General features: G+C 69.4%; 54 protein-coding genes and 3 pseudogenes (2 of these 57 cut by a window edge). 30 read left to right on the top strand and 27 right to left on the bottom strand.

What is annotated here, in order from left to right; translation table 11 throughout:
- Together NGB36_RS14635 and NGB36_RS14630 are read left to right on the top strand one after the other, a co-directional pair.
- A protein-coding gene (locus NGB36_RS14635; RefSeq protein ID WP_255920685.1) for a transglycosylase domain-containing protein crosses the window boundary here: on the top strand, positions 1–359 show its 3' end. 2,332 nt of this gene lie to the left of the window's left edge; the window shows 359 of its 2,691 coding nt (coding positions 2,333–2,691); the start codon falls outside the window, past its left edge; it ends in the stop codon at positions 357–359.
- Positions 360–500: 141 nt separating this feature from the next.
- The gene (locus NGB36_RS14630) at positions 501–1,982 is read left to right on the top strand and encodes a glycosyltransferase family 87 protein (protein WP_255920684.1); all 1,482 of its coding nucleotides are present in this window, start codon (positions 501–503) and stop codon (positions 1,980–1,982) included.
- A gap of 28 nt (positions 1,983–2,010) precedes the next feature.
- Here NGB36_RS14630 and NGB36_RS14625 read toward each other — a convergent pair whose 3' ends face one another.
- The 3 genes from NGB36_RS14625 to NGB36_RS14615 all read right to left on the bottom strand — a co-directional run bounded on the left by NGB36_RS14625 (position 2,011) and on the right by NGB36_RS14615 (position 4,637).
- Positions 2,011–3,042: an alanine racemase gene (locus NGB36_RS14625; protein WP_255920683.1), complete on the bottom strand. Its 1,032-nt coding sequence runs from the start codon at positions 3,040–3,042 to the stop codon at positions 2,011–2,013.
- A gap of 56 nt (positions 3,043–3,098) precedes the next feature.
- Positions 3,099–4,217 (bottom strand): lipid II:glycine glycyltransferase FemX, encoded by a 1,119-nt coding sequence (locus NGB36_RS14620; RefSeq protein WP_255920682.1) that lies wholly within the window; start codon positions 4,215–4,217, stop codon positions 3,099–3,101.
- A gap of 111 nt (positions 4,218–4,328) precedes the next feature.
- Positions 4,329–4,637, bottom strand: a complete 309-nt coding sequence (locus NGB36_RS14615; protein ID WP_255920681.1) for a hypothetical protein — start codon at positions 4,635–4,637, stop codon at positions 4,329–4,331.
- A 186-nt stretch (positions 4,638–4,823) separates the two neighbouring features.
- On the opposite strand from NGB36_RS14615, the gene rpsF reads away from it, so the two are divergent.
- The 4 genes from rpsF (at position 4,824) to rplI (ending at position 6,516) form a co-directional block, all read left to right on the top strand.
- Entirely contained in the window at positions 4,824–5,114 is a 291-nt protein-coding gene (rpsF, locus tag NGB36_RS14610) for a 30S ribosomal protein S6 (protein ID WP_255920680.1), read from the top strand.
- Between the two features lie 74 nt (positions 5,115–5,188).
- Entirely contained in the window at positions 5,189–5,773 is a 585-nt protein-coding gene (locus tag NGB36_RS14605) for a single-stranded DNA-binding protein (RefSeq protein ID WP_255920679.1), read from the top strand.
- 42 nt (positions 5,774–5,815) lie between these two features.
- Positions 5,816–6,052, top strand: a complete 237-nt coding sequence (gene rpsR, locus NGB36_RS14600) for a 30S ribosomal protein S18 (RefSeq protein WP_255920678.1) — start codon at positions 5,816–5,818, stop codon at positions 6,050–6,052.
- 17 nt (positions 6,053–6,069) lie between these two features.
- Positions 6,070–6,516, top strand: a complete 447-nt coding sequence (gene rplI, locus NGB36_RS14595; protein WP_255920677.1) for a 50S ribosomal protein L9 — start codon at positions 6,070–6,072, stop codon at positions 6,514–6,516.
- Positions 6,517–6,645: 129 nt separating this feature from the next.
- Here rplI and NGB36_RS14590 read toward each other — a convergent pair whose 3' ends face one another.
- Positions 6,646–8,007: an MATE family efflux transporter gene (locus NGB36_RS14590; protein WP_255920738.1), complete on the bottom strand. Its 1,362-nt coding sequence runs from the start codon at positions 8,005–8,007 to the stop codon at positions 6,646–6,648.
- 463 nt (positions 8,008–8,470) lie between these two features.
- Between NGB36_RS14590 and dnaB the strand changes: the two genes are divergently transcribed.
- The 4 genes from dnaB to NGB36_RS14570 all read left to right on the top strand — a co-directional run bounded on the left by dnaB (position 8,471) and on the right by NGB36_RS14570 (position 13,851).
- Positions 8,471–9,973, top strand: coding sequence for a replicative DNA helicase (gene dnaB, locus NGB36_RS14585; RefSeq protein ID WP_372509439.1), 1,503 nt, complete (start codon positions 8,471–8,473; stop codon positions 9,971–9,973).
- A gap of 20 nt (positions 9,974–9,993) precedes the next feature.
- Positions 9,994–10,626, top strand: a complete 633-nt coding sequence (locus NGB36_RS14580; RefSeq protein WP_255920676.1) for an HAD family hydrolase — start codon at positions 9,994–9,996, stop codon at positions 10,624–10,626.
- 527 nt (positions 10,627–11,153) lie between these two features.
- A complete protein-coding gene (locus NGB36_RS14575; RefSeq protein WP_255920675.1) occupies positions 11,154–12,908 on the top strand; it encodes a globin domain-containing protein in 1,755 nt (584 codons plus the stop codon).
- A 67-nt stretch (positions 12,909–12,975) separates the two neighbouring features.
- Entirely contained in the window at positions 12,976–13,851 is an 876-nt protein-coding gene (locus NGB36_RS14570; protein ID WP_255920736.1) for a pyridoxamine 5'-phosphate oxidase family protein, read from the top strand.
- A 19-nt stretch (positions 13,852–13,870) separates the two neighbouring features.
- Here NGB36_RS14570 and NGB36_RS14565 read toward each other — a convergent pair whose 3' ends face one another.
- Positions 13,871–14,389, bottom strand: coding sequence for an NUDIX domain-containing protein (locus NGB36_RS14565; protein ID WP_255920674.1), 519 nt, complete (start codon positions 14,387–14,389; stop codon positions 13,871–13,873).
- Between the two features lie 353 nt (positions 14,390–14,742).
- Between NGB36_RS14565 and NGB36_RS14560 the strand changes: the two genes are divergently transcribed.
- Positions 14,743–15,159, top strand: a complete 417-nt coding sequence (locus NGB36_RS14560) for a TIGR03668 family PPOX class F420-dependent oxidoreductase (RefSeq protein ID WP_255920673.1) — start codon at positions 14,743–14,745, stop codon at positions 15,157–15,159.
- Positions 15,160–15,193: 34 nt separating this feature from the next.
- On the opposite strand, the gene NGB36_RS14555 is transcribed toward NGB36_RS14560, so the two are convergent.
- Both NGB36_RS14555 and NGB36_RS14550 read right to left on the bottom strand, forming a co-directional pair.
- Positions 15,194–16,351 (bottom strand): cystathionine gamma-lyase, encoded by a 1,158-nt coding sequence (locus NGB36_RS14555; protein ID WP_255920672.1) that lies wholly within the window; start codon positions 16,349–16,351, stop codon positions 15,194–15,196.
- Positions 16,351–16,734, bottom strand: a complete 384-nt coding sequence (locus tag NGB36_RS14550; RefSeq protein WP_255920671.1) for a phage holin family protein — start codon at positions 16,732–16,734, stop codon at positions 16,351–16,353. The genes NGB36_RS14555 and NGB36_RS14550 overlap by 1 nt, the downstream gene beginning before the upstream one ends.
- A 101-nt stretch (positions 16,735–16,835) precedes the next feature.
- On the opposite strand from NGB36_RS14550, the gene NGB36_RS14545 reads away from it, so the two are divergent.
- Both NGB36_RS14545 and NGB36_RS14540 read left to right on the top strand, forming a co-directional pair.
- Positions 16,836–17,153, top strand: a complete 318-nt coding sequence (locus NGB36_RS14545) for a cupin domain-containing protein (protein WP_255920670.1) — start codon at positions 16,836–16,838, stop codon at positions 17,151–17,153.
- A gap of 180 nt (positions 17,154–17,333) precedes the next feature.
- Positions 17,334–17,549 (top strand): DUF5326 family protein, encoded by a 216-nt coding sequence (locus tag NGB36_RS14540; RefSeq protein ID WP_255920669.1) that lies wholly within the window; start codon positions 17,334–17,336, stop codon positions 17,547–17,549.
- Positions 17,550–17,620: 71 nt separating this feature from the next.
- On the opposite strand, the gene NGB36_RS14535 is transcribed toward NGB36_RS14540, so the two are convergent.
- Entirely contained in the window at positions 17,621–18,940 is a 1,320-nt protein-coding gene (locus tag NGB36_RS14535) for a YibE/F family protein (protein WP_255920735.1), read from the bottom strand.
- Between the two features lie 198 nt (positions 18,941–19,138).
- On the opposite strand from NGB36_RS14535, the gene thiC reads away from it, so the two are divergent.
- Positions 19,139–20,902 carry a phosphomethylpyrimidine synthase ThiC gene (gene thiC / locus NGB36_RS14530; RefSeq protein WP_255920668.1) on the top strand — a complete coding sequence of 588 codons (1,764 nt, stop codon included), beginning with the start codon at positions 19,139–19,141 and terminating at the stop codon, positions 20,900–20,902.
- 646 nt (positions 20,903–21,548) lie between these two features.
- Here thiC and NGB36_RS14525 read toward each other — a convergent pair.
- The 3 genes from NGB36_RS14525 to NGB36_RS14515 form a co-directional block, all read right to left on the bottom strand.
- A complete protein-coding gene (locus tag NGB36_RS14525) occupies positions 21,549–22,400 on the bottom strand; it encodes a hypothetical protein (protein ID WP_308288851.1) in 852 nt (283 codons plus the stop codon).
- A 218-nt stretch (positions 22,401–22,618) separates the two neighbouring features.
- On the bottom strand, positions 22,619–23,863 hold the full coding sequence (locus tag NGB36_RS14520; RefSeq protein WP_255920734.1) for a metallophosphoesterase: 1,245 nt from the start codon (positions 23,861–23,863) through the stop codon (positions 22,619–22,621).
- Positions 23,864–24,054: 191 nt separating this feature from the next.
- Positions 24,055–25,155, bottom strand: coding sequence for a LacI family DNA-binding transcriptional regulator (locus tag NGB36_RS14515; protein ID WP_255920666.1), 1,101 nt, complete (start codon positions 25,153–25,155; stop codon positions 24,055–24,057).
- A 390-nt stretch (positions 25,156–25,545) separates the two neighbouring features.
- Between NGB36_RS14515 and hisC the strand changes: the two genes are divergently transcribed.
- The 5 genes from hisC to NGB36_RS14490 all read left to right on the top strand — a co-directional run bounded on the left by hisC (position 25,546) and on the right by NGB36_RS14490 (position 33,420).
- Positions 25,546–26,634, top strand: a complete 1,089-nt coding sequence (hisC, locus tag NGB36_RS14510; RefSeq protein ID WP_255920665.1) for a histidinol-phosphate transaminase — start codon at positions 25,546–25,548, stop codon at positions 26,632–26,634.
- Between the two features lie 155 nt (positions 26,635–26,789).
- Entirely contained in the window at positions 26,790–28,352 is a 1,563-nt protein-coding gene (locus NGB36_RS14505) for a cytochrome ubiquinol oxidase subunit I (RefSeq protein WP_255920664.1), read from the top strand.
- A 24-nt stretch (positions 28,353–28,376) separates the two neighbouring features.
- Positions 28,377–29,378 (top strand): cytochrome d ubiquinol oxidase subunit II, encoded by a 1,002-nt coding sequence (gene cydB, locus NGB36_RS14500; RefSeq protein ID WP_255920663.1) that lies wholly within the window; start codon positions 28,377–28,379, stop codon positions 29,376–29,378.
- Between the two features lie 9 nt (positions 29,379–29,387).
- Complete coding sequence (gene cydD, locus NGB36_RS14495) at positions 29,388–32,969, top strand: thiol reductant ABC exporter subunit CydD (protein WP_255920662.1); 3,582 nt, start codon at positions 29,388–29,390, stop codon at positions 32,967–32,969.
- Between the two features lie 25 nt (positions 32,970–32,994).
- On the top strand, positions 32,995–33,420 hold the full coding sequence (locus NGB36_RS14490; RefSeq protein ID WP_255920661.1) for a hypothetical protein: 426 nt from the start codon (positions 32,995–32,997) through the stop codon (positions 33,418–33,420).
- A gap of 38 nt (positions 33,421–33,458) precedes the next feature.
- Here NGB36_RS14490 and NGB36_RS14485 read toward each other — a convergent pair whose 3' ends face one another.
- On the bottom strand, positions 33,459–34,322 hold the full coding sequence (locus NGB36_RS14485) for a Cof-type HAD-IIB family hydrolase (protein ID WP_255920660.1): 864 nt from the start codon (positions 34,320–34,322) through the stop codon (positions 33,459–33,461).
- 101 nt (positions 34,323–34,423) lie between these two features.
- Between NGB36_RS14485 and NGB36_RS14480 the strand changes: the two are divergent.
- The 3 genes and pseudogenes from NGB36_RS14480 to NGB36_RS14470 form a co-directional block, all read left to right on the top strand.
- A pseudogene (locus NGB36_RS14480) lies at positions 34,424–34,801 on the top strand (relaxase/mobilization nuclease domain-containing protein); the annotation flags it as partial.
- Between the two features lie 169 nt (positions 34,802–34,970).
- Complete coding sequence (locus NGB36_RS14475) at positions 34,971–35,429, top strand: hypothetical protein (RefSeq protein WP_255920658.1); 459 nt, start codon at positions 34,971–34,973, stop codon at positions 35,427–35,429.
- 390 nt (positions 35,430–35,819) lie between these two features.
- A complete protein-coding gene (locus NGB36_RS14470) occupies positions 35,820–36,980 on the top strand; it encodes a PP2C family protein-serine/threonine phosphatase (RefSeq protein ID WP_255920657.1) in 1,161 nt (386 codons plus the stop codon).
- On the opposite strand, the gene NGB36_RS14465 is transcribed toward NGB36_RS14470, so the two are convergent.
- Positions 36,968–37,558 (bottom strand): DUF6328 family protein, encoded by a 591-nt coding sequence (locus tag NGB36_RS14465; protein WP_255920656.1) that lies wholly within the window; start codon positions 37,556–37,558, stop codon positions 36,968–36,970. The two genes, NGB36_RS14470 and NGB36_RS14465, sit on opposite strands and share 13 nt — an antisense overlap.
- A gap of 224 nt (positions 37,559–37,782) precedes the next feature.
- Here NGB36_RS14465 and NGB36_RS14460 point away from each other — a divergent pair, with 224 nt between their 5' ends.
- The 3 genes from NGB36_RS14460 to NGB36_RS14450 all read left to right on the top strand — a co-directional run bounded on the left by NGB36_RS14460 (position 37,783) and on the right by NGB36_RS14450 (position 39,841).
- The gene (locus NGB36_RS14460) at positions 37,783–39,030 is read left to right on the top strand and encodes a helix-turn-helix domain-containing protein (protein ID WP_255920655.1); all 1,248 of its coding nucleotides are present in this window, start codon (positions 37,783–37,785) and stop codon (positions 39,028–39,030) included.
- A 102-nt stretch (positions 39,031–39,132) separates the two neighbouring features.
- A complete protein-coding gene (locus tag NGB36_RS14455; protein ID WP_255920654.1) occupies positions 39,133–39,540 on the top strand; it encodes a recombinase family protein in 408 nt (135 codons plus the stop codon).
- Positions 39,541–39,550: 10 nt separating this feature from the next.
- A complete protein-coding gene (locus tag NGB36_RS14450) occupies positions 39,551–39,841 on the top strand; it encodes a hypothetical protein (RefSeq protein WP_255920653.1) in 291 nt (96 codons plus the stop codon).
- 58 nt (positions 39,842–39,899) lie between these two features.
- Here NGB36_RS14450 and NGB36_RS14445 read toward each other — a convergent pair whose 3' ends face one another.
- On the bottom strand, positions 39,900–40,343 hold the full coding sequence (locus NGB36_RS14445) for a hypothetical protein (RefSeq protein WP_255920652.1): 444 nt from the start codon (positions 40,341–40,343) through the stop codon (positions 39,900–39,902).
- 158 nt (positions 40,344–40,501) lie between these two features.
- On the opposite strand from NGB36_RS14445, the gene NGB36_RS14440 reads away from it, so the two are divergent.
- Positions 40,502–40,876: a hypothetical protein gene (locus NGB36_RS14440; protein WP_255920651.1), complete on the top strand. Its 375-nt coding sequence runs from the start codon at positions 40,502–40,504 to the stop codon at positions 40,874–40,876.
- Between the two features lie 84 nt (positions 40,877–40,960).
- On the opposite strand, the gene NGB36_RS14435 is transcribed toward NGB36_RS14440, so the two are convergent.
- The 13 genes and pseudogenes from NGB36_RS14435 to NGB36_RS14375 form a co-directional block, all read right to left on the bottom strand.
- Positions 40,961–41,533 carry a hypothetical protein gene (locus tag NGB36_RS14435; protein ID WP_272501144.1) on the bottom strand — a complete coding sequence of 191 codons (573 nt, stop codon included), beginning with the start codon at positions 41,531–41,533 and terminating at the stop codon, positions 40,961–40,963.
- Positions 41,534–41,935: 402 nt separating this feature from the next.
- Positions 41,936–42,154, bottom strand: a pseudogene (locus NGB36_RS34055) (hypothetical protein); the annotation flags it as partial.
- Between the two features lie 275 nt (positions 42,155–42,429).
- On the bottom strand, positions 42,430–44,859 hold the full coding sequence (locus NGB36_RS14425; protein WP_255920650.1) for a SpoIIE family protein phosphatase: 2,430 nt from the start codon (positions 44,857–44,859) through the stop codon (positions 42,430–42,432).
- A gap of 179 nt (positions 44,860–45,038) precedes the next feature.
- Positions 45,039–45,407: pseudogene (locus NGB36_RS14420) on the bottom strand (phosphate signaling complex PhoU family protein); the annotation flags it as partial.
- A gap of 133 nt (positions 45,408–45,540) precedes the next feature.
- On the bottom strand, positions 45,541–47,877 hold the full coding sequence (locus NGB36_RS14415) for a SpoIIE family protein phosphatase (protein ID WP_308288850.1): 2,337 nt from the start codon (positions 47,875–47,877) through the stop codon (positions 45,541–45,543).
- Positions 47,781–47,993, bottom strand: coding sequence for a PAS domain S-box protein (locus NGB36_RS14410; RefSeq protein WP_308288849.1), 213 nt, complete (start codon positions 47,991–47,993; stop codon positions 47,781–47,783). Before NGB36_RS14410 ends, NGB36_RS14415 begins: the two co-directional genes overlap by 97 nt.
- A 3-nt stretch (positions 47,994–47,996) precedes the next feature.
- The gene (locus tag NGB36_RS33435) at positions 47,997–48,224 is read right to left on the bottom strand and encodes a DAK2 domain-containing protein (protein WP_308288848.1); all 228 of its coding nucleotides are present in this window, start codon (positions 48,222–48,224) and stop codon (positions 47,997–47,999) included.
- Between the two features lie 94 nt (positions 48,225–48,318).
- Complete coding sequence (dhaK, locus tag NGB36_RS14400; protein ID WP_255920649.1) at positions 48,319–49,311, bottom strand: dihydroxyacetone kinase subunit DhaK; 993 nt, start codon at positions 49,309–49,311, stop codon at positions 48,319–48,321.
- Between the two features lie 169 nt (positions 49,312–49,480).
- Positions 49,481–51,166 (bottom strand): phosphoenolpyruvate--protein phosphotransferase, encoded by a 1,686-nt coding sequence (locus NGB36_RS33430; RefSeq protein ID WP_255920648.1) that lies wholly within the window; start codon positions 51,164–51,166, stop codon positions 49,481–49,483.
- A complete protein-coding gene (gene dhaL, locus NGB36_RS14390) occupies positions 51,163–51,789 on the bottom strand; it encodes a dihydroxyacetone kinase subunit DhaL (protein ID WP_255920647.1) in 627 nt (208 codons plus the stop codon). The genes NGB36_RS33430 and dhaL overlap by 4 nt, the downstream gene beginning before the upstream one ends.
- An 83-nt stretch (positions 51,790–51,872) precedes the next feature.
- Positions 51,873–52,871 carry a dihydroxyacetone kinase subunit DhaK gene (gene dhaK / locus NGB36_RS14385; RefSeq protein WP_255920646.1) on the bottom strand — a complete coding sequence of 333 codons (999 nt, stop codon included), beginning with the start codon at positions 52,869–52,871 and terminating at the stop codon, positions 51,873–51,875.
- On the bottom strand, positions 52,868–53,644 hold the full coding sequence (locus NGB36_RS14380) for an MIP/aquaporin family protein (RefSeq protein WP_255920645.1): 777 nt from the start codon (positions 53,642–53,644) through the stop codon (positions 52,868–52,870). The genes dhaK (NGB36_RS14385) and NGB36_RS14380 overlap by 4 nt, the downstream gene beginning before the upstream one ends.
- Before the next feature lie 410 nt (positions 53,645–54,054).
- A complete protein-coding gene (locus NGB36_RS14375; RefSeq protein ID WP_255920644.1) occupies positions 54,055–54,831 on the bottom strand; it encodes an IclR family transcriptional regulator in 777 nt (258 codons plus the stop codon).
- A gap of 57 nt (positions 54,832–54,888) precedes the next feature.
- On the opposite strand from NGB36_RS14375, the gene dhaM reads away from it, so the two are divergent.
- The 4 genes from dhaM to NGB36_RS33785 all read left to right on the top strand — a co-directional run.
- Positions 54,889–55,281: a dihydroxyacetone kinase phosphoryl donor subunit DhaM gene (gene dhaM / locus NGB36_RS14370; RefSeq protein ID WP_255920643.1), complete on the top strand. Its 393-nt coding sequence runs from the start codon at positions 54,889–54,891 to the stop codon at positions 55,279–55,281.
- The gene (locus NGB36_RS14365; RefSeq protein ID WP_255920642.1) at positions 55,265–55,564 is read left to right on the top strand and encodes an HPr family phosphocarrier protein; all 300 of its coding nucleotides are present in this window, start codon (positions 55,265–55,267) and stop codon (positions 55,562–55,564) included. The genes dhaM and NGB36_RS14365 overlap by 17 nt, the downstream gene beginning before the upstream one ends.
- Positions 55,565–55,596: 32 nt before the next feature.
- Positions 55,597–56,577: an aldo/keto reductase gene (locus NGB36_RS14360; RefSeq protein WP_255920641.1), complete on the top strand. Its 981-nt coding sequence runs from the start codon at positions 55,597–55,599 to the stop codon at positions 56,575–56,577.
- Between the two features lie 67 nt (positions 56,578–56,644).
- Positions 56,645–56,699, top strand: partial view of an ATP-binding protein gene (locus NGB36_RS33785; RefSeq protein WP_372509438.1) — the 5' end (the start) only. 353 nt of this gene lie beyond the right edge of the window; only the first 55 of its 408 coding nucleotides appear in the window; the start codon lies at positions 56,645–56,647; its stop codon lies beyond the right edge, outside the window.

Genomic DNA, 56,699 nt, shown 5'->3' with positions numbered 1-56,699 from the left:
ACATGAAGGCGGTGCTGGCCGGCCAGCCGGTCGAGTCCTTCGCCCCGGCACCGAGCATCGGCCAGAAGGTCTACGGGCCGGGCGCCAGCCCGTCGCCGACGCCGTCGGCCGCTCCGACGCCGTCCACCGCGCCGAGCTCCACGGCGAGCCCGACCGCCACTCCGTCCGGCCCGTCACCGTCGGCGACCAACACCTGCGGCATCTTCGGCTGCAGCAACGGCGGCACCACCGGAACCGGCGGTGGTACCGGAACGGGCGGCAGCACCTCCACGCCGACCTCCGGCACCACCGGTGGCGGCGGGCCCGGCGGGGGCGGCAACGGCGGAGGCGGCGGCCTCTTCGGCGGCGGCATGGGCTGATCACGCGGGCCGGCCAGCGCCGGGCCGACGCACCGGCCGCGGCCGTGCGGGGGATGCTCCCCGTACGGCCGCGGCCCATTCGGCAGCCCTTTCGCCACCTTGTACGGTCGTGCCCCGACCGCGTACGGCAGACTGACCCGCATGACGACCGTGCGCGAGAACGACGAGAGCGCCTCGACCGAGCAGCCGGCCTTCGTCCCGCCCACTGCCGAGGACCCGGTCGCCGCAGCAGGCAGCGAGCTGATCGGCGGACCGGCCGGACGGCGCCTGGCGCTCGGCCGCCGCGGCTGGTGGAACCCGCTCAGGGTGATCGTGCTGGTCGCCATCGGGATGTTCGCGCTCGGCATGGTGCAGAAGCTGCCCTGCTACGACACCGGCTGGTTCTACGGCGCCAATGCCCAGTACGTGCACGCGTGCTACTCCGACATCCCGCACCTGTTCTACGCCCGTGGCTTCTCCACCGACCTGGTCCCCTATTTCCACCGGATCCCGGACGCCGTCTCCGGCGGTATGAGCTACCTCGAATACCCGGTGCTGACCGGTCTGTTCATGGAGGTCGCCTCCTGGGTCACGCCGCACGGCAGCGACCTGGTGCACCGGGAGCAGTTCTACTGGCTGGTCAACGCGGGGATGCTGCTGGCGTGCGCGGCCGTCACGGCCGTCGCGGTCGCCCGCACCCACCGCCGCCGTCCGTGGGACGCATTGCTCGTCGCGCTCGCGCCGGCCTTTGCTCTCACGGCGACCATCAACTGGGACCTGCTCGCGGTTGCCCTCACCGCCCTCGGCATGCTGATGTGGGCGCGCAGCCGCCCCGTCGCCGCCGGTGTACTGGTCGGACTCGCGACCGCCGCCAAGCTCTACCCCGTGCTGCTGCTCGGACCGCTGCTGCTGCTGTGCCTGCGGGCGGGGAGGATGCGGCCGTATTGGAAGGCGCTCGGCGCCGCCGCCGGCGCGTGGCTCGTGGTCAACGTCCCCGTGATGGCCTTCGCCTGGAATGGCTGGGAGAAGTTCTACAGCTACAGCCAGTCACGCGGCATCGACTTCGGCTCGCTGTGGCTGATGATCTCCCAGCAGACCGGCAACCCGATGACCTCCGCCAACGCCTACGCCGTCGCGCTGATGCTGCTGCTGTGCGCGGGCATCGCGGCGCTGATCCTCTACGCACCGAAGCGGCCGCGCTTCGCCCAGGTCGCGTTCCTCGTGATCGCCGCGTTCGTGCTCACCAACAAGGTCTACTCACCGCAGTACGTGCTGTGGCTCATCCCGCTCGCCGCGCTCGCCAGGCCGCGCTGGCGCGACTTCCTGGTGTGGCAGGCCTGCGAGGTGATGTACTTCCTCGGCATCTGGGAGTACCTGGCCTACACCACGGGCGGCAACAACAAGGGCCTGCCACAGGGCGGGTACGACTTCGCGATCGCGCTGCACCTGCTGGGCACGGCGTTCCTGTGCGTCATGGTGGTGCGCGACGCGCTCTTCCCTGAGTACGACCCAGTGCGATGGGACGGCTCCGACGATCCGTCGGGCGGCCTGCTCGACGGCGCGCCCGACACCTTCGTCCTGGGCCGGACGGCGCGTCCCGCGCGGCACGCGGCTCCCGCCGGTCCGCGGCCGCGCCCCTCCTGACGAACGGGCGATTGAGCGATTGCGCCGGTCAGCGGTCGACGACGCGGTCGAACTGGGTCGTCGTGTGCCTCAGGTGGGCCACCAGCTCGTCCCCGACCGCGGGCGGCGCCACGTCACCCGGCAGGAAGAGGATCGACACCTGCATGTGCGGCGGCTCGGCGAACCAGCGCTGCTTTCCCGCCCACACGAACGGTGACAGATTGCGGTTCACCGTGGCGAGACCCGCCCGGGCAACGCCCTTCGCCCGCGGCATCACCCCGTGCACCGCCTTCGGCGCCTCCAGGCCCACCCCGTGCGACGTACCGCCGGCGACCACCACCAGGTGGCCGTCGCTCGCGGCCCTCTGCTGCCGGTAGCCGTAGCGGTCACCCTTGGCCACGCGGGTGACGTCCAGCACGGCGCCGCGGTATTCGGTCGCCTCGTGGTCGCCGAGCCACAGCCGGGTGCCGATGCGCGGACGAAACCGTGTCTGGGGGAACTGCTGCTGCAACTGGGCCAGTTCATTGGCCTTGACGTGGCTGACGAACATCGTGTGCAGCGGCAGCCGGGCGGTGCGCAGCCGCTCCATCCAGCCGAAGACCTCTTCCACCGCGTCAGAACCGTCGGTGCGGTCCAGCGGCAGATGGATCGCGAAGCCTTCGAGGCGTACGTCGTCGATCGTGCCGTGCAGCTTCTGCAGATCGTCCTCACGGATGCCGTGCCGCCGCATGCTGCTCATCACCTCGATGACGACCCGTGCGCCGACCATGCCGCGTACGCCCTCGACGGAGGAGACCGAGCGGATCGCCCGGTCGGGCAGTGGCACCGGCTCCTCGCCCACCCGGTACGGGGTCAGCACCAGCAGATCGCCGCCGAACCAGTCCTTCATCCGGGCTGCCTCGTACGTCGTGCCGACCGCGAGGACATCGGAGCCCATCCGGGTCGCCTCGTCGGCGAGCCGCTCGTGACCGAAACCGTAGCCGTTGCCCTTGCAGACCGGGACGATGCCGGGGAACTGGTCGACCACGCTCTTGTGGTGCGCACGCCAGCGCGCGGTGTCGACGTACAGGGTGAGCGCCATGGCCGGGTCAGAACCTTTCTCGTCGTCGGGAGTGGGATGCCGAGGTCGGCGGATGATCAGCGGCGCGACATGTAGATGTCGAGCGCCTTGTGCAGCAGCTTGTTGAGCGGGAAGTCCCACTCGCCCAGATACTCCGCGGCCTGACCGCCCGTTCCCACCTTGAACTGGATCAGGCCGAAGAGGTGGTCGTTCTCGTCCAGCGAATCGCTGATCCCCCGCAGGTCGTACACGCTCGCGCCCAGCGCCTGGGCGTCCTGCAGCATCCGCCACTGCATGGCGTTGCTCGGCCGCACCTCACGCTTGTGGTTGGCCGAGGCACCGTAGGAGTACCAGACATGGCCGCCGACGATCAGCATCGTCGCCGCCGCCACCGCCTCGCCCTCGTGCGTGGCGAAGTACAGCCGCATCCTGTCCGGGTCCTCGGTGTTGAGCGCCGTCCACATGCGCTGGAAGTACGACAGCGGGCGCGGCCGGAAGTGGTCGCGCTCCGCGGTGATCTCGTACAGCTGCTGCCAGATGGGGAGTTGGTCGTAGCCGCCCTGGACGACCTGGACGCCCGCCTTCTCCGCCTTCTTGATGTTGCGGCGCCACAGCTGGTTGAAGCCCTTGTGGATCTCCTCCAGGCTGCGGCCGGCGAGCGGCACCTGGAAGACGTAGCGCGGCTGGACGTCGCCGAAGCCGGCACCGGTGTCCTCGCCCTGCTGCCAGCCCATGCGGCGCAGCCGGTCGGCGACCTCGAAGGCGCGCGGCTCGATCACCGATGCCTCGATGTCGCGCAGTCGCTTGACGTCCGGGTCGCCCATGCCCGTCTTGATGGCGGCCGCATCCCAGCGGCGGATGACGACAGGCGGACCCATCTTCACCGAGAACGCGCCCTGCTGCTTGAGGTGGGCGAGCATCGGCTGGAGCCACTCGTCCAGGTTGGGCGCGAACCAGTTGATCACCGGCCCCTCGGGCAGGTACGCCAGATACCGCTTGACCTTGGGCAGCTGGCGGTAGAGGACCAGGCCGACGCCGACCAGCTCGCCGTGCCCGTTGAACCAGCCGAGGTTCTCCGAGCGCCATTCGGCCTTGACGTCCGCCCAGGCCGGAACCTGCATGTGGCTCGCCTCCGGCAGGCTCCGGATGTACGCCAGATGCTGCTCTCGGCTGATCGTCCTCAAGGTCAGGCTCATTCGGGGCGCTCCCCATCGCTGCGGGTTCTACCGGACTTCCCGGCGAAGCCTACTGTGAGAGGGCCGCGCCCCGACCGAGTGCTCTGGATACGCCTGGCAGGACCCCGCCCGCTACAGGCCGCCCCACAGCCCGCCGTGTGCGACGCCGATGAAGAAGCCGATCCCGGATGCGCCGAGCGCGAGGATCAGGACGAACCGTTCGCTCGTGGTGGCCGAGATGAACTGGCCGTACGCGGCGGTGAGGATCCCCACCAGACCGGTCCACGAGGTGAGCAGATGGAGGCTTGCGAAGATCGACGTGATGACCGAGACCACGCCGAGTACCGCCGATACTGCGACGAAGGAGTTCTCGCGTGGATGGGCCTTGCCGTCGGTGTTCAGCAGCGAGAGCACCCGCTGCGGCCGGACCGTCTGTGCCATGTGGCACCTCCGTGAGCGGAAAGTGGCGCACTGTAGCGCCGCACACACCCGTTGCGTACAGATTCTCCCGCTTAACCAGCGGATTTCAAGCGGAAGGCGGTGAGCAGGTAGTGTGTACCGTCTGCACGCAAACCCTCCTGCCACGGAAGCGCCGTGGCCGCTGAGTCCAAAGGAGGTGGGTTCCACATGCGTCACTACGAGGTGATGGTCATCCTCGACCCCGATCTCGAGGAGCGCGCTGTCTCCCCGCTGATCGAGAACTTCCTCTCCGTCGTCCGTGAGGGCAATGGAAAGGTCGAGAAGGTCGACACCTGGGGCCGTCGTCGTCTCGCGTACGAGATCAAGAAGAAGCCCGAAGGCATCTACTCGGTCATCGACCTCAACGCTACGCCTGAGGTCGTCAAGGAGCTCGACCGTCAGCTCAACCTGAACGAGTCGGTCCTCCGGACCAAGGTCCTCCGTCCGGCCGGTCGCTGAGCCCACGGGCTGAGCAGACAGCCGGGTAACCGAGCAGCCAGCAGCACAGCAAACCCGCCGAGAGGTCACCCACCATGGCAGGCGAGACCGTCATCACGGTCGTCGGCAATCTCGTCGACGACCCCGAGCTGCGTTTCACCCCGTCCGGTGCGGCGGTCGCGAAGTTCCGTGTCGCGTCCACTCCCCGCACCTTCGACCGGCAGACCAACGAGTGGAAGGACGGCGAGAGCCTGTTCCTGACGTGCTCGGTCTGGCGGCAGGCGGCGGAGAACGTCGCCGAGTCGCTGCAGCGCGGCATGCGCGTCATCGTCCAGGGCCGCCTGAAGCAGCGGTCCTACGAGGACCGTGAGGGCGTGAAGCGGACGGTCTACGAACTCGACGTCGACGAGGTCGGCGCCTCCCTGAGGAACGCGACAGCCAAGGTCACCAAGACCACCGGTCGCAGCGGTCAGGGCGGCTACGGCGGCGGAGGCGGCCAGGGCGGTGGCTGGGGCGGCGGCCCGCAGGGCGGTGGCCAGGGCGGTGCCCCGGCCGACGACCCCTGGGCCACCAGCGCCCCGGCCGGTGGTGGCCAGCAAGGCGGCGGCGGCCAGCAAGGCGGCGGTGGTGGCTGGGGCGGAAGCTCCGGCGGCGGCTACTCGGACGAGCCGCCCTTCTAAAGGGCGCCGACACGAACTTCTTGATCACACAGGAGACACACCATGGCGAAGGCGCCAGTGCGCAAGCCTAAGAAAAAGGTCTGCGCGTTCTGCAAGGACAAGGTCGGCTACGTCGACTACAAGGACACGAACCTGCTGCGGAAGTACATCTCCGACCGCGGCAAGATCCGTGCCCGCCGGGTCACCGGCAACTGCACCCAGCACCAGCGTGACGTCGCCACGGCCGTGAAGAACAGCCGTGAGATGGCGCTGCTGCCCTACACCTCCACTGCTCGCTGAGAGAGGGTGACCGAAGCATGAAGATCATCCTCACCAACGAGGTCAATGGCCTCGGCTCCGCCGGCGATGTCGTCGAGGTCAAGGACGGGTACGCCCGCAACTACCTGATCCCGCGCGGCTTCGCCATGCGCTGGACCAAGGGCGGCGAGAAGGACGTCGAGCAGATCCGCCGTGCGCGCCGGATCCGCGAGATCGCCACGCTGGAGCAGGCCAACGAGGTCAAGGGTCAGCTCGAAGCCGTCAAGATCAAGCTGCAGACCCGCGCCGGTGACACCGGCCGTCTCTTCGGCTCGGTCACCCCGGCCGACATCGCCTCGGCGATCAAGGACGCGGGCGGCCCGGTCGTTGACAAGCGCCGTGTCGCGCTGGTCGCGCCGATCAAGACCGTGGGCTCGCATCAGGTGACCGTCAGCCTCCATCCGGAGGTCTCGGTCAAGCTCGACCTCGAGGTCGTGGCTGCCTGACGCGCTGCCCTTGCGGCACTGCACGAAGGGCCGGTATCCCTTGTGGGACACCGGCCCTTCGCGTTGGTGATGTTTCACGTGAAACGCCACCCCTGAGACGTCGGCGGGCGTTTCACGTGAAACATCACGTCACGCGCGGACGGCGCCGGTCACCACCCAGCGCCCCGAGCGTGCCCGGACCCAGAGGAAGACCATCCGGGTGAGCATGAACAGCCCCATCGCCCACCACAGCATGGTCAGCCCGCCGCCGACCGCGGGGATTCCGATCGCCGCGGGTGCGAAGACGGCCAGCGTCGCGAGCATTGCCCACGCGAGATACGGGCCGTCGCCCGCGCCCATCAGCACGCCGTCGAGCACGAAGACGACGCCGCACACCGGCTGGGTGGCCGCCACCACGAGCAGCGCGGGCAGCAGATGGTCCCGCACCACCGGGTCGGAGGTGAACATCGGGATGAACAGCGGGCGTGAGGCCACCACGAGCAGGCCGAGGAGGAGACCGGCGGCGATCCCCCACTGGACCATGCGCCGGGACGAAGCCCGTGCCCCCTCGGAGTCGTCGGCGCCCAGATAGCGGCCGATGATCGCCTGACCGGCGATGGCGATAGCGTCCAGGGCGAACGCCAGCAGGCTCCACAGGGTGAGCAGGATCTGGTGGGCCGCGACATCGGCGTCCCCCAGGTGGGCGGCGATGGCGGTGGCGATCACAAGGCTGGCGCGCAGGCTGAGCGTGCGCACCAGCAGGGGAACACCGGCCGTCGCGCACGCCCGGATCCCGGCCATGTCCGGCCGCAGCGGGGCGCCGTGCCTGCGGGCTCCCCGTACGACGACAATGAGGTAGGCGGCGGCCATGCCGCACTGGGCCAGCACGGTGCCGAGGGCGGATCCTGCGATGCCCAGCCCGGCGCCGAAGACCAGGCCGGCGTTGAGGCCGAGGTTGGCGGTGAACCCCGCCACCGCGACGGTCAGCGGCGTGCGGGTGTCCTGGAGCCCGCGCAGCACGCCGGTCGAGGCGAGCACGACGAGCATTGCGGGGGTGCCGAGCGCACTGATCCGCAGATAGGTGACGGCGTACGAGGTCGCCTCGCCGGAGGCTCCGAAGAGTCCTGCGAGCGCGGGTGCGGTGGGCATGACGACGGCGACGACGAGGGCGCCGAGGAGCAGGGCCAGCCAGATGCCGTCGATTCCCTGGCGGATCGCGGACCGTAGATCTGCGGCGCCGACGCGGCGGGCCACGGCCGCCGTGGTCGCGTAGGCGAGGAAGACGAAGACGTTGACCGAGGTGGTGAGCAGCGCGGCGGCGACGCCGAGCCCGGCGAGCTGGATGGTGCCGAGGTGCCCGACGATGGCGCTGTCGGCCATGACGAAGAGCGGCTCGGCGACCAGGGCTCCGAAGGCCGGTACGGCGAGCGCGATGATCTCCCGGTCGTGGCGCCTGCGGACGTCCTTGGAGAGCCGGGCGGAACGCGCTGTACCGGGTCTCGGGGAGGTGATGGCGGCCGATTTCACAGGGGCAGCCTAACCGTCCACAAGTAATAGATGCAAACGGTAAGTGTCCATTACAGAGAGGTCGCTTCCGTACGCATGTCCGGGCAGTTTGTCGCGATCTTGAAACTGCTGGGGAAGTTTTTCTCCTGCACAGCCAGTGGATGGTGAAACTGCAGGTCACATGCGGTGTCCTGACGTGGCGTCGTCCTTGTCCACAGCGCTGTCCCCCGCTCTGTACACAGGTTTGGCAGGCTTCTCCACAGGGTTGTGTCGTTCATCCACATGGCCTGTGGATAACCATCTTGGCTGACGGTGTCCGCGGGCCTACCGTTGTCCGGCACCCTCCTCCCGTCCCGTCCTCGAACTCGACGCGCCGGAACCGGAGTCGGGTGCTTCGTTTGTCAGACCCGTGCCGTAAGAAAGAAGGGCACGCAACGGGGGTCCGAAGGACCGGGAGGAGGTGGCGGCGGTGAGCCAGCCCGAGCCCGTGGACGTTCACTGGGACGAGTCGCCTCCGGACGGTGCGCCGTTCCCCGAAGGCCCGGCCGACCGCGCGCCGGTCAGCCGCTTCCGGCGCGACAACGACCGGGACGGCGACCGCGGCGGCCGCGGTGGTGGCAGTGGTGGCGGATGGGCCGAGGGCGGCTTCGAACGCGTGCCGCCGCAGGATCTCGACGCCGAGCAGTCGGTGCTCGGCGGCATGCTGCTGTCCAAGGACGCGATCGCCGACGTCGTGGAGGTGCTCAAGGGCACGGACTTCTATCGTCCCGCCCACGAGACGATCTACAACGCCATCCTCGACCTGTACGCGCGGGGCGAACCCGCCGACCCGATCACCCTGGCCGCCGAGCTGACCAAGCGTGGCGAGATCACCCGCGTGGGCGGTGCGGCGTACCTGCACACCCTCGTCAACGCGGTCCCCACCGCAGCCAACGCCGAGTACTACGCGGAGATCGTCCACGAACGGGCCGTGCTGCGCCGCCTCGTCGAGGCCGGCACGCGCATCACGCAGATGGGCTATGCGGCCGACGGCGACGTCGACGAGATCGTCAATTCGGCCCAGGCAGAGATCTATGCCGTCACCGAGCAGCGCACGTCGGAGGACTACCTCCCGCTCAGCGAGATCATGGAAGGCGCCCTCGACGAGATCGAGGCGATCGGCTCCCGCAGCGGGCAGATGACGGGAGTCCCGACGGGCTTCACCGATCTCGACGCCCTCACCAACGGCCTCCATCCCGGTCAGATGATCGTGATCGCCGCTCGTCCGGCGATGGGCAAGTCCACCTTGGCACTGGACTTCGCGCGATCGTGCTCGATCGCGTACGGACTGCCCAGCGTCTTCTTCTCGCTCGAGATGGGGCGCAACGAGATCGCCATGCGCCTGCTGTCCGCGGAGGCGCGCGTGGCGCTGCATCACATGCGGTCGGGCAACATGACCGACGACGACTGGACGCGCCTCGCGCGACGGATGCCGGAGGTCTCGGCGGGCCCGCTCTACATCGACGACTCGCCGAACCTGACGATGATGGAGATCCGGGCCAAGTGCCGCCGGCTCAAGCAGCGCAACGATCTGCGCCTCATCGTCATCGACTATCTGCAGCTGATGCAGTCGGGCGGATCACGCCGTCCGGAGAGCCGTCAGCAGGAGGTCTCGGAGATGTCCCGGAACCTCAAGCTGCTCGCGAAGGAGCTCGAAGTACCGGTCATCGCGCTCTCCCAGCTGAACCGTGGCCCCGAGCAGCGCACGGACAAGAAGCCGATGGTCTCCGACCTCCGCGAATCGGGCTCGATCGAGCAGGACGCCGATATGGTCATCCTCCTGCATCGCGAGGACGCCTATGAAAAGGAATCCCCGCGCGCAGGCGAAGCAGATCTGATCGTGGCCAAACACCGCAACGGGCCCACTGCCACGATCACAGTGGCCTTCCAGGGCCACTACTCGCGCTTCGTGGACATGGCCGGGAACGGCTGACGCCTGCAAGGGGAGCAAGGGTGGGGAAGCTTCACCTGTTCGACATGGACGGGACGCTGCTGCACGGATCGTCGTCCAATGTGGAGATCGCGCGGGGGCTGGGGCTCGTCGAGGAGTTCAAGCAGCTGGACGAGGAGTTCGGGGCAAGGCGGATCGATTCACCGCAGTACGCGCGACGGGCCTACGAGTTGTGGCAGGACCTCACCGAGGAGCAGGTGGCCACGGCCTTCGAGGGCGCGCCGTGGCTGAAGGGCATCCGCGAGGTGTGGGCGGACATCCGGGCCCGCGGCGAGCACTGCGCCGTGATCTCGCTCTCACCGGACTTCTTCGTCCGGCGGCTGTTGGAGTGGGGTGTGCATGCGGCGTATGGCGCGCGCTTTCCGGCGCTGCCCTTTCGCGGCAAGGCCTTGGACGTGTCGGGCTTGCTCGGCCCCGAGTCGAAGGTAGGGATAGCCGATTCGCTGTGCGCTCGGTACGGGGTCGGGCGCGCGGACTGCGTGGCCTACGGCGACTCGATGTCGGATGCGGCGCTCTTTGCGGCGGTGCCGACCTCGGTGTCGGTCAATGGCGATCACAACGTGAGCGAGCTTGCTACTTTCTCGTATGCCGGACTTGATCTGCGTGAGGCGTACGAAATCGTCCTGCGTGCGTAGCCCCGGGCGGCGGAGTCGGCTGATGCCGCGGTCGACCGTCCGTTCGAGAATTCGCGGGCCCGATATGAGCGCTTCATTCGTGAATTCTGCTGGTTTGTGGGAAGAATCACGGGAATTGACGGAACCTCGGCTGATGACGCAAGCCGGGGGTTGTGCATTCAGCCGCGCCCGGTATGGTCGACTGCGTTCGAACGCATGCCGCACTTGCGGCGGGTGTGGGGGCACGTCCGGCGACAGGAAAGTTCCGTCAGGTGGAATGAGATGCTCAAGTGGGGGAGGTTCCGTGGGCATTGCCGGACACGTGCGTCGGGTCACCCTAACGTGAACGGCCTTCCGGATTCGCGGACTTCCGGCTATTTGTCCGGACCGTCAGCAGGGTGTGGCACCCTCTACCCGACGGGAAGTGCCTAGGGCATTCGCCATCGGCCACCGGCAATGGCATTGAGGGGCATCGAGCGGGGGGAAGCAGCAGCAACGCTGACACGAACTGGCTGTTGGTGTGTTGACGTATGGAAAATGACCGGGAGATGTTCGAGGCGAGGCAGACGATGGACGCTCTGACCACCAGTTCGGCCGACCACCGGGAGACCGGCTCGGGCAGCGGTCGTTCCGCCGAAGCGAACGCCGTTCCCCGGACGGAGAGCCAGGGGCACGACCAGGGCAGTGGCCAGGTGGACGGCCAGGGCGACTGGAGCTGGTTCGCGCCGACGCAGCCGCGCTCCACGACGGAACCGCACCAACGGGCCGCCGACGGCGAGGAGTCCGACGCGCCGCGCCGCGTGCCGTCGCAGATACGTCCCGTGGGCGCGCGAGGGAGCGAGCAGCAGCGCCCGGACGCGGCGTGGGACGATCCTCACGTGCCCGGGGCGCAAGAGGAGGCGCCCGCGGCGTCGTGGTTCTCCCCGGGCTCCGCCGCCCCCACGCCCGGCCCAGGGGGCCCAGAAGGCCCGGCCGCGACCGTTCCGCGTCAGCCGTCCGCGCCCACCGGTGAATACCAGGCCGACGACACCCCGGCTCCGGGCCAGGGTTCCTGGTTCGAGCCGACCAGTGAGGCCACGCCGCAGAAGCCCGCAGCCGGGACGGCAAGACCGGCCCCGCCCGATGCGCCTGCCGCGCCGCCCCAGGCGGCCGCATCCGTCTTCGAGGAAGCGCAGGCATCACCCGACGCCATCCTCATCCGTCGCGCGATGGCGGCGATCGAGCCCGTCGCGGACAAGACGACCGCGTACTTCTACGCGCTGCTGTTCCTCCAGCATCCCGAGCTGCGCGATCTCTTCCCGGCCGCGATGGACGCCCAGCGGGACCGGCTCTTCAAGGCGTTGCTCACTGCCGCCAAGCTCGTCGACGACGCCGACGTCCTCACCGAGTACCTCTCCCACCTCGGCCGCGGCCACCGCAAGTACGGCACCAAGCCCGAGCACTACCCCGCCGTCGGCGAGTGCCTCATCGGTGCGCTCACCCGTTACGCCTCCGATGTGTGGAGCGCGCAGATGGAGGCGGCGTGGGTGCGCGCGTACACCGCCATCTCGCAGATCATGATCGATGCCGCAGCTGCCGACGAACGCAGCGCGCCTGCCTGGTGGGAGGCCGAGATCGTCTCCCATGAACGCCGCACACATGACATCGCCGTCATCACCGTCCGGCCAGACCAGCCCTATCCCTTCCTCGCCGGGCAGTACACGAGCCTGGAGACCCCGTGGTGGCCCCGGGTCTGGCGCCACTACTCCTTTGCGTCCGCGCCGCGCCCGGACGGACTGCTCTCCTTCCACATCAAGGCCGTGCCGGCCGGCTGGGTCAGCTCGGCACTCGTCAACCGCGCCCGGACCGGGGACGTGATCAAGCTCGGCCCCCCTGGCGGTTCCATGACGGTCGACCACGGCACCGACAACGGGCTGCTGTGCCTGGGTGGCGGCACCGGGATCGCGCCGATCAAGGCGATGGTCGAGGACGTGGCGAAGCACGGCCGCAAGCGGGTGATGGAGGTCTTCTACGGCGCCCGCAACGACCGTGACCTGTACGACCTCGACACGATGCAGCGCCTGGAACAGCAGCATTCGTGGCTTTCCGTCCGGCCTGTGGTCTCCGATGGACCGACGGACGGTCTGGCGGGCCAGCTGCCGGAGATGGTACGTAAGTACGGCCCTTGGCACTCCTACGACGCCTACCTGTCCGGTCCGCCCGGAATGATCCGCAGCGGTGTGGACGCGCTGGTGGGCATAGGCATGCCGTACGACCGAATACGTCATGACTCGCTCGAAGAGCTCGTGGCAGCCGGGGACTGATGGGCAAATTCACTGGCCCCTGATCCGCTCAGGAGAATCGTTGAACCAAGACCATCCCGAGCTCCCTGTGTCGGCCGGCCGGGCAGCCAGGCCCGGGAGCGACGGTGAACACCGGGTCCAGGAGGAACTCGGCACCATCGCGCGTGCCGACCGGTTCTACGACGAGCAGGTCCTCGACAGACTCAACCCGCGCATGCAGGAGTTCGTGGCCCGGCAGGAGATGTTCTTTCTGTCGACCGCGGACCGGAACGGCGAGTGCGACAGTACCTTCCGGGCCGGTCCGACCGGCTTTCTCCAGGTCCTGAACGAGAAGACGCTCGCCTACCCCGAGTACCGCGGCAACGGCGTGATGGCCTCGCTCGGGAACATCCGGGAGAACCCGCATGTCGGCATCCTGATGATCGATTTCTTCCGGGACCGCATCGGTCTGCACGTCAACGGCCACGCCCGGCTCGTCAGTGACGACGTGATGCGCGCCATCCACCCCCATCTGCCCGTCGATCCGGTGCCGGGCCGCAGGCCGCAGGTGTGGGTCGAGGTGGGGGTCGAGGAGGCGTACATCCACTGCTCGAAGCACATCCCGCGGCTCGCGAAGGCGCCGATACGGACGGGTGCCGCGGGCGAAGGGGTCGGCGAGGGCGACGGCGAGCAGGCCTGGGGGACGGACGACGTCAAGCGCAAGGGCGGTGACTACTTCGGTGCCGCCGCTCAGGCTCGCGCGGGCGAGCGCCCGGTCATCGGCCGTGCGCAGCGGGCCGATGATCCGCCGGCGTCCGAAGGTCTGGACGGCGCCGTCCGTACGATCCGCCGGGTGCGCGCGCTGCAGACCGGTGACGGCGATATCTGGCGGCGCGAGGCCGAGCGCGCGCTCGCCGAGGCGCGGGCGGCCACGGAGGCGTCGGCCGACGGCGAACGGCATGACTTCCGCGGCTGGTTCACCTGAGCGCAGGTGGACCGGAGGCTCAGCCGAGGTCGGTGGCGAGCAGCGCCCGTACGCCCTCGATGTTGGCGTCCAGGTAGGCCCTCAGCGAGGGTGGGACCACCTCGACGGAGGCGATGCCGGCGCGGGTGAACGGGATGCGGACGATCTCATACGTGCCGACCGGCTCGTCCACCTCCGGGCCGTGGCGCCGCCCCAGGTCCATCGACTCCAGGCGGCAGACGAAGAAGTGCTGCACCTTGACGCCGAGCGTGCCGTCGTCATGGAGGTGTTCGACCGTGTCGACGAAGGCCGGTACCACATCGGTGATCTTGGCACCGAGCTCCTCGTCGACCTCGCGGTGCAGGGCGTCGACGACCGTCGCGTCCTCGGGCTCGACGCCGCCGCCGGGAGTGATCCAGTAGGGCGGCTCGCCGGGCTTGGTGCGCTTGATCAGCAGCAGCTCGGCCGCGTCGAGCAGGATCGCGCGGGCGGTGCGTTTGACCACCGGGCGCGGGTGTGCGTGGGGGTGCGGGTGCGGTTCAGGGGAGTCCGCTGGCATGCAGGAAAGGTGCCGCATGCGGGACGCCGTGAAACGCCGCCGGGACGGTCAATCGGAACGAGTCATTCCCGGGGCGGCTGCCCCCGGGGGCGTGCGGATGCGTGGGGAGGCGCAGTGGAGGCGCAACGCGGTGCCACCGCTTGGTAACCTTCCACTCACCTTGTGTGCATCCATGCGGTTCGATGTCTGTGGTGGAATACTGACTCAACGTCAACTGGCCTTGCTCGTAGGGCCATTCCGAAGAGGGGTCGGCGGGCGGTCGGAGCCAGGAGGGGGAGGCTCCGGCCGCGCCGCGTATCCCCTCTCCGTCCTTCTCGGCCCACCCGCCCGGTGTGTCCCGATATGATCGGTCCGTGAGGCTCGGGCTCGATGAATCGCGCCGCCGCTTCGAGGCGGCACGCGTCGCGCGCCTCGCGACGTCGAGCGCACGCGGTCTGCCGCACGCCGTCCCCGTCACCTTCGCGCTCGACGACGCCACGCTCTACTTCGCCGTCGACCACAAACCCAAACGAACCCACGATCTGCGGCGGCTGCGCAACATCGGCGAGAACCCTCAGGTCGCCGTCCTCGCCGACCACTACGCCGACGACTGGACCGCGTTGTGGTGGGTACGCGCGGACGGCCACGCCGTCGTCGTCGACGACGAAGCGCAGCGCGACCACGCGATCGGGCTGCTCCGCGCGAAATACCCGCAGTACCGGGAGCAGCCGCCGAACGGACCGGTGGTCGCGATCACCGTGACCCGGTGGTCCGGCTGGTGCTACGCCTGAGACGGCCGGTGCGCCGCCGGGCGCTGCCCGGTGGTCATTTCGCCGCGTCCAGCGCCTGCAGCACGTCCGCCACGATGTCGTCGGCGTCCTCCACCCCCACCGAGAAGCGGATGAAGCCGTCGGGTACCGAGTCCCCGCCCCACCTGCCACGCCGTTCCGCCGTGCTCAGCACCGAACCGAAGCTCGTCGCCTCGCTCGTCAGCCGCAGCGCCGTGAGGAAACGATCCGCGTGGTCCTGGTCCGGCAGGACGAACGAGACCACGGACCCGAACCACCGCATCTGGGCGGCGGCGACCCGGTGCGCCGGGTCGTCAGGCAACCCCGGGTGGCGCACGCCGCTCACCTCGTCGCGCTCCTTCAATGCCGCCGCGAGCGCAAGTGCGTTCGCCGCCTGCCTCTCCACCCTCAGCTGCAGCGTCGCCAGCGAGCGATGGGCCAGCCATGCCTCCATCGGCCCCGGGATCGCGCCCACCGTCTTGCGCCACAGCCGTACGGAGGCCGCGAGTTCTGCGTCCCGCACCACCACATAGCCGAGGAGCAGGTCGCCGTGGCCGGTCAGCGCCTTGGTACCGCTCGCCACCGCAAAATCCGCGCCCAGATTCAGCGGGCGCTGGCCGAGCGGGGTGGCCAGTGTGTTGTCCACGGCCACGAGCGCTCCCGCCGCGTGCGCCGTCTCCGCGAGCCGCCGCACGTCGCACACGTCGAGCTCCGGGTTGGAGGGCGTCTCGATCCACAACAGCTTCGCGCCGTCGAGGACGTCCAGCTGTGCCTCGCCCGCGGTGGGCGCGAGCCGTACGCGTACGCCGTAGGACTCCAATCGGTCACGAAGCGCGCGGGTGGTCTGGTAGCAGTCGGAGGGCAGGACGACGGTGTCGCCGGAGCGCACGTGCGCCAGCACCACCGAGGAGATCGCCGCCATACCGGAGGAGAAGACAACGGCCTCGGCCGCCGCGTCCGGCGATTCCAGCTGCGAGAGCGCCTCCTCCAACCGGGTCCAGGTCGGGTTCTCGTCGCGCCCGTAGAGGTAGGGCCCCGCCGGCTCGCCCGGCAGGTGGTAGTGCGAGACGAAGACCGGCCCCGGCAGCGACGGCTCGTATGCGACGGCGGGCGGGCGCCCGGCGTGCACGCTGCGCGTGCTGTCGCCGCGGCCGCCACGTCCGCCACGCCCGACGTGACCGCCGGAGTCACCCATCAACGACCGTCCTCATCGGGCAGGACGATGTGCATTGCCCAGGCCACGATGCTCACCACCAGGCCGCCGATCAGCGCGGGCAGGAAGCCGGTCACATGGAAGGAAAGGTTCAGCTTGTCTGCCAGATAGGAGGTGAGCAGCAGCATCAGAGCGTTCACGACCAGTGTGAACAGGCCCAGCGTGAGGATGAAGAGCGGAAAGGAGAGCAGTTTCACGATCGGCTTGACGAGCCAGTTGACCACGCCGAAGACGAGGGCGACGAGCACGAGTGTGAGCGCCTTGTGCCCGGTGGACGTGCCAGTGAGCGTGATTCCCCTGATCAACCAAACGGCCACACCCAGCGCGACGGCATTGGCCAGCGTCTTGACTACGAACTTCTTCATGGTGGGATCGTCGCAGAAATGATCCGCTGGGCAAGAGGCCGGCGGGAGATCTCCAAGAGATCGCCAAGACAATCGCCGGGAGAGAGGCAGGGCGCAGGGGCATGAAGGTGTTCCGGCTGGACGATCTGGACGCGGAGCGCGCGGCCAATGACGGTGCGTATCTGCAGTTCCTTCGCGAGCGGACCATGTCGGCCGGGCTCTACGCGCTTCCCGCGGGCGCGGCCGACCCGCAGAAGCCGCACCGCCAGGACGAGATCTACCTGGTGGTGAGCGGCCGGGCCTCGATCACCGTCGGCGAGGAGACGACGTACGTGGCGCGCGGCAGCGTCGTCTACGTACCGGCCGGGGTCCCGCACCGGTTCCACCACATCACCGAAGAGCTGCGGGTCATGGTGGTGTTCTCCCCGCCCGAGGCATGACCCCGGCGCATGACCCTGATGGATGACCCCCGGGGATGAGCGCCGGCCCCGGGGCCCCGTAGGGGACCGTTCAGGGATGGATGGGGTCCGCCGGGGCGCCACTGCGGGCTGCGGCGCCCTTAAGCTCGAAGCAGAACGCAGCAGCCGGAAGGGCGTCGGAAGGGCAAGGGGAGTCGGATCATGAAGGAAGTGTTGGAGGGCCTGCCGTGGTGGGTGAAGTGGGTCGCCGTCCCGGTGATCGCGCTGGTCGTCTTCGGAGGCCTGATCGCGAGCGTGATCGGCTTCATGATCGGCCTGCTCTTCAAGGTGCTGCTGTTCGCAGCGCTGGTCGGTGGTCTGGTGTGGGTGGTGCGCAAGTTCACCTCGTCCTCGACGTCGTCGCGTAACGACTGGTAGGGGTACACCTCACGGGTCATACGTCGGGGTGGCGGCGGCACACGGTGTCGCCGCCACCCCGATCCGTGTGCTCACCTCTGTACCAGCCTCTGCACCAGCCCGAACCGCGGTTTGCGGCGACGGCCCCCGCTGCGGTGCGAGGGGACGGAGGCGGTGTGCGCCGGCTCAGCCGGCCGCCGGTCGGCGCACACCACGAGCGCGGCGAGCAGCGTCGTCACGGGCACCGATGCGACGAGGCCGATGCTGCCCACCAGGGTCCGCACGATCTCCTCAGCGACGATCTCGCTGTTCGCCACCGTGCCGATGCCGCTGCGCGCGATCGAGAAGAGCAGCAGCAGCGGTAGTGCGGCTCCCGCATAGGCCATGACCAGCGTGTTGACGACGGACGCGATGTGGTCGCGGCCGATCCGCATCCCGGCACCGTACAGCCTGCGCCAACCCGCCGACGGATCCGCCTCCTTGAGCTCCCAGACGGCCGAGGTCTGGGTCACCGTCACATCATCGAGCACGCCGAGCGATCCGATGATGATCCCGGCGAGCAGCAGGCCACGGGTGTCGATGCCCGGGTAGAGGGTGTGCACGAGGCCGGTCTCGTCGTCGGTGTTCCCGGTCAGCCACGTCCAGCCGATGAAGAGCGAGCCGAGCAGGCCGATCAGCATCATCGAGCAGAGCGTGCCGAGCACGGCGACGGAGGTACGGGCGTTCAGGCCGTGGCAGGAGTAGAGCGCGAACAGCATGATGGCGCTGCCGCCGACCACGGCGACCAGCAGCGGATCGTCGCCCCGCAGGATCGCCGGCAGGATGAACAGGGACAGCACGGCGAAGCTGATCACCAGCGCGACGAGCGCCGTGACCCCGCGCATCCGCCCGACCGCGACGACGGCGAGCGCGAAGACGGCGGCGAGCAGCGCCATGGGCAGTCGCCGGTCGGCATCGCTGACCGAATAGCGCAGTCCGGGCGGGGCGTTGGGCGCATAGGTGAGGACGACGCGCTGACCGGGCACCAAGCGGCGCGCCTGCCCCGGCTGGACGATGTCAGGAAATGTACTTCCTTTGTCCGGGCCCGAGATGACCTCGACGGTGGCCCGCAGACACGTCCCCGAGCTCGCCGTCTCCGGCGTGTCGGCCGCGGCACCGTCCCCCGCCGCCTGAGCGCAGGGCAGTTGCGCGACCGCGGTGACACGGCCCTCCCGCGTCGGCTGGTCGAAGCCGACCCCGGTGCGCGTATGCGCTGGAACTCCCCCTGGCCACAGGGCTATCAGCCCGCCGACCACGGCGCCCGCGAAGGGCACCAGGATCGCGGCGATCACCATGCGCAAGTGTGCGGACACGGGGTGTGCCGGAGTGTGAGCATGGCTGTGGCTGTGTGCATGTGACGGATCCACGGACAGATCATCGCAAGCCCCCCTGGCGTCACCCGGCGATGACCCGCTAGCGTGTGGATACCTTTGCAATCGCGGGAGCTCGGAGCACCGGGCTGAGAGGGCGCTGACCTCCGCACGGGACGTACGAATGTACGTACATGCGGACACCGCTGCGTCGACCGCTGAACCTGTTACCGGGTAATGCCGGCGTAGGGAGTGGGTCCCATGACCATGCAGGATGCACGCACGCCTGAGTCTGCTGGCGCCGTGAAGATCGGTTGGCACAAGGGCTACCTCGAAGGACCCCGTCCGGATCTGCGGGTGCCCGTACGGCGAGTGCACCTCACCAACGGTCGGCACGTGACGTTGTACGACACGTCCGGCCCGTACACCGATCCCAACATCGAGACGGACGTGCGGCGCGGCCTCGCGCCGCTCCGGGAGAACTGGATCATCGGGCGTGGCGACACCGAGGAGTACGCCGGCCGTGAGATGCGCCCCGAGGACGACGGGATCAAGCACACCTCACCGCGGGGCGGGCTGAAGAACCTCGACGCGGTCTTCCCCGGCCGTCCGCGGCTGCCCCGGCGCGGTCGCGACGGCCTGTCGGTGACCCAACTCGCGTACGCCAAGCGGGGCGAGATCACCGCCGAGATGGAGTACGTCGCGCTGCGCGAGGGCGTCTCCCCGGAGGTGGTGCGCGACGAGATCGCGGCGGGGCGCGCCGTGCTGCCGGCCAACGTCAACCATCCCGAGATCGAGCCGATGATCATCGGGAAGCGCTTCCTGGTGAAGGTCAACGCCAACATCGGGAACTCCGCGGTCACTTCCTCGATCGAGGAGGAGGTGGACAAGATGACCTGGGCCACCCGGTGGGGCGCCGATACGGTCATGGACCTGTCCACCGGCCGCAACATCCACACCACGCGCGAGTGGGTGCTGCGCAACTCTCCCGTACCCATCGGCACGGTGCCGCTCTACCAGGCGCTGGAGAAGGTCGACGGCAAGGCCGAGGAACTGACCTGGGAGATCTACAAGGACACCGTCATCGAGCAGTGCGAGCAGGGCGTCGACTACATGACCGTGCACGCGGGCGTGCTGCTGCGCTACGTGCCGCTCACCGCCCGCCGCAAGACCGGCATCGTCTCGCGCGGCGGCTCGATCATGGCTGCGTGGTGCCTGGCGCACCACAAGGAGAGCTTCCTCTACGAGAACTTCGAGGAGCTCTGCGAGGTCCTGCGCAGCTACGACGTGACGTTCTCGCTGGGCGACGGCCTGCGCCCGGGATCGATCGCGGACGCCAACGACGAGGCGCAGTTCGCGGAGCTGCGTACACTCGGCGAGCTCAACACCATCGCCAAGGCGCACGACGTCCAGACGATGATCGAGGGCCCGGGCCACGTCCCGATGCACAAGATCAAGGAGAACATCGACCTCCAGCAGGAGATCTGCGAGGAAGCCCCCTTCTACACGCTCGGCCCGCTGACGACGGATGTCGCGCCCGGCTACGACCACATCACGTCAGGCATCGGCGCGGCGATGATCGGCTGGTGGGGCACGGCGATGCTCTGCTACGTCACCCCCAAGGAGCACTTGGGCCTGCCGGACCGTGACGACGTCAAGACCGGCGTCATCACCTACAAGATCGCCGCACACGCGGCGGACGTGGCCAAGGGCCATGAGGGCGCCCAGGACTGGGACGACGCGCTGTCGGACGCCCGTTTCGAGTTCCGCTGGGAGGACCAGTTCAACCTGGCGCTCGACCCGGACACGGCACGCGCCTTCCACGACGAGACGCTCCCGGCGGAGCCCGCGAAGACGGCGCACTTCTGCTCGATGTGCGGGCCGAAGTTCTGCTCGATGAAGATCAGCCATGACATCCGCCGCGAACACGGCGGCACCGCTGAGGAGATCGAGGCGGGCATGCGGCAGAAGTCGAAGGAGTTCGCGGAGGCGGGGAACCGGGTGTACCTGCCGCTGGCGGACTAGCGAGGGCCTGGAGGACCAGGCCGGCGCGGTCGGTCTGGTCCTCATCCCGTGTCGGCCGTGGCGGCCCTTCCGAGGGTGAACTTATCGACATTCCGGTCGGAGCCTGGACTCAGGGTGTCGCGTCGGCTTCGGCGGGCATTGCGCTGTGCTCAGCGGCGAAACGTCTGTGAGGTGATCTCGTCAGCGACGGCTGTGTCCGTGGCGTTGGCCGCACCAGCGCGGCGCAGGGCCGAGGTTCTTGATGTAGCGGGCGGTTGCCCAGGCGTACGTGCCGTCCCGCCAGCTTGGTGGTGGCTGCGGTTGTGGTGATGACCGTGGTGGTGGCCGCCCGAGTCGGCGTCGGAGGAGGTGTCGGCGAGAGCGGTTCCGGCCGACGCGGCGGCGGCGAGAGCACCGCTTGCGAGGCAGAGTGCGAGGGAAGGCCCACCCCCGGTAGGCCTAAAAATCGCGCGCCAGCCAGGCGGCGATGCCCGGCGACGAGGCGTATGCATACCGTCCGTTACGGTCCATTTACGAATCGGTCGAACTGTGTGCACCATCGACGCCAAGGGTGTGACAGAGGGTCTGCAAGCCATGGCTCTCCGCGTACGCCATTAGGGTCATGCGGTCGGATTTGTGGATATCGGGCCGGTGGCGCGGGGAGGAATCAACTCGGCTCAGTGTCAGGACCGTTGAATTCGGACCCGCCGAAATCGGGGCTGGAGAAGTCGGGGCTGCTGAAGCGCGGCTGCCGGTCGCCGTCGCCGTCGCCGTCGCCGTCACCAGGTTGTTCGCCGGACGGGCTCGAAAAGCCGGGGCGTGAATAGCCGAGCCGCGGCGTGCGCGCAGCGTCCGGGTCGTCGATGCGGATCGGTGTACGTCCGGCGGCGCCGTGCCCGGCGCTGGACGCCTGTGCCTCGGCGAGGAACGGCAGCATGCCGCGATCCCTGAGCGCCGCCAGCCAGGCTTCCTTGGCCGCCGTCACGTCGGCCGGGTCGCCGTTCGAGGCGCGTATCGCCGACGAGCCGTCCCGCAGCGCCGTGACCACCAGGCCCACCATCCCGACCAGGATGCCGGTGGCGGCGATCGCCGCGAAGAGCCAGCCCGCGGTGCGCAGGGGCGAAGCGATCGCGGGCTCGGGCGTCATCGCCGCCAGCAGGTATCCCACGAGCAGGAAGATCAGCGCTGCGGTGCCGGCGAGGATCGGGGTGAGGACGGCGGCGATCGCGAACAGCCCTGCTCCGGACGCCGCATCGCCCGCGCCGCCGCCAGCCGTCGCATACGTGGTGGTGTTGCGCGCGGCACGCTGGCGGCGCCTGACCTTGATGTAGTGGTCGTACTCGGCGGCCGCGCAGGCGGAGATCGCGGCTGCGGCGCTGAGCGCCATCGTGCGCAACTGCTCGGAGTTGAGCGTCGACGCGCTCGCGCCGGGTCCATCGGCTGCAGCCCGCAGCGCTTCGTCGAGGACGCGCTCGAACTCCGGGCGGTCCTCGGTCAGCAGGTGCGGAGCGCTGTTCATGTACATCCCCCGATGCTCCGTTCTCCGAGGTTTCCTGCCCAGGGTCGTCCGGCCGCGGGGCAGTTGAGCGGAAGCGGAGGCGAACCTGTGACGGATAACCCGATGGTAGAGCGGCTGAGTGACACGGTGACAGAGTGTTTCCGGAAAATGCCTCATCCGCCAGAGGGCATCCGGAACGCCTGGTCGAGCTGCGGTCCAGGCCAATGTCGCGGAAACGATCAGACAGCCAGCGGGAGTTGGGCCACGAGCAGTCGGCCCTCCATCGTCACTCCGCCGTCCATCGCGAGCGCGAGATCGTCGGCGTACAGGTGCGGCCCGGAGACGGCGGGCTTGCCGCCATCGGCGTCGTCCTCCGCGCCGACCTCGCCGAGCAGGTACGGGATCGGGCTGTGGCCGTGGACGACTTGACGGCCGCCGTACGCATGAAGCAGCTCGCGCGCCGCCGTCGTGCCGCTCTCCCCGCGGAAGGCGAAGCGCTTGGTGAACTTGCGGAACAGCTCCCAGCATTCGTCGGCGTCGCCCCGCTGCAGGACGTTGGTGACGGCGTCGTTGACCGCATCGATCGTGGTTCCGTAGTCGAGATAGGCGGTGGTGTCGGAGTGCAGGAGCAGGTGATCATCCTCGAGAGCGACGGCGTCGAGGCGTGACATCCACGCCAGATGGTGGTCCTCGAGCCGCTCCATGTCGCTCGGCTGGCCGCCGTTGAGCCGCCAGGCCGCGAGGAACGAGGCAGTCCCCGCAGCGGAGTTGACGGGAGTGTCGCCGAACTTCTTGGCACCGATGAGGAGGAGCTCGTGATTGCCCATGAGGGCTTTGGCGTAACCGCCGGCGGCTGCGGCTTCGGCGGACAGGCGCATCACGAGGTCGATGACGCCGACGCCGTCGGGGCCGCGGTCGGTGAAGTCGCCGAGGAACCACAGCCGGGCGCGCCCCGCCGACCAGCGGCCTTCGGCATCGATGAGGCCCTGCGCCTCCAGCGCGGCGTGCAGTTCGTCGAGATAGCCGTGGACGTCGCCGACGACGTAGAGCGGGCCGGGCGGGTCGTCCTCGGGGTCCGGGAGGCTGGTGAGCTGCACCGTCGGGCTGTCCTGGGCGCGGCGGCCGACCACGGGCAGGTCGTGAGCGGTCGGTGTGTACCCGGCGGACGGGGACGGGGGCTCGGGTGACGCCGGTGCCACGGGTGCGTCGGGCAACGGCGCCTGCGCCTGCGTCTGCGTCTGCGTCTGCGTCTGCGGGAACGGTACGCCTCCCCCGGGGAAGGATGCCTCGGGCAACGAGACATCCGGGAATGCGACCGGAGTACCCGGCGCGGGAGCCGTAGGCTGTGCGGGCACCAACGGTGCCGCGGCAGGTCCGGCTGGTGCAACTGGTGCGGCGGGCTCGGGCGACGTCGGCTGCCGCTGCGGGGGGTGCCAGCTCACCGACGCATTCACCACGGGTCCCTGACCGGCCCCCTGAGTCATCGACCCCTCCACCTTCGCGCCGCCGTCCACCCTCGCCGCATCCGGCGCAGCCTGCGCCAACGCGACCTCCGGTGTCATCCGCCCATCATAGGAATGACCGTCTCGGGTTGCGACGCACCTGTCGCCTGCCAATTGGGGCGCGACCGACAATCTCCGCGAAAAATTCCCGTGTGCGTCCAGCCTGCCCCCGTTCAGCCACTGGACGGAGAGCGTGGTGCGCTCACCGTCGTTCGCGGAGGGCGGCGCTGGGAGGAGGCTCGGACGATCAGATCGGTCGGCATCACCCGGTGCACCGGTTGTCCGCCGCCGATTCCTTCGATCGCGTCGATCAGCAGCTGCACCACCGCCGTGCCGATCCGGCCGGGTTTGAGGGACAGGGTGCTGATCGGTGGTTCCGTCGTCGCATAGGCGGCACGTTCGCTGCAGCAGACCAGCAGCAGATCCTCCGGGACCCGCAGGCCGTAGCGCCGGGCGGCGGCGAGCAGATCGGTGCCGTTGGGGTCGAACAGACCGTAGACGGCGTCCGGCCGGTCCGGGCGTGCGAGCAGCCGGTCGGCAGCGACGGCGCCCGCGCACGGGTCGTGTGCGGGGTAGGACTCGTAGACCGGTTCCTGGCCGACGCGTTCGCACCACTCGAGGTAGGCGGTGGTGGACAGCCGGGTGTACGTGTCCGTGCTGGTGCCGGTGAGCAGTCCGATGCGGCGTGCGCCGGCCTCGGCGAGATGGTCGAGGATGCGGCGCACCGCGTCCTCGTGATCGTTGTCGACCCATGCGTGGACCGGCAGGTTGCCTGTGGGGCGGCCGTCGCTGACCACCGGGATGCCCTGGCGGACGAGATCGGTGACCACGGGGTCGTGTTCGGAGGGGTCGATGACGACCGTGCCGTCGAGCGCGACGTTGCTCCACACGTCGTGGCGCGAGGACGCCGGCAGGATCACCAGGGCGTAGCCGCGGGCGAGTGCGGCGGAGGTGGCTGCGCGGGCCATCTCGGCGAAGTATGCGAATTCGGTGAAGGTGAAAGGTTCTTCCCCGTACGTCGTCACGGTCAGGCCGATGAGGCCCGATCTGCCGGTACGGAGGGTGCGGGCCGCCGCCGAGGGGCGGTAGCCGAGCCGGTTGGCGACCTCGCGGACGTGGCGGCGGGTGGCATCGGGGAGCCGCCCCTTACCGTTGAGTGCGTCGGAGACGGTCGTGATCGAGACCCCGGCCGCGGCGGCCACGTCCCGGATCCCTGCCCGCTCCAACCGGCGTCCGGTGGACCGGCTCGCCTGATGGTTACCTGCTGCTGTCATGGCAGGCCGATAGTAGGGCTCGGGTGGTCCAGGCGCGGGGCCGTGAGTACGGTTGTGGACAGTGACGTTTCTGCATGAACACTGTGCCGGTATGCCCTTGAAATGCCAGGTGAGAGGCGGGATTTGAGCCGAGGCATGGGTTGTGGGGCAGCGCTCGGGCGCTCAGTGGTCCAGTCTTCGAAGACGTATCACCTCACCTTTACGGGGGATGCGCGCTAGGGCGCGCGCCACCGGCGTGCGCGGTGCGGCGTGACCCCTGTCCATTGGCCCACGCCCCCTCTTAAGGTGTGACCAGGGGATCTGGGGAGATCACGCGAGATCAGGCGAGATCAAGGGAGCCGCGTCCCGGCGACCCCGGTGCGGATCTCTGAGCGCTCAAGGAGGAGCACGGTGACGAAGGCAGGCGCGAACCCGAGGCTGCGGTCGGCGTTGGACGGCATTCCGGTGTACAAGCCCGGCAAGCCCGCAGCGTCGGTGGACGGCGCACCCGCATACAAGATCTCCTCCAATGAGAATCCGTACCCGCCGCTGCCCGGTGTGCTGGAGGCGGCGAGTGAGGCGGCCAGGTCGTTCAACCGCTACCCGGACATGGCGTGCGCCGGTCTCGTCGCCGAGCTGGCGAACCGTTTCGGCGTGCCGGAGACGCATATCGCGACAGGGACCGGCTCGGTCGGGGTGGCCCAGCAGCTGCTTCAGGCCACGGCGGGGCCGGGCGACGAGGTGATCTACGCGTGGCGCTCCTTCGAGGCCTACCCGATCATCACCCAGATTTCCGGAGCGCGCTCCGTGCGGACCCCGCTGACCAGCGGCGAGGTCCATGACCTCGACGCGATGGCAGATGCGGTCACCGAGCGTACGCGGCTGATCTTCGTCTGCAATCCGAACAACCCGACGGGCACGGTCGTGCGACGCGCGGAGCTGGAGCGCTTCCTTGACCGCGTGCCGGGCGACGTGCTCGTCGTCCTGGACGAGGCATACCGCGAGTTCATCCGGGACGCCGATGTGCCTGACGGCACCGAGCTGTACCGGGACCGCCCGAACGTCTGCGTGCTGCGGACCTTCTCCAAGGCGTACGGGTTGGCCGGGCTGCGGGTGGGCTTCGCCATCGCCCATGAGCCGGTGGCGGCGGCGCTGCGCAAGACGGCGGTGCCGTTCGGGGTGAGCCAGCTGGCGCAGGACGCGGCGGTGGCCTCGCTGCGCTCGGAGGAGGCGCTGTTCGAGCGGGTGGAGGCGCTGGTCGCGGAGCGCACCCGGGTGGTGGAGGCTCTGCAGGCCCAGGGCTGGACCGTGCCGGAGACGCAGGCGAACTTTGTCTGGTTGCGGCTCGGCGACCGGACGGTGGACTTCGCCGCCGCATGCGAGCGGGCCGGGGTGATCGTCCGGCCGTTCCCGGGGGAGGGGATCCGGGCCACCATCGGTGAGCGGGCGGCGAATGATCTGTTCCTGCAGGCTGCGGAGGCGTTCCGCAAGGAGCTGTGAGCGCAGCCGCGGACACGTCTCCGGCAGCGGCCGGGTTGGCCCGGTTACATCTCGTTTCGCCCCTGCCCACCCCCCGGTGGGCAGGGGCGAAACTGTGTGCGCAATAATGCTTGTGAATGTGAATGCATTCACAAGCTATTCGAAGGAGGCGCGACGTGAACCTGGCCCTGGCGCCCGAGACCCTGGCACGGTGGCAGTTCGGCATCACGACCGTCTACCACTTCCTCTTCGTCCCCCTCACGATCAGCCTGTCCGCCGTCACCGCCGGCTTCGAGACGGCGTGGGTGCGCACGGGCAAGGAGAGGTACTTCCATGCCAGCAAGTTCTGGGGCAAGCTCTTCTTGATCAACATCGCCATGGGCGTGGTCACCGGCATCGTGCAGGAATTCCAGTTCGGCATGAACTGGTCCGACTACTCCCGCTTCGTCGGCGACGTCTTCGGCGCCCCGCTCGCCATGGAGGCGCTGGTCGCCTTCTTCTTCGAGTCCACCTTCATCGGCCTGTGGATCTTCGGCTGGGACAAGCTGCCGAAGAAGCTGCACTGCGCCTGCATCTGGGTCGTCTCGCTCGGCACGATCCTTTCCGCCTACTTCATCCTTTCCGCCAACTCCTGGATGCAGCACCCGGTCGGCTACACGATCGACCCGCACACCCACAAGGCGAGGCTCGATTCCATCTGGGCCGTCCTCACCCAGAACACCACCCAGGTGCAGATGTTCCACACCATGACGGCCTCCTTCCTCACCGGAGCCGCATTCGTCGTCGGCATCGCCTCGTTCCACCTGTGGAAGGCCAAGCGGGGGCAGGCCGCGGGCGAGCCGACCGACGCAAGGAAGATCGGCGTCATGCGCAGCTCGCTGCGCACCGGCCTCGTCCTCGCGGTGATATTCGGCCTGGGGACCGCGATCAGCGGCGACACCCTCGGCAAGGTGATGTTCGAGCAGCAGCCGATGAAGATGGCCGCGGCGGAGGCGCTGTGGGACACCCAGGCGCCTGCGCCCTTCTCGGTCTTCGCGATCGGTGATGTCGCCAAGGGCCACAACTCGGTCGAGCTGTCGATACCGGGACTGCTCTCCTTCCTGTCGCACAGCAACTTCCACGAGGCCGTGCCCGGCATCAACAACGTCGCGAAGATGGAGGCCGCCAAGTACGGCGGGAACCCGAAGGACTACATCCCCAACATCTTCATTACCTTCTGGGGCTTCCGGCTGATGATCGGCTTCGGAATGTCCTCATTCGTCGCCGGGCTCATCGGCCTGTGGACAACGCGCCGCAAGCTCTGGCTTGCACCCGAGCACCGCACCGGCGACGACGAGGTGCCGCGGCTGATGCTCACACCCAACCGTGAGATGAGCACGTTCTTCACCAAGTGGTCCTGGCGGATCGGCATCCTCACCATGGGATTCCCGCTCATGGCCAACTCCTTCGGCTGGGTCTTCACCGAGATGGGCCGCCAGCCCTGGGTGGTCTACGGGCTGATGAAGACCCACAACGCCGTCTCGCCGGGCGTCAGCCAGGCCGAGGTGATCATCTCGATGTCGGTGTTCACCGCGCTCTACGCGATCCTCGCGTTCGTCGAGGTACGGCTGATGGCCCGCTACGCCAAGGCCGGACCGAACGTCGAGGAGCAGCCGCCCGCCGAGGACCCGCGTCTGGGCGGCCCGTTCGGGCCGGGCTCCGGCGAGGAGTCCGACAAGCCCATGGCCTTCGCCTACTGATCCGGCCGCAGGGAGAGATCGACCATGCACCTTCACGACCTCTGGTTCGTGCTGATCGCCGTTCTGTGGACCGGCTACTTCTTCCTCGAGGGTTTCGACTTCGGAATCGGCATCCTCACCAAGCTGCTCGCGCGGGACGAGACCGAACGCCGGGTGCTGATCAACACCATCGGCCCGGTGTGGGACGGCAACGAGGTCTGGCTGCTCACCGCGGGCGGTGCGACCTTCGCCGCCTTCCCCGACTGGTACGCCACCCTCTTCAGCGGCTTCTACCTGCCGCTGCTGCTGATCCTCGTCTGCCTCATCGTGCGCGGTGTGGCCTTCGAGTACCGAGCCAAGCGGGACGACGAACGGTGGAAGCGCAACTGGGAGAACGCCATCTTCTGGACCTCCCTGCTCCCCGCATTCCTGTGGGGAGTGGCGTTCGCCAACATCGTGCGCGGTGTGCCGATCGACGCGGCGAAGAACTTCACCGGCAGCGTGCTCGACCTGCTCAACCCCTACGCGCTGCTCGGCGGGGTGATGACGCTCGTCCTGTTCACCTTCCACGGATCGGTGTTCGCCGCGCTCAAGACCCTCGGAGACATCCGCGCACGGGCGCGTTCGTTCGCCACCGTGCTGGGTCTGGTCGCCGCCGTCGTCGCCGCCGCATTCCTGCTGTGGACGCAGCTCCACTCGGGGAATGCACGCAGCCTCGGCGCGCTGGTCCTCGCCGTCACCGCACTCGTCCTCGCCCTGGTCTTCAACCGGCTGGGACGGGAGGGCTGGGCCTTCGCGTTCTCCGGGGTGACGATCGCGGCCTCCGTCGCGATGCTCTTCCTCGCGCTCTTCCCCGACGTCATGCCGTCGACCACCGACCCGGCCTGGAGCCTGACCGTCTCCAACGCCTCCTCCAGCCCCTACACGTTGACGATCATGACGTGGGTGGCCGGCTTCATGACGCCCGTCGTCATCGCCTATCAGGCATGGACCTACTGGGTGTTCCGCAAGCGCATCGGCGCCCACCACATCCCCGGCGCACACTGAGGCACGCCCATGCGACCCATCGACCCGCGCCTGCTGACGTACGCACGCACCACGCGTGTCTTCCTCGCCGCGACCGTGGCCCTCGGCCTTGCCGGAGCGGGCCTGGTCGTGGCCCAGGCCATGCTCATCGCCGGCATCGTCACCGGCACGGTCGGTGCTTTCCGGCACCATGACTCCCCCCGACACCTCACCCAGGACATCGCGCTGCTCGCCGCGGTCGCGGCGGGCCGCGCCCTGGTCACCTGGCTCACCGAGCTCGCCGCCCACCGCACCAGCGCGGCCGTCAAATCGGAGTTGCGCAGCCGCCTGCTGCGTCACGCCACCGGCCTCGGCCCCTCCTGGCTGGGCTCACAGCGCACCGGTGAACTCACCACCCTCGCGCTGCGCGGCATCGACGCCCTCGACGACTACTTCGCCCGCTATCTGCCGCAACTCGGGCTCGCCGTCGTCGTGCCCGCCGCCGTACTGGCCAGGATCGCCACCGCCGACTGGGAGTCGGCGCTGGTGATCGTGGTGACGCTGCCGCTCATCCCCGTCTTCATGGCCCTCATCGGCTGGTACACCGAGGCCCGGATGAAGCGCCAGTGGCGGCTGCTCGCACGGCTCTCCGGCCACTTCCTCGATGTGGTCGAAGGCCTGCCCACCCTGAAGGTCTTCGGCCGCGCCAAGGCGCAGGCCGCATCGATCCGAAGGATCACCGACGACTACCGCCGGGCGACGCTCAAGACGCTCCGTGTCGCCTTCCTCTCCTCCTTCGCACTCGAACTCCTCTCCACCATCTCGGTCGCTCTCGTCGCCGTCGGGATCGGCTTCCGCCTCGTCGACGGCTCGCTCGCCCTCTACACCGGGCTGCTCGTCCTCGTCCTCGCCCCCGAGGCATATCTGCCGCTGCGCCAGGTCGGCGCGCAGTACCACGCCGCGGCGGAGGGCCTGGCGGCAGCGGACGAGGTCTTCGCGATCCTGGAGACGCCCGTCCGCACCCCTGGATCGACCCCGGCCCCCGACATCCGTCACGCCCCTCTGCGCGTCGAGGACCTGACCGTCACCCACGACGACCGCCACGGCCCCTCCCTTCCCGCCACCTCGTTCACCCTCTCGCCCGGTGAGATCGTGGCCCTGACCGGTGCGTCAGGGGCCGGCAAGACCACTGTGCTCAGCACGCTGCTCGGCTTCACTGCCCCGACAGCCGGCCGTATCACCGTCGGCGGCCAGGACCTCACCTCCCTCGATCCTCAGACCTGGCGCGACCAGATCGCCTGGGTCCCCCAACACCCCTACCTCTTCGCCGGATCCATCGCCGACAACGTCCGCCTCGCCCGCCCCGACGCGACCGACGACGAACTGCGTACGGCGCTGGCCGACGCCCACGCCCTCGACTTCGTGAACAGCCTCGCACGAGGCACTGACACTCGCCTCGGCGAAGGCGGCGCGGGGCTCTCCGCGGGCCAGCGCCAACGCCTCGCGCTCGCCCGTGCGTTCCTCGCCGACCGGCCGCTGCTCCTCCTCGACGAGCCCACCGCCAACCTCGACTCCACGACCGAGGCCGACGTCGTCGACGCCATCCGCCGCCTCGCCGCGGGCCGCACCGTGATCCTCGTCGTCCACCGGCCCGCGCTGCTGGACCTCGCCGAACGGGTCGTCCGCATCGAGGCCCCGTCGGCTGCGCAGCCGCCCGCGGCTGCGGCTGCCGGCGGCTCGGCCGCCCGGGAGCCGGCGCCGGCACGCGTTGCAGCGCCCGTGCCCGCCTCCGCGCACGCCGACACCTCCATGCCGCCGACGCCCGCCACCGTGGCCGTGCCCGCGCTCCGGCGCGTGCGCCGCATGGCGGGCCCGCTGCGCCCCCGCTTCGTCCTGGCAGCCGCGCTCGGCGCGCTCGCGCTCGGCAGCGCCATCGGGCTCATGGCCACATCCGGATGGCTGATCTCGCGCGCTTCCCAACAGCCGCCGATCCTCTACCTGATGGTAGCGGTCACGGCCACCCGCGCCTTCGGCATCGGCCGTGCAGTCTTCCGCTATGCCGAGCGTCTCGTCTCCCACGACGCCGTCTTCCGCGCCCTCGCCGACCTGCGGGCCGCCGTCTACCGCCGCCTCGAACGCCTCGCGCCCGCCGGGCTGCGCGACACCCGGCGCGGCGACCTGCTCTCCCGTCTCGTCGCCGACGTCGACTCGCTCCAGGACTACTTCCTGCGCTGGCTGCTGCCGGCCGCCACCGCGGCGGTCGTCAGCGCCGCGGCCGTCGCGTTCACTGCCTGGCTGCTGCCCGCCGCGGGAGCGGCCCTGGCCGTGGGGTTGTTCGCGGCGGGAGCCGCCGTTCCCGCGCTCTCCGCCATGCTCTCCCGCCGTACCGAGTCGAGGCTCGCGCCGGCCCGCGGACGGCTGTCCACCGAGTTGGTCGACCTGCTCTCCGGGACGGCGGAGCTGACCGCCGCGGGCGCCCTGACCGCACGGCTGCGCGCCACCGACGACTCCGACCGCGCGCTCACCCGGATCGCCTCCCGGTCCGCCGCCACGGCCGCCCTCGGCTCGGCACTGACCGCGCTCTTCACCGGCCTCACCGTGGCCGCCTGCGCCTACGCCGGAGTGCGCGCCGTGCACGACGGGCGCCTGGCATGGGTGGCGCTCGCCGTCGTGGTGTTCACTCCGCTTGCCGCGTTCGAGGCGGTGGCCGGGATGCCACTCGCCGTCCAGTACCGGAGGCGGGCGCGGCGAGCGGCGGAGCGGGTGCACGAGGTGCTGGACGCGCCCGCACCTGTCGCCGAGCCGGAGCGGCCGGCGGCCGTTCCGCAGACCCCCTATCCGCTGCGCCTGCGCGATGTGACGGTACGTCACCCAGGCATGGAGCAGCCCGCACTCGACGGCTTCGGCCTCGACCTCACCCCCGGCCGCCGCATCGCCGTCGTCGGCCCGTCCGGCGCGGGAAAGACGACGCTGGCGCAGGTGCTGCTGCGGTTCGTGGACCGGGAATCCGGCGCGTACACGCTCGACGGCACCGACGCCGCCACGCTCGACGGCGACGCGGTCCGCCGCCTCGTCGGCCTGTGCGCCCAGGACGCGCACATCTTCGACAGCTCGGTGCGGGAAAACCTGCGCCTGGCGCGCCCCGGCGCGAGTGACGAACAACTGCGCGCCGCCCTCCGTGACGCGCGCTTGCTCGGATGGGTGGATTCACTCCCCGACGGTCTGGACACACTCGTGGGAGAGCACGGGGCACGCATGTCCGGCGGCCAGCGGCAGCGCCTCGCGCTCGCCCGCGCACTCCTCGCAGAGTTTCCCGTCCTCGTCCTCGACGAGCCGGCCGAGCACCTCGACCTGCCCACCGCCGACGCTCTCACCGCCGACCTGCTGCGGGCCACCGAGGGACGGGCCGCGGGCGGCCGGGCCACCGTGCTGATCACCCACCGGCTGGCCGGGCTCGCCACGCCCGGGGCGGTCGACGAGATCGTCGTCCTCGACCACGGACGGACGGTGCAGCGCGGCAGCTACGAGGAGCTGGCCGCCGCCGACGGACCGTTCCGCCGCCTGCTCGACCGTGAGCGTGCGGCCGAGCCCGGACGGCTGCGCGCAGAGCTTTCCGCACCGCTTTCCGTATAAAAATGCACAAATTAGACTCAGGGTCATGGCAGATCCTCAGCCGGATGCACGGCCCGGGCGCAGCGCCGCGCTGAGCGCTCTCGGCTTGCCCTCCCTCGCCCCTGACCTCACCGAGCTGAGCGAACGCCTGCCCCATCTGCTCGAAGCCGTCGTCACCCTCACCACCGGGCTCGACGTGCACGAAACGCTGCGCCCCATCGTCGAGACCGCCGCCGATCTCGCCGGCGCCCGCTACGCCGGGCTGGGCGTGATCAAAGCCGACGGCAACGGCCTCGCGGACTTCGTCACCCATGGAGTCGACGAGGCGGCTCGGCGCCCTCCGCGAGGTGCAGCGGCCGTGGCTCGGCTTCCCCGAGGGCCGCGGCGCGCGGAGGCGATGGGCGGGACGTGCTCGTACGGGCCGGGGCCGGACGGCGCCGGGACGACGGTGGTGTGGGAGGCGCCGCTGTAGCCGGCGTGGCGGGGCCCAGCCGTGGCCCGGCGGGGCGGTCATCCGCCGGCGATGACGCGTTCGATGGCGAGCGCGACGCCGTCGTCGTCGTTGGCGGCGGTGCGATGCGTCGTGGCGGCGAGCACGTCGGGATGGGCGTTGGCGACGGCGTACGACGTGCCGGCCCACGACAGCATCGCCAGATCGTTCGGCATGTCGCCGAAGGCGACGACCTCGTCGGCGGAGATCCCGCGCTCGGCGCAACAGCGGGCCAGGGTCGTGGCCTTGCTGACACCCGCGCCGCTGATCTCCAGCAGCGCGGAGGGACTGGACCGGGTGAACTCGGCGTGGCCGCCCGCAGCACGGCGGGCTGTGGCGAGGAATGCGTCGGGGTCGGCGGTCGGGTGCTTGGCGAGGAGCTTGAGCACCGGCTGGTCCGTGGCCCACGCCAGCAGTTCCTCTATGGGGGCGCTCACCGAGTCGGGTTCGGCGAAGAACGCCGTGTACCCGGGCTCGTAGTGGAAGCCGCGCGTCCGCTCGACCGCGAAGGCCGTGCCGGGGGCCGCGGCGCGCAGCTCGGCCACGACGCTGAGGGCGTCGCGTACGGCCAGCGGGTAAGCGGCCAGCAGGAGGTCGCGGTGCAGGTCGTAGACGGCCGCACCGTTGGCGCAGATGGCGACGCCGTGGCGCGCGGTATGGGCGGCGACGACGTCCATCCAGCGGGCCGGGCGGCCGGTGACGAAGAAGACCTCGATGCCCGCGTCCTCAGCGGCGGTGAGGGCGGCGATGGTGCGGGCGGAGACGGTCTTGTCGTTGCGTAGCAGGGTGCCGTCGAGGTCGGTGGCGATGAGCCGTGGTTTGGGGGGACTGGCCTGGGGCTCCGGGGACCGGGGAGTCCGGTAGGTCGTGGTCACGGGGTCCATACTGGCGCACAACGGCGCACACGCGTGGAGTAGGGGCGCGTGCAAGCCAATGCGCTCCCGCGTCTCCGGTCACCCGCGCCACTGTCGCCCGCGCCCGCACGTGGTCGCCCTTCTTCACCCCCGACCCCGGCCGCGACCCGCAGGTCACCGGGCAGGACCTCGCCGACGAGCTGGACCTGTGGGTCAAGGCCCTCGGCGACAAGGTCCCGGCCAAGCACGTGTGGCACTGCCCGGTGCGCACGGCCCCCGGCGACCGCATCCTGTCCGACGACGAGTGGGCCCAGGTCGCCCGGCGCATCCTGTACGCCAGCGGCGTCGCCCCCGAAGGCGACGAGAGGGCATGCCGGTGGATCGCGGTGCGCCACGCCCCAGACCACATCCACATCGTCGCCACCCTGGTACGCGCGGACCGCACCCGGCCTCGCCACCGCAAGGACGGCATCCGCGCTCAGGCCGAATGCCGCAAGATCGAGAAGGAGCCTCATCGCCACCCCGGATGTCGAGACCGGTGAAGCGGTAATTCCCCTGCGCAACCAGCGTGCGGCCCGAGCCCGCCGGGACGCCGCCGACGCCACCGACCACGCGAACCTCACGCTTGAATCCGACGACGATGCGGCAGCGGCCGCCCAGCTGATCGGAGTCGGCGAGGTGCTGGATGCCCTTGTCCAGACCTCATCCGCCGACACGAAAGCCGAGCTACGACAAGGCGCCCGGTTCTTCGAGCGTGCCACCCGCTCGCACATCCGCACCGAACAGGCCGAACTGCGAGCCCTGCGCCGCGCCGCCCGCGAGATCGTCTCCGGGGGACCCGCCCTCGGCCGCGGCGGGGATGCGCTGGCGGCCTCGCTCGACGAGGCCGTACGCGCCGGACACAACCCCGCCGCCCTCCTTAAACAGACAGGGGAGATCAGGGAGCTGGGCACCGCCAACCACATCAGCGACGTCCTGGTCTGGCGATTGCGCCGACTCGGAAACCTGCCCGCCTCGGTCGACCTGCCGAAGCCACCACCCAACCGGCGACTGGCCCCGACGACGCCAGCCACAGCAGCGACCACCCGCACCGTGCCACCGCCGACCCCGGGCACTGCACGACCACGCGCACGCTGACCCCATCCACACGGGAGCCACCCACCGCCACCGGTGGTCGGCTCCCTAGGCACCATGTGACTTCGCTCGACAAATGGCGTCTGGGCGCCGTACCCGGCACCGCGTGCCCGGCCACACGTAAGTTGTCGTGAGCGCTTCACTAGGTAGAGCGGGCTGAGCGTTTAGTTGGCGGTTCCTGCTTCCGCGTCAGTCCTCGCACCGGAGTTGGCCCTGGAATCTCAGCTGTGTCCCCGGGGGGAAGGTGACCGCCGGGTAGCTTAATCGGGCATGACGCCAGGGCTTGCGACCGGCGGGCTGCGGCAACGAGCCGACGCCCTGGTATCCCGGGGCAGACCATCCGGATGTGGCTGCCGCTCGCCAGTCGCGCTCGAATGGCGCATGGTGGAGGACATGGGTCCCGGGCAGCGTCTTGCCGGGTGGCGGCAGCCATGGCAGTCGGCCCACGGGCTGCTGGCGATCCCTGTTGTGCTCATCGTGGTGATCACGATCGTGGACATCTTGGTCCCGGTCGATGTCCACCTGAGTCCGCTGCTGGTCATCGCGCCCGCGATCACCGCCTCGTTCGCCGGTCCCCGGCTGACCGGGCTGGTCGGGGTCCTGGCAGTTGCGGCCCAGGCGTACATCGGCTGGCACTTCGGCGCACTGTCCTCCCGAAACGTGATGAATCAGATCCTCGCCCTGGCAGTGCTCTCGTGCCTGATCGTGTTCTTCTGCGTGGTACGCGAGCGGCGCAGACGGGAGCTCGCCCAGGTGCGATCAGTCGCCGAGGCCGCGCAGCACGTCCTGCTGTGGCCGCTCCCGAACCGGATCGGCCCGCTGCGCACCGCCTGCCTGTACCTCGCCGCAGAGGACGAGGCCCAGATCGGCGGCGACCTGTACGCGGCCACCCGCACCGAGGACGGAGCCCTCGTGCTGATCGGCGACGTGCGGGGCAAGGGTCTGGCCGCCATCGGAGAGGCCGCCCTCCTGCTGGGCGCCTTCCGCGAGGCCGCCCACCAGCACGCCACCCTGCCCGCGCTGGCCACTGCCCTGGAAGGCAGCATCGACCGCTACCAGGCCGAGTTCCCCGAGCCGGACGAAGAGGCCGGGGAACGCTTCGTCACCGCCCTGCTGCTGGAGATCCCCGACGAAGGCCACATCACCCGGCTGACCAGCTGCGGCCATCCCCCTCCCCTGCTGCTCAGCCCCGGCAACGCCGTCACCGTCCCGAGCGTGCACCCCGCGCCCCCGCTGGGGCTCGGCGGGATCGGACCGACGGACTATACCGTCGATGTGTTCTCCTTCGAACCCGGAGACACCCTCTTGCTCTACACCGACGGCGTCATCGAAGCCCGCGACGCGAGCGGCGGCTTCTACCCGTTCGCGGTACGGGCCGCCCAGTGGGCCGACAGCAGCCCCGAGATACTCCTCCACCACATCCGGCGCGATCTCCTCGCCCACGCCGGCGGACGCCTCGACGACGACGCCGCCCTCATCGCGATCCACCGCCCCCCCGCCCCCCCCCGCCCCCACCCACCCGGGCCACCACCACGCAAAGATCATCCACGGTAATGGCTTCCCCCGAGGCTCTGGCAGAAGCGAACGGCACGAGTAGGGGATGGAGCACGTCTATACCCCGGAGAGCCGGCCCCCCGATCCGGGAGGTACTTGACACGCCGGGCGACGAAGGCGGCAGCGGCGTCCGGGGCGCGGGTATGCGCAACAGTGACGGCGGTGGTGGCAACGGCGGCAACGAGGCCCAGGACGACGTCCATCAGCAGCAAGACCGCGCCGTTGAGCGCTAGCGCCAGGAAGACCAGGCCGGTCTGGGCGAGCCGTGTGGACAGGGCCACGATGCGCGGCTTCAGGCCGCGGTGGAACAGGACACGGTGCAAAGCAACCGGTGTGGCAAGGACGGCAGAGGCGACATCCGTCATCAGCAGCGTGACCACGTAGGTGTCGCGCTGGAACGCGTTGAGCTGCGCGAAGCGATTAGTGAAGGCTACGCCGAGCAGGAAAGCGAAGACGATCTGTACGCCGGCCTGGACTACACGCAGCTCCTGCAGGAGCTCCACCAGGTTGCGATCGGCCCGCGCCTGGGGGCTTTCCGGGCGTGGCACCTGTGGTTCAGGTTGCGGCTGCATCTGCATAGGGTCGCTGTCGATCGGTTTGTGAGGGTGGCGGGCTGTTACGGGGTCGCGCCGTTCATCGGCATGGCCCTCGTCGCAGTGCTGCTCGGCAAGTCTCCGTCGCCACCAAGCTCCGGGGCATCACCCAAGATCGCTCAGAGAAGTAATCCGCGGAAGCTCTACCTACCGATGCGGCCTTGCCGCCTACTCTGACAGTGACGAGCTGTTCAGAGAGGGGCAAGGCCGTGTCATTTGATGCTACCTCGGACCCGTTCGCCGAGCCGGTCGCCTTCGGCCAGCGCATGCAGCTGCTCCGCACCCGGCGCGGCATGACCCGCGAGGTGCTCGCCGGGCTGCTCGGCAAGTCCCCGTCGTGGGTGAAGCAGATCGAAAACGGGCGGCTCAAGACCCCGAAACTGGACATGATCCTGGCCATCGCCGAAGCCCTGCGTGTCCGCAACCTCGCCGACCTCACCGGACAGCCACAGCCCGTCGAGCTGTTCGTCGGACCTGGGCATGCCCGTCTGCCCGCAGTTGCCACGGCCATCAACGCCCTCCCGCTGACAGCCGACCGGGAAGCGCCGCCGATCGAGCACCTCAAGGCCCGCCTCGCCCGCTCATGGGCCGCCCGCCACCAGGCGCCGAACCACCGGGACGTCATCGGCGCCCTGCTGCCCGACCTGATCCGTGACGCACAACTCGCCGTGCACCAGGCCGACACATCCGCCGAGAGGCGTGCCGCGCAGGCCCTCTTGTCCGAGGCGTACTCGCTGGCGCAGTTCTTCGTCGCCTACCAGCCCGACGCCTCGCTGCTGTGGCGCGTCGCCGAGCGCGGCATGGTCGCTGCGCAGGAGTCGGAGGATCCGCACGCGATCGGCGTGGCGGCGTGGCTACTCGCACAGGCGCACCGCGACAGCGGGCCTGGTCACTTCGACGCCGCGGACGCCGTCAACCTCGACGTGCTCGGCTACCTGACACCGCTGCTGCCGGACGCTTCGGACGATGTGCTGGCCATCACCGGTGCGTTGCAGTTCGAGGCCGGCTACACCGCTGCACGCCGCGGCGACACCGGTTCCGCCTGGGGGTATTGGGACACCGCCCGTGCCATGGCTGCCCGTCTGCCGGACGGCTACTACCATCCGGTCACCTCGTTCGGGCAGGCCATCATGGGCGCACATGCCGTCACCGTCGCGGTCGAGCTGCACGCCGGCGGCGAGTCGGTACGGCAGGTCACACGGGCGGAAGCCGACGTGATCCCGTCCCGGCCACGCCGCTCCAGGCACCGGATCGAGCAGGCCCGCGCCTACCACCTCGATGGGCAGCCGGACGTAGCCCTGGCCACGTTGGAGCAGGCGCACGAAGCCGCGCCGGAGACGATCCGATGGAACGGCTTCGCCCGCCGGATCGTGTTGGAGGAGGCGGAATCCAAGACGCCGTCACGGCGGCAGCGAGCATCAGAACTCGCAATGAAAATCGGCATGTTGGCGGCGTGATGATCGCAGCGTGAGCAAGGTGCACAAACTGTGCCCCTTCTTCGGATGTGGCGCTCCTACGGTCGAGATCGAACCAGCCGCCGATGCCGGGGGGACGATCTCATGACCGCCGAACAGCCCGCCCTCGCCTACGTGTACGACAGACATGCCACGGCCAACACGGTCGTACTGCGCCTGCGGCTACAGGTCTGTGCGCAGTATGCGGAGGCGCAGGGCTGGATGATCGGTGGATGGTTTGTCGACGAGGGCGACGACGCCCTCACCAACGACAGGCGGCCCGCGTTCGAGGCGATGCTCAACACCATCCGCGTGGCCGGGGTCGACACTCCGCGGGTGTGCCTCGCCTACGACTGGGACCGGCTCTCTCGCGACCAGGAGGCGCGCGGGCTGCTGACACGCCGCGTGCTGCACCTCGGTGCGTGGGTCGAAACCTGCTGCGGCGAGCAGCGCCGCCCGGACGGCACCTGGGTACAACGCGCCCGCCTCACCACGGCCCCGATCACGGCATGACCGCGCCCGCGTGGACGACCGGCCGCTGCTGGCTGTACTGCCGCCGACCGGATTGCCCGTGATGTGGGTCGGCTCCGTGCAGATCATCGTCGTGCACGCCCCGCTGTACCTCTGCGAGGCATGCCTGAGCGAGCTGTCCGCCACGGTGTGGCAGCACGGCGGCGGTGGCGAAGTCAGTGCCCTTGTCGATGCTGTGAGCCGCTTGCCGTACATGTTGCGCACCACGTCCACGCCGGCTCGTCCGCAGCTATCGCAACTCCAGCTCGCGGTGCTGTCCTCCATTGGACGAGGGACATGTTGATCACGCGGCTCCCTCATGCGCCCAGAAGATGGCCTTGTTGATCTTTGAGCCGAGCGGATCAGCGACTACCGCCGCTGCGCTGCAGCTGCGCGCCGCGTGCCCCCGCATGGGACAAAGGGCTGGAGCGGGTACCCGTAGAGGCGAGGAGTACCTGGAGTTCCGGCAAGATGCCATAACGGTAGGCGCGCAGCCATGTTTGCTCGCCTGAGACGGACGCCTCGTGGCAGGCAGGATCGGTTCGGGCGGCGAGCTGTTCCATCACCTCGTCGACGGCGAGCTGGCCGGTCACGAACCGGTGCAGGCCCAGAGGCGGGTATCCCCGGTCCCAAAGGAGGAGTGGCGTGCTGCGTGGGTCGACCTCCACGGCCCGTGAGGCGGCGTCTTTGGGTTGGCAGGCGAAGCCGTCGGTAGCGGCAACGTGCGCCCAGAACGCGGGGCCGTCGCCGATGTGCGCGAGCGCGATCTGCGGGCCCGGCCGCGGCCACTGCAGAGCATGGTTCACTACGGCACGTGGAACACGCCCACTCGAGCTCTGGTTTATCAGGGCGAAATATCCGGCCCTATTGAGTGAATGCGTGCGTGTCATGGTATCTGTTCGACGGTTCCGGTTACATGCGGTGGCGTGGGTGTCGTGCCCCGTCAACCCCGAGGAGCGTCAAAGTGAGAAAGACCCTGCGCGCGAGCGCCTTGATAACCGGAGCGTGTGGCCTTTTGCTGGCCGCGGCCGGACCGTCGTTCGCCCAGACCCAGCGCGCACCCACCGGCGGCTTTGGCTCCGGCGGCTGGGACGGGTTGAAGTCCATCGACAGCGACACGATCGCCGACTTCCGCATCTTCTTCCACTGCTCGTCGTCCTCCCGAACGTGCATCAACGGGCCGGTGGACAGCGGCAACCTCTGGGGTTCCCAGAACCTCTGGTGGAAGTCCGGCGCCGCCGTCGACAGCGGCAGCCCCACCAACACCAACGGCAACACCAACGGCCACATCGAGACCCACGGTCCGCAGGGCCCCAAGGACATTCAAACCGTCCGCTAGGACGCAGGTCAGATACACCGCCGTGATCGCCCGGCCAGTCCTTCCGGGCGATCACGGACGGCGTCCAAGGCGAGCGTGATCAGGTCAGTTGTGGCCCCTCGCCTTCTGCCGCACCGCCTGCGGCGGTTCGGCCGCACCCTGCGACAACCCCCCGGCGGGGGCGGCACCGCCGGGGGGCGGGTCGGCGTGAGCGCCCATGACGGAGTCTCCACTGTTCGTGGAACCGTTCGTGTTCGCAATGTTTCCGCTGCTGGCCGGATTCCCCCGGTTGAGGAAGTTCCCGCTGTTCTGGCTGTTACCACTGTCTGCCGCACCGTTCACGTCCGAGATGTTACCCGTGTGATAGGGATTTCCCTGGTTGGAGAAATTCCCGCTGTTCAGGCGGTTGTCGCTGTGCGCCGGGCCGTTGATGCAGGGGTGCGGAGAACTGCTCACAGGCGATTTGTAGTTGTAGTCGACGAGGTGGTTGTTGCACAGCACGCCGGAGACCATCCTGCCCAGCGTGCCCACGTCGAGACCCACCAGTGAGGAGAGCAGGGATTGTGGCGACGGCTGCGGCGCGGGTTGCGCGTGCGCGGTTCCGGCGCCACACATCACCAGCCCACAGGTGCCGACGACGGTCACGGCCTGCGCGACTCTTCTCACAAAGCTCACCATCCTCTGAATACGCTCCTGCGGGCCTAATCGTGCGGCATCTGGTACGGCTATGTGGTCGGTAACCCGCCGAAAAAAGCTGATCATCCGTCAAATTCATTCGCACGGCTCAGTTGTGGGCTCTCCGGCGTCCCATTGTGAACGGGCACCCGGATCGTGCGAGCCACTCCCAGGCGGGCCGAGACGTTCCCCCCACCGGACCGTCATCACGGCATTTTGCAATCCCCGTGGGGGCCGCTCTCAGACATACGAGAGGCGGATAACTCGAAGACTCAACCTGCTCGGCCGAATCCGCAGTCCAGCGCCTCCCACCTGCGAATCCACGATGGAAGGTTCCGCACTGGGCGGATGGCGACGGGGTGGTGTCGGCGGTCACGAAATTCCCCAGGTGGGACGGGTTGGGCGTCACGTAACTCGGCCTTGTCGACGATCTTGTGATCGGGTGGGTTGCGTGGCGAGGAGTACGCGCTTTCGCAGAAGATCGAGGTTGGCCCGGCCGAATCCCTGCCGCTTGGGGAGCTTGACTCTCGTAACCTGGCCCTCGACCTGGCCGGATCTCCAGGGGGTGGACAACCCTGCGGTCACCGCGTCTTGGTCCCGGCGGAGGCCGTTGACGAAGGAGTGCGTGGCGCTGCTGTGCCGCACTCTGGGGGTGACCCCCACCTGCGTCTGATGACCTCTCGTGTTTCGCATTTTTGCCTTGGTGGCGGTGCGCGAACCGGGGTGCGACGAGGGCCTGTTGGGGCGTGGTCCGGCCGGTTCGTGGGGCGGATGACGGAGCGGATGAAGAAGCATCGGCGATGTCTGTTTCACCCTGATTGGTCAACTCGCAGATCGTTGATGAAAACGGATCGAGGAGCCGCGCTATCTGCCGGTCGACGGATGAGGTGGGCGACTGGTCAGCCACCGGGCGAGCCGAGCGGTTGTTCGGTCCATACGGTCTTGCCGGCCTGGGTGTAACGGGTGCCCCATCGCTCGGTGAGTTGGGCCACCAGGAAGAGGCCGCGGCCGCCTTCGTCGGTGATGCGGGCCCGGCGCAGATGCGGGGAGGTGTGGCTGGGGTCGGAGACCTCGCAGATGAGGTGTTCGGTGCGGATCAGCCGCAGCGTGATGGGGCCGTCGGCGTACCGGTAGGCGTTGGTGACCAACTCGCTCGCGATGAGCTCGGTGGTGAAGGCGAGTTCCTCCAACCCCCACTCGGTCAGCTTGGCCGCGGTCAAATTCCGGGCCCGGGCGGCGGCGGTCGGCTCCCGGGCAAGGTCCCAGGAGGCGACATTCTCCTGGACAAGCACCCGGGTGCGGGCGATCAGCAGCGCGATGTCGTCGGTGGGTCGCTCGGGGACCAGCGCGTCCACCACCGCCTGGCAGGTGCGTTCCAGGGGGCCGGCGGACCGGGTGAGCTCCGCGCACAGGCGCGTGAGCGCGACGTCGATGTCGCCGTTGCGCTCCTCCACGAGCCCGTTGGTGTAGAGGGCGAGCAGGCTGCCCTCGGGCAGGTCGAGCTCGTACGCCTCGAACGGCAGCCCGCCGAGGCCGAGCGGCGGGCCCGCGGGCAGGTCGGGAAGGCGCACCTGGCCGTCCGGGGTAGCCACGACCGGCGGCGGGTGGCCGGCGCGTGCCAGGGAGCAGTGCCGGGAGACGGGGTCGTAGACCGCGTACAGGCAGGTCGCGCCCACTACTTGCTCGCCCGGCGGCTGGTCGCCGTACGCCTCGCGCTCCGCCGCCAGCAGGTTCACCAGGTCGTCCAGCCGCGCGAGTACCTCATCGGGTTCCAGGTCGAGGCTGGCCAGGGTGTGCACCGCGGTCCGCAGCCGGCCCATCGTGGCGGCGGCGTGGATGCCGTGACCGACCACGTCCCCCACGACGAGCGCGACACGGGCGCCAGAGAGGGGGATGACGTCGAACCAGTCGCCGCCGATACCCGGTTCGGCGCTGGCCGGCAGATAGCGGTGCGCCACCTCGACGGCCCGCTGGGCCGGCACCGCGGACGGCAGCAGGCTGCGCTGCAGGGTGAGCGCGGTGCGCTGCTGCTGGGTGAAGCGGCGGGCGTTGTCGATACAGACGGCGGCGCGCGCGGCGAACTCCTGCGCCACGGTCAGATCGTCCTCCTCGAACGGCTCCGGGCGCCGCGACCGCCACAGGCTCACCACCCCCAGTACCAGGCCGCGCGCGGTCAACGGCACCACGATCATCGAGTGCACGCCGAGACCGAGAGCCTCTTCGGCCCGCCGCCGGTCCAGCGAGTACCACTCGGGGTGGATGAGCTCCACCGTTTCCAGCATCGGCCGACCCGCGGCCAGGCACCTGGCCTGCGGTGACTCCGGTGCGAGGGGGACCGCCTCGCCCTCCGGGTACGCGACCCGCGGTTCCCCGGGCGAGAAGGCCACGCGGAGCAGCGGCCCGGCGGCATCGGGGCGCGGCTGGTCACCCCGTGTCACCGGCTGCAGCAGGTCCACCGAGACGTAGTCCGCCAGTCCGGGCACGGCCGCCTCGGCCAGCTCCCGGGCGGTCCGCTGCACATCCAGTGTGGTGCCGATCCGGGCACCGGCCTCGTTGAGCAGCGCAAGCCTGCGCCGGGCCCGGTGACGGTCGGTGACGTCCTCGATGGTCTCGGCCACGCCCAGGATCCGTCCGGCGGAGTCCTCCATCCGGAACGCGGAGGCGGACACCCACCGCTCCCGGCTGGGATCCCTGCGCAGCCGGCAGGACTGCTCGGTGAAGACCATCGGCTTGCCGGTCTCCAGCACCCGGCGTACCCGGTCCTCGGACGGCCCGGCGTCCTCGCTGACCAGCACCTCGCCGGTGCGACGGCCCCGGTGTTCCTTGGCCGTCATCCCGCTGGTCGTCTCCACCGCCCGGTTGACCCGGATGATGTGCAGGTCCGGGCTGTGGACGACGAGACCGATCGGCGACCGGTGGTACAGGCCGTCCAGCAGCGCACGGTCCCGCTGCCATGCGATGACCTCCTCGGCCGGCGCGCCGACGAGAAACCACTCCCGGGCGATCTCGTTCCGCACGACCGCGGTGGACCGGAATCCCATCTCCACACGCCGACCGTCGCGGTGGCGCAGCGGCATCACCCCGAACCAGCCCCCTGCGCTCAGGCAGTCCGCCACCGCGGCCCGGGCGGTCGGCAAGTCGCCGGGGTCGATCAGGAACTCCTGCCACAGCCGGCCGATCACCTCCTTGCCGGGGTAGCCCAACAGCTCCTGGGCCCGTGTGCTCCAGCCAACCACCCTCCCGTGCTCGTCCAGCACCGCGGAGGCGGCGTGGCCCAGCGCGAAGGGGTCCTCCGGACTCTCGCTGAACGGGGTCGCCGGTATGCCCATCACAACCACCTTTGTACTCGTGGTTCCGATGCTCCTACCGCAACCCCCGGGCCGCTAGGCGGTGGGGGCGGTGTCGGGTCATGTTGTCCGGGCGAGGAGGAGGGGCTGACCGGCGCCCCGCTGTGAACGACGCAACGCCTCGATGACGTGGCCGGGCGTGCGGCAGCAGTGGCCGGGGCAGGCCAGGAGCCTGGGTCCAGCTCATCCGCGTACTCGCCGGTGGCCAGGTACACCACGCGCTTGGCGACTGAGACTGCGTGGTCGGCGAACCGCTCGTAGTAGCGGCCGACCAAGGTGACGTCTACGGCCGTCTCCACGCCGTGCTTCCACCGGTCGTCCAGCAGGTGCTGGAAGAGCGTGCGGTGCAGCTCGTCCATGCGGTCATCGTCCTGCTCAAGCTGCAGTGCCGCATCGACGTCGTTGGTGATGAGGACTTCGGCGGCCTGGGTCATCAGCCGCTGTGCGAGCTGCCCCATCTCCAGGATCGTGCGGTGCAGGTCACCCGGCACGGCGCGCTCGGGAAAGCGCAGCAGGGCGAGCTTGGCCAATCGTGCATCAATCCTCGATCCACTGCCAGACTCGCACAGGGCCCCGGTCCGGAAGCCAGGGGGAAGTGGCATGCAGCTGACAGTGACGTTCAGGCTGTGGGTGGTCGTCGTCGTGCTCGCGCAGCATTGCGCGTCAAGAAAGGCTTACGGGTAGAGGTTGTTCGGCCCAGATGGTCTTGCCGTCCGTGGTGTAGCGGGTACCCCAGCGTTGGGCGAACTGCGCGACCAGGAAAAGTCCTCGCCCGCCTTCGTCGTTGCTGCGAGCGCGCCGTAGGTGGGGGGAGGTGTGGCTGCCGTCGGAGACCTCGCAGATCAGACTGACGTCGCGGATGAGTCGCAGGTTGACCGGCCCGGAGGCGTGGCGGATGGCGTTGGTGACGAGCTCGCTGACGATCAGTTCGGTGGTGAAGGCGAGTTCTTCCAGCCCCCAGGAGGCGAGTTGCTCGCTGGCGAGGGTCCGCGCTTCTCCGACGACTGTGAGCTCCCGGGTCAGCGACCATGTCGCGACGTCCTCTTCGCTGAGGGAGCGCGGGCGCGCGACGAGGAAGGCGACGTCGTCGCGGGGATGGTCCGGCAGCAGGAGGCGCTCCATAGTGTCGCAGATTTCTTCCAGCGGGCGATCCGGGTGGGCCAGCGCGAACGCCAACCGTGCAAAGCCGAATTCGACGTCGCGGTCGGGAGATGCGGTGATCAGGCCGTCGGTGTAGAAGGCGAGGACGCATCGGTCCGGGATGGGCACTTCGGTGCATTCGAACGGCAGGCCGCCAAGGCCGAGTGGGGGGCCTGCCGGTATCTCAAGGAATTCGACCGCTTTGTCGGCGTGGGCGATGGCGGGTGGGCAGTGTCCCGCGCGGGCGAAAGCGGCGGTGCGCGAGACGGGGTCGTACACGCAGTACAGACAGGTGGCCCCGACCACCCCTGACTCGTGGCGGCCTGCTCTCTCTTCTTCGGTGTCGAGGTTGACGACGAGGTCGTCGAGGTGGGCGAGAAGTTCATCGGGCGGCAGGTCGAGATCGGCCAAGGTATGGACGGCGGTACGCAGCCGTCCCATAGTGGCGGCCGCATTCATTCCGTGGCCGACGACATCGCCGACGACCAGTCCGACGCGGGCGCCGGACAGCGGCAGCACGTCGAACCAGTCTCCGCCAACACCTGCATGAGTGTCGGCCGGTAGATAGCGGTAGGCGACTTCCACAGCGGTCGATGTCGGCAGGTCCTTCGGGAGCAGGGCGCGCTGGAGGGACAAGGCAGCGCGGTGTTCGCGTGCGAAGCGCCGAGCGTTGTCAATGCAGACCGCCGCGCGAGCAGCGAGTTCCTCCACAAGGAGCAGGTCATCGGCGTCGAAGGTTTCCGGATACTTCCAGCGCACCAGCGTTGCCACACCCATCGTGATTCCGCGGGCACGCAAGGGTACGACCATGTGGGAGTGGATGCCGAATTCCTTCAGCTTGGCCGAGCGCGCCGGATCCTGGGAAAGCCAAGGGGTTGACAGGTCCACGACGGGGTCCAGCACTGGGCGACCGGTGGCGACGCAACGGTACTGAGGTGACATCTCGGAGTAGGTGACCGCTGCCCCCACGGGAACCACGGCCTCCGGGAGGTCTTCTCGGATGGACCGTTGAGCGCCCCGGAGCAGTTCGGTGGATCCGGCGGTGAGGACCGGATCAGGTTCTTGGCCATGGATGACAGCAGTCGACAAGTCGACGGCGACGAAGTCGGCGACCTCTGGAACCAGCACCTCGGCGAGTTCCTGGACGGTACGGTCCAGATCCAGTGTGCTGCCGATACGAACACCGGCCTCGTTGATCAGGGCGAGGCGCCGGCGCGCGCGGTAGTAGCTGGTGACATCGAGCACCGCTTGGCCCATGCCCAGGGTCCGGCCGGCGGGGTCCTGAAGCCTGAAGGAGGAGCGGGAGCGCACGTGGGGCAGGTGCGGAGAGGCGCCTGGGGAGTCGACGTGCGAGACGGCGACCTGCGGCTCACCGGTCTCCAGTACCTCCCGGGCCCGGGCTTCTGCCATCGGACCAGCCGTCTCGGGCACGGTGTCGCGCAGTGGGAGGCCCAGCCGCAGCCGTGCGGGGACGCCGTCCATGCGCTCCAGGGCCGGGTTGATCATCAGGAACCTTAGTTGCGGGTCCACAACGGCCAGCCCGAACGGAGACTGGGTGAACAGTCCGCGCAGAATCGCCTGCTCACGCCCCCATGCCTGCATGGTGGCCAGGTGCGTGGCCACGATGAGCCAGCTGGCACCGTGATCAGGTGCCAGCGGGCAGACCTGCGCCCCGATCTCCAGACGGCGGCCATCACGGTGTTTCACCGTGAGCGAGCCCGCCCACCCTCCTCCGACCCTGTGCCGCTCGGCCATCGCCGATGTCAGCCAGGCCTCCGGGAGCCCCAGCACGTCCGCGAAGAGCGTGCTGCCACCTGCGTCGACGGGTAGCCGAAAAGCGACTCGGCCCCGCTGTTCCACTGCTGGACCAGACCGTGCGAATCGACCACCACGACTGCGGCATCCGTGATGTCGAATCGATAGTCCTGCATCTCGGCGCCAAGCGCTTCCGGCCTATCGATTACCGGCGATCCCATGCCTCAATGGTGCATCCGTTCGGTGATGAAATTCGTCATTCCGACACCGCCTCCGCACCTCACGCGCGTGGCTGCCCGGCCGACGGTGGCGAGTACCGCGCCGGGGGTGGACGGGTCGGTTTCGTCCAGCATTGCCACCGCCGCCTGCAGGCCACGGCGCATGTTGATGCCGTGGTCGGCGTCACCGATAGCGGAGTCGAGGCGGGTCAGATGATCGGCGTTCTCGGCCACCAGTCGGCGGCTTCATGGATCCAGGCCCGGAACATGCTCGCGTCCATCGTCGTCCTTCTCCCTCGTGGGGTTTGTCGTCGGTGTCCGAGGCCGCTCAGCGCCCCCAGCGCAGCGCGGGGGTCTCGACCGGGGCATCCCACAGATAGGTGAGCTGTGGCGTGAGCCGGCACACCGTGATCGTGCAACCGGCCATCTCCAGGCTGGTGATGTAGTTGCCGACCAGGTTGCGGGTGATCCACACGCCATGGCCGGCGAGCCACTCGGCAACCGCGGCATACACCACGTACAGCTCGATCAGCGGGGTGCCACCCAGGCTGTTGACCATCACGAGCACTTCGCCTGAGAGCGGCATGTCGGCGTGGATGGCGTCCAATGCGACACCGACGATCTCCTTGGCGGAGGCGAGCCTGCTGCGGGCGCGACCGGGCTCGCCGTGGATGCCGACGCCCAGCTCGACCTCATCCTCGCCCAGCTCGAAACCGGGTTTGCCCGACGCGGGCACCGTGCACGGTGTGAGCGCCACCCCGAACGAACGGGACCGGTCGTTGACCTCCTGGCCCAAAGCCGCGGTCGTGCCCAGGTCCGCGCCAAGCTCGGCAGCCGCACCGACGATCTTCTCCACGAACACGGCCGCCCCGGTGCCCCGCCGGCCCGCCGTCCACGTACTGTTCTCCACGGCGACATCGTCATTGACCACGACGCCCTCCACCCGCACGCCGTCGTCGGCGGCCAACTCGGCGGCCATCTGGAAGTTCAGCACGTCGCCGGTGTAGTTCTTCACGATGTGCAGCACCCCCGCCCCGCTCTCAACGGCCCGCGTGGCGGCCAGGATCTGGTCCGGCACGGGAGATGTGAACACCTCACCGGGACAGGCCGCGTCCAGCATCCCGTACCCGACGAACCCGCCGTGCAACGGCTCGTGACCAGACCCGCCACCTGACACCAGGCCGACCTTCCCAGCGGTCGGCCCGCCCGCGCGGACGATGTAGCGGTCGGACGTGTTGACCGTCAGCGAGGGGTGCGCGGCGGCCACGCCGACGAGAGCATCGGCAAGCACCTCATCGGGCGAGTTGATGAGCTTCTTCACGGTTCAGGCCCCTTCTCGACTGGATAAGAACATCAGCGAAAACCCATCAACGGTATGGATCAGTGGGATTTGTTAGGACATCACCTTCGCGTAAACACAAGTGCTCTGGTGGGCCGGTCCGGTCGGACCTGCCCACGCTCGAGTCATCGCGCCATGTGCGCGGCTCGGGTCAGGGCAGCGACGGCTGGCAGCACTGCTCGACGAGTCGCCAGACCTCTTCGGGGGTTTCGCGGCTGAGGGCGACGGCGGCCAGGGAGGCGCAGGTGTCATGGCGGAGTCGGCGGATGCGGGCGCGGACCTCGTCGAGGGCAGCGGGGGCGACCGAGAGGCTGTCGCAGCCGATGCCGATGAGGAGGGGGGTCACGAGGGGGTGTGCCGCGGCGTCGCCGCAGACGGAGACCTGACGATTGTGGCGGTGGGCGGCGGTGACGACGCGGGCGATGGCGTCGAGTACGGCGGGGTGTGCCGCCATGGCGGGGGTGGCGGTGGGGTCGCGCCGGTCCAGGCCCAGGAGCTGGCAGGTGAGGTCGTTGCTGCCGATGGAGAGGAAGGAGGCTTCGCGGGCGAGGTGGTCGGCTGCGGCGACGGCTTCGGGGAGTTCCACCATGATGCCCAGGGGTGGCGTCGGGACGCCGGCTTCGGCGGCTACGGTCTGGAGGAGGCGTCGGCAGGCGCGTAGTTCGTCGATGCTCGCGACCATAGGGATCATGATGCGCAGGTCGGTGTCGGCTCCGGCGCTGAGCAGGCTGCGGAACTGGTCGGCGAAAGCCTCCGGTTGGGCGAGCATGAGAGGCAGGCCGCGGCCGAGCCGCGCGCCCTTGCGGCCTTGGGACAGGAACGGCGGCAGTTTGTCGTCGGCGAAGTCGAGAGTGCGAGCCGTGACGACCTGACCGGTGAGCGTGCGAAGGACGGGGACGAGGGTGGCCGCGTGCTGATTGCGGGTGGGCCAGGCGGGATGGTTGAGGAAGGGCAACTCGGTGCGGAGCAGGCCGACACCCTCGGCGCCCGTAGTCAGGGCCGCGCGGGCCTCGGCCGGGGTGGCCACGTTGGCCCGCAAAACGATGCGGTGCTCGTCGAGTGTCTCGGCGGGCAGGTGGCGCTCTTCGGCTAGGGCGAGCCTGCGAGTGCGGGCGGTCTCCATTGCGTGCAGGGCCCTGGTGCGTTCGTCGTCGTCGGGATGGGTAACCGCTGCGGCCCGGTCGGCGTCGAGCAGTATTTCCTGCCCGTCCGGCAGGTCGAGAAGCTGGGGGTCCACGGCCAGGAGCAGGGGGATGCCGAGTGAGCGGGCGACGATGGCGGCGTGCGAATTCGGGCCGCCGGTGACGGAGATGGCGGCGGTGACCGTCTGTCCGGGTTCCAGCAGGTCGGCTGCGCCGATTTCGTGGGCGACCAGGACGAGGGGCTGGTCGGGTGCGGGGCCGACCTCGCCGTGCAGCCAGTTCAGGGCGCGGCGGCCGACTTGCCGGACGTCGGCGGCGCGTTCGGCAAGGGTCGGGTCGTCCAGGGCGGCGATGGCTCGCGCATAGGTGTCGACGGCTTGCCGGATGGCGATGGCTGCCGGCTGGCCGTGGTGCGCTCGCTCGATCGCCTTTCCTCGCAGGTCGTGGTCTTGGGCAATGTAGCTGTTGACCTCCATGATGTCGGCCTGCTCGTCCTTGCCCTGCTCGCGCAGAGAGGTGGACAGCTCCAGCAGGCGGGCCGCGACGGCGTCGAAGGCGTCGGTGATCTGATGGATGGCATCGCCGCTGGTGCGGTGGGGGAGCGTGGTGCGGGTGTGGGGTCGGTCGGTGCGGTGGAGGAAGCCGAGGGCTATGCCGCCCGAGGCAAGGCGGCCGGGATAGGTGCGGCGGGTCACCGGGCAGTCACCGTCTCGGCGAGGGCGCGGAAGATCAGGGCGGTGGAGGTGGCTCCGGGGTCCTGGTGGCCGATACTGCGGGCACCGAGGTAGGAGGCACGGCCCTTGCGCGCCTGCAGGGGAATGGTGGCGCGCATACCGTCCTCGGCGGCGTCGGCGGCGGCGCGGGCCGCGGTGGCGAAGTCGCTGCCGGAGTTGGCCTGCTGTTGGAAGGCGGCCAGGGCGGGGGCGTAGGCGTCGATCATGGTCTTGTCGCCGGGTGCGGCCGCGCCGAGTTGCTGGACGCTTGCCAGTCCGGCGGCCAGAGCGGCGGCGAACTGCTGGGTGTCGGCGGTGGGTGTGTCCAGTGCCTTGCCGATGGCGCGGAAGGCGCTGCCGTACAGCGGGCCGGAGGCGCCGCCGACGCTGGAGATGAGGGTGGTACCTGTTTTGACCAGGACGGCGCCGACGGTTGGCGGTGTGTAGTCGGTCAGGGCGGTGGTGGCGGCGGAGAAGCCGCGGTGCATGTTGACGCCGTGGTCGGCGTCGCCGATGGCCGAGTCGAGCTGGGTGAGGTGGTCCTTGTGCTTGTCCACGGCGGCGGCGATGGCCTGCACCCAGGTGCGGGCGAGGTCGATGTCCACGGGATCTCCGTTCTTCGATGGGTGCTGTCAGTGGTGGGGGAGGCGGGCCCGGGCCCCCATAAGCCGGGCCCACCCCGCTCTTTTCAGGTACCCCAGCGCAGGGCGGGGGTGTTCACGGGTGCGTCCCACAGGGACAGGATGTCGGCATCGGCCTTGCACACGGTGAGGGAAACACCGGCCATGTCCAGGCTGGTGACGTAGCTTCCGACGAGGTTGCGGGCGATGACAATGTCCTTGTCCGCGAGGACGGCGGCGACCTCGTTGAAGACGACGTACAGCTCCAGCAGCGGTGTGCCGCCCAGACCGTTGACCATCACGATGGTCTCGTCACCGGTGTTAAGGGGCTGGTCGGCGAGGATCGCGTCCAGGGCTGTGGCCACGATCTCCTTGGCGGGGCGGAGCTGCTCCCTGCTGCGCCCGGGTTCGCCATGGATGCCGACGCCGATCTCCATTTCGTCGTCGGGCAGGTCGAAGCCGGGCTTGCCGGAGGCGGGGGTGGTACAGGCGGTCAGGGCGACGGCGAATGACCGGGAGTTGTCGTTGACACGGCGTCCCATCTCGGCCACCTCGGCGAGGTCGGCCCCCTGCTCGGCGAGGGCCCCGGCGATCTTCTCGACGAAGACGGTGGCGCCGGTGCCGCGCCGTCCGGCGGTCCAGGTGGAGTCCTGGACCGCGACGTCGTCGTCGATCAGAACGGTGGCGACCGTGATGCCCTCCTCGGCGGCCAGTTCGGCGGCCATCTGGAAGTTGAGAACATCGCCGGTGTAGTTCTTCACGATGAACAGCACGCCCGCGCCGCCGTCGACGGCCTGAGCTGCGGCGAGCATCTGACCGGGGACGGGAGAGGTGAACACCTCTCCGGGGCAAGCGGCGTCGAGCATGCCGAGGCCGACGAAGCCGCCGTGCAGGGGCTCGTGCCCGGAGCCGCCGCCGGAGACCAGGGCGACCTTGCCCGGTCTGGTGGCGTCGGCCCGAGCGATCACTTTGTTCTCCGCATCCACGCGCAGGGTGGGGTGGGCGGCGGCGATCCCGGCCAGGGCGTCTTCCAGGACCGCCTCGGGAGCGTTGATCAATTTCTTCACGACAGGGCTCCTTCGGGAGCCGCAACCGGCTCCGACTCGGCCGCTTCCCCGGCTGCGGTGGCGGCGGCGCGGCGGGCGTTCAAGACGGTGTAGAGGAACCCGGCGGCAACCGCGCCGGCGACATCGCCGATCAGGTAGACGGGCAGCTGGTTCCAGTGGACCGTGCCGCTGAACAGCTGGCCGGCGACCATGGGGCCGATGACGCGTGCCGGGTTGATGGCGGAGTCGGTGGCGGGCCCGACCACCATGATGATCGCGAACACGGCCAGGCCGATGGCGAGCCCGGCGAAGCCGCCGGCCGAGCGGCGGTCGATGGCGCCGAAGACGACGAAGGCGAGGATGAACGTGCCGATGGCTTCGGCGAGGAGGGCCTGGCCGGCACTGACTTGGGGGCCGTAGGCGGCGATGCCCAGCCCGACGGTCACGGCCTTGTGGCCGAGCACGCCGATGATCGCCAGGGCTCCCACGAGCGCGCCGATAACCTGGGCGGCGATGTAGCCGGGGACGTCCCGCCAGGGCATCTTCTTGGTCGCGGCCAGTGCCAGGGTGACGGCCGGGTTGATCTGACAGCCGGAGATATGGCCGATCGCGTAGATCATGGCGATGACGACCGTGGCGAACGCCAGCGAGATCATCCCCAGATCGGCGAAGGTGAAGGGGGTCTGGCCGTTGACGATGAGCGTTGCGGGGACCGAACCGACGCCGATGAACACCAGCATCGCGGTGCCCAGCACCTCGGCGAGCAATTTCTGAGGGTAGGTGTTCTCTTCCATGATGGCGCCCAGCGCCGAGCGGCGATTGGGCGTCTCACCTCCTCCGCGCGGAGCGGGCTGTGAAGGGAGGTGGCCGCCAGGCGGTGATCAGGGAAGGCAACCTGGCGGCCGGCTCTCAAGGGGACAGGGGAGGACGTTCGGGAAGGTGGCCGCCAGGTGGTCAGGGTCGGGCAACCTGGCGGCCGGCTCAACAGGGCCGGAGGGAAAGTCGTCCGGCAGCCCGTTCACCATTGGTGAACGTTGTTCGGGAAGTTAAGCCTACGTTTCGCACCTGTCAAGAGGTCTGGAACGGCGACTTGCCCCGGATGTGAAAAACGGCCCGCGGCGGGTGCCGTGGGCCGAGTCAAAGGTGTGCGGTCGGGCGTGCGAGCGCCCTCCGCGGGCTCGGGAGAGCGGACGCGGTGGGCAGGTCAGGCGATGGCGCGCCGGGAGGATCCGCGGGGGGCGCCGAGGTCGCGAGAGAGGTTGCGGGCGGTCTCGCGGACGGCAACGGCGAGGTCCTGACGTGCTGTTTCGGCGAGCAGACGCTCGACGGGGCCGACGATTCCGATGGCGCCCACCACCTCGCCGGAGCGGTCGAAGACGGGGGCGGCGATGCCGGCGTCGCCGATGGCGGATTCCTGGTCCTCGATCGCGTACCCCGTCCTGAGGATTTCCTCCAGTTGCCTGGCCAGCTCCCTGGGGTCGGTGATGCTGGCGCCGGTGAGAACGGCCTGTTGGGTGGCGAGCAGCGCTTCGCGTTCGGCGGCGGGAGCGAAGGCCACGATGGCCTTGCCCAGGGCGCAAGTGTTCCACGGGATGCTGGCGCCCACCTCCAGGATCTGCACGGCGCCCTCCGGGCGGAAGGCGTGGTGCACCACCAGGACGTGGTCACCGGTGAGTACCGCCACCCAGACCGCCTCGCCCGCGCGGGTGGCGAGCTGATCCGCCCAGGTCAGCGAGCGCGTCCGCAGCTCCTGGGTGTCCAGGTAGGCATTCCCCAGCGACACCAGATCCGGGCCGAGCTGGTACTTGGAACTGTCCCGGTCCTGCACTACAAGACCCTCGGCCTCCAGCGTGCGCAGCAGCGCGTGAACGGTCGGCTTGGCCACGCCCAGGCGGTCGGCCAGCTCCGTGACACCGAGCCGCGGACCGGTGGACGCGAGCTCGCGCAGGATCTGCACCGCCCGCTGCACTGCCTGCACCATAAATAATCTCCCGTTCACTATTGCTGAACTGCGTTCCGAGATTTAACGTAAGCGTTCATGAGCGCACCTGTCGGCATCGTACTCGTGTCCCACAGCGCCGAACTCGCCAAGGGCCTTGGCTCTCTGGTGCAGCAGATCGGCTCCGATGATGTCCCCCTCGCCACCGCCGGAGGCACCGACGACGGCCGGATCGGTACCAGCTACCACCTCGTCCTCGCCGCAATCCGGCACGCCGACCGCGGAGGCGGTGTCGTCGTCCTACCAGACCTCGGCAGCTCCGTCCTCACCGCCCGCGCTGTCCTGGAAGACAACCCCCGCTCCGACATCACGATCGTCGACGCCCCCTTCGTCGAAGGAGCCGTCGCGGCTGTCGTCACTGCCGCATCCGGCGCCGACCTGCAGACCGTCGCCAACGCAGCCAAGGAGGCCCGCCATGTCCTCAAGCTCTGAGTCCACCGCCACGGAATCGACCACCGCGGCGAACCACGAGATCGTCGTCGTCCTGTCCGCCAACCTGCACGCCCGCCCGGCCGGCCGACTCGCCAAAGCCGCTGCCGGATTCACCAGCTCCGTACAACTCGAGTACGCCGGCCGCACCGTCAACCCCACCGGTGTCCTCGCCGTCATGGGCCTGGGTGCCACCGCCGGCGCCACCGTCACCGTCCGCGCCGAAGGCCCCGACGCAGACCAGGCCGTCGCCGCCCTGGCAGACATCCTCGCCACCGCCGAATAACCGAACCGCACACACCGAAGGAGCCGCCGACCATGGCCACGGACGCCCGACTCCCCGACGCGCCCATCCAACGGATGGGGCTGGGCCTGGCCGCGGTCGGCCGACCCGGCTACATCACCCCAGGCCGTACAGACGACCTGCCGCCGGAGCGTACCGCCGCCGCGATGCGCCGCCACACGCACGAGCTCCTCGACCTCGCCTACTCCCGTGGCATCCGCTACATCGACACTGCCCGCTCCTACGGCCGCGCCGAGGAGTTCCTCGCCGACTGGATGAAAAACGGCGGCGACCTCCGTGACGTGTTCATAGCCAGCAAGTGGGGCTACGCCTACACCGCCGACTGGCACATCCACGCCCAGACCCACGAGGTCAAGGACCACAGCATCCGCACCTACGACCGACAACTCGCCGAGACCCGATCCCTCCTCGGCGGCCATCTCGACCTCTACCAGGTGCACTCCGTCACCCCGGACAGCGCCGCCCTCACCGACACCGCCCTGCACCACCGGCTCGCTGCCCTCGCCGCCGAAGGCATCACCGTGGGCCTGACCACCACCGGCCCGAACCAGAGCGACGCCATCCGCGCCGCCCTCGACATCACCATCGATGGCGAGCCGCTCTTCCACAGCGTGCAGGCCACCTGGAACCTACTCGAACCATCCGCCGGACCAGCACTGGCCGAAGCGCACGACGCCGGCCGCATGGTCATCATCAAGGAAGCGCTAGCCAATGGCCAACTCGCCCAACGCCACCACCAGCCCCACCTCCGCCGCGTCCTCGCTCCGATCGCGGACGACACCGGCGTCTCCTTCGACGCTATCGCCCTGGCCGCCGCTCTCCGCCAGCCCTGGGCCGACATCGTCCTTTCCGGAGCAGCAACCACCTGCCAGCTCACCTCCAACCTGCTCGCCACCACTGTCCACCTCGGCACCGACGAAGTCGCCCAGCTCGCCGGCCTCGCAGAAACCCCGCACACCTACTGGACCCACAGGTCCCAACTCCCCTGGACCTAGCAGCCCGAGAGGAGCGCCGCCAACCGCCTTCGCAGCAGCCGTTGCTTCCGCCGCGCCGACTCACACAGTGCACCAGGTGACCTTTAGCCTGCCGACCACAGATACCTCAGTACCCAAGGCCC

The sequence above is a fragment of the Streptomyces humicola genome, assembly GCF_024436035.1.
GTDB classification, from domain to species: domain Bacteria; phylum Actinomycetota; class Actinomycetes; order Streptomycetales; family Streptomycetaceae; genus Streptantibioticus_B; species Streptantibioticus_B humicola.
Note: the sequence above shows the minus strand (reverse complement) of the source record. Positions and strands in the feature narration are given on the sequence as shown.

Coding starts and splice junctions, on each gene's coding strand:
- NGB36_RS14630 (WP_255920684.1), top strand. CDS start 501: ATGACGACCGTGCGCGAGAACGACGAGAGCGCCTCGACCGAGCAGCCG.
- NGB36_RS14625 (WP_255920683.1), bottom strand. CDS start 3,042: ATGGCGCTCACCCTGTACGTCGACACCGCGCGCTGGCGTGCGCACCAC.
- NGB36_RS14620 (WP_255920682.1), bottom strand. CDS start 4,217: ATGAGCCTGACCTTGAGGACGATCAGCCGAGAGCAGCATCTGGCGTAC.
- NGB36_RS14615 (WP_255920681.1), bottom strand. CDS start 4,637: ATGGCACAGACGGTCCGGCCGCAGCGGGTGCTCTCGCTGCTGAACACC.
- rpsF (WP_255920680.1), top strand. CDS start 4,824: ATGCGTCACTACGAGGTGATGGTCATCCTCGACCCCGATCTCGAGGAG.
- NGB36_RS14605 (WP_255920679.1), top strand. CDS start 5,189: ATGGCAGGCGAGACCGTCATCACGGTCGTCGGCAATCTCGTCGACGAC.
- rpsR (WP_255920678.1), top strand. CDS start 5,816: ATGGCGAAGGCGCCAGTGCGCAAGCCTAAGAAAAAGGTCTGCGCGTTC.
- rplI (WP_255920677.1), top strand. CDS start 6,070: ATGAAGATCATCCTCACCAACGAGGTCAATGGCCTCGGCTCCGCCGGC.
- NGB36_RS14575 (WP_255920675.1), top strand. CDS start 11,154: ATGTTCGAGGCGAGGCAGACGATGGACGCTCTGACCACCAGTTCGGCC.
- NGB36_RS14565 (WP_255920674.1), bottom strand. CDS start 14,389: ATGCCAGCGGACTCCCCTGAACCGCACCCGCACCCCCACGCACACCCG.
- NGB36_RS14555 (WP_255920672.1), bottom strand. CDS start 16,351: ATGGGTGACTCCGGCGGTCACGTCGGGCGTGGCGGACGTGGCGGCCGC.
- NGB36_RS14550 (WP_255920671.1), bottom strand. CDS start 16,734: ATGAAGAAGTTCGTAGTCAAGACGCTGGCCAATGCCGTCGCGCTGGGT.
- NGB36_RS14545 (WP_255920670.1), top strand. CDS start 16,836: ATGAAGGTGTTCCGGCTGGACGATCTGGACGCGGAGCGCGCGGCCAAT.
- NGB36_RS14540 (WP_255920669.1), top strand. CDS start 17,334: ATGAAGGAAGTGTTGGAGGGCCTGCCGTGGTGGGTGAAGTGGGTCGCC.
- thiC (WP_255920668.1), top strand. CDS start 19,139: ATGACCATGCAGGATGCACGCACGCCTGAGTCTGCTGGCGCCGTGAAG.
- NGB36_RS14525 (WP_308288851.1), bottom strand. CDS start 22,400: ATGAACAGCGCTCCGCACCTGCTGACCGAGGACCGCCCGGAGTTCGAG.
- NGB36_RS14520 (WP_255920734.1), bottom strand. CDS start 23,863: ATGACTCAGGGGGCCGGTCAGGGACCCGTGGTGAATGCGTCGGTGAGC.
- NGB36_RS14515 (WP_255920666.1), bottom strand. CDS start 25,155: ATGACAGCAGCAGGTAACCATCAGGCGAGCCGGTCCACCGGACGCCGG.
- cydB (WP_255920663.1), top strand. CDS start 28,377: ATGCACCTTCACGACCTCTGGTTCGTGCTGATCGCCGTTCTGTGGACC.
- cydD (WP_255920662.1), top strand. CDS start 29,388: ATGCGACCCATCGACCCGCGCCTGCTGACGTACGCACGCACCACGCGT.
- NGB36_RS14490 (WP_255920661.1), top strand. CDS start 32,995: ATGGCAGATCCTCAGCCGGATGCACGGCCCGGGCGCAGCGCCGCGCTG.
- NGB36_RS14485 (WP_255920660.1), bottom strand. CDS start 34,322: ATGGACCCCGTGACCACGACCTACCGGACTCCCCGGTCCCCGGAGCCC.
- NGB36_RS14470 (WP_255920657.1), top strand. CDS start 35,820: ATGGGTCCCGGGCAGCGTCTTGCCGGGTGGCGGCAGCCATGGCAGTCG.
- NGB36_RS14465 (WP_255920656.1), bottom strand. CDS start 37,558: ATGCAGATGCAGCCGCAACCTGAACCACAGGTGCCACGCCCGGAAAGC.
- NGB36_RS14455 (WP_255920654.1), top strand. CDS start 39,133: ATGACCGCCGAACAGCCCGCCCTCGCCTACGTGTACGACAGACATGCC.
- NGB36_RS14435 (WP_272501144.1), bottom strand. CDS start 41,533: ATGGTGAGCTTTGTGAGAAGAGTCGCGCAGGCCGTGACCGTCGTCGGC.
- NGB36_RS14425 (WP_255920650.1), bottom strand. CDS start 44,859: ATGGGCATACCGGCGACCCCGTTCAGCGAGAGTCCGGAGGACCCCTTC.
- NGB36_RS14410 (WP_308288849.1), bottom strand. CDS start 47,993: ATGGGATCGCCGGTAATCGATAGGCCGGAAGCGCTTGGCGCCGAGATG.
- NGB36_RS14380 (WP_255920645.1), bottom strand. CDS start 53,644: ATGGAAGAGAACACCTACCCTCAGAAATTGCTCGCCGAGGTGCTGGGC.
- NGB36_RS14375 (WP_255920644.1), bottom strand. CDS start 54,831: ATGGTGCAGGCAGTGCAGCGGGCGGTGCAGATCCTGCGCGAGCTCGCG.
- dhaM (WP_255920643.1), top strand. CDS start 54,889: ATGAGCGCACCTGTCGGCATCGTACTCGTGTCCCACAGCGCCGAACTC.
- NGB36_RS14365 (WP_255920642.1), top strand. CDS start 55,265: ATGTCCTCAAGCTCTGAGTCCACCGCCACGGAATCGACCACCGCGGCG.
- NGB36_RS14360 (WP_255920641.1), top strand. CDS start 55,597: ATGGCCACGGACGCCCGACTCCCCGACGCGCCCATCCAACGGATGGGG.